Genomic DNA, 56,556 nt, shown 5'->3' with positions numbered 1-56,556 from the left:
GCCGGCTCCAGCAGCGCCGCCGAGCGCTCCAGCGTCGTCATGCGCTGGCCGAACTCGGAGTGGAAGAACTCTCCCAGCACTGACTGCTCGTCGGCGGAGAATTTGCCCTCGAGCGCCTTGGCCAGGCGGCTATGCAGGTCGCCGGCGTCGAACACGGCATTCGCCGTCGCTTCCCAGTGCTTGAGGAAAATCTCGTCGCTGGAGATCTCTTCGGTTCGCGCCGAGGCGGCAATGGCGGCGCCGAACTGGGTGAACACCACGTCGAGTGCCGTCGCGCGCATCAACTCGGCAACGGCGAGTTGCTGGCTTTGCGCCTGGACGGGAGCGGCGACGGCGAACGGCGCAGCGATCGGCGCCAACAACAGGGCCACCATCGCGAGCGATCGGATCAGCATCTCACGGGCCCTCCTTGATGCTGCCAGCCTAGCGCAGCGGTGCCGTTATCGCCAAGGCGGCGCACGATTTCCGCACAGAACTTGCCCCGGCGCGCCCCGCCGCTGCTAAACTCCAGCACAAACAATGGAGTGCTTGCCATGCAGTACACGCGCCTGGGCCACAGCGGCCTCGAAGTCAGCCGGATTTGCCTGGGCTGCATGTCGTTCGGCAACCCCAAGCAGGGCTCGCACGAGTGGACGCTCGACGAGGCGCAGAGCCGTCCGATCCTGCGTGCGGCGTGGGAGGCCGGGATCAATTTCTACGATACGGCCAATGTCTATTCGCTCGGTTCGAGCGAGGAGATCGTGGGCAAGGTGCTGCTCGAACTGGCGCCGCGCGACGAGCTGGTGATCGCCACCAAGGTGCATGGCGAGATGCGCAAGGGGCCGAACGGCCACGGCCTCAGCCGCAAGGCGATCATGGCCGAGATCGACAACTCACTGCGCCGGCTCGGCACCGACTACGTCGATCTCTACCAGATCCACCGGTTCGATCCGGCAACGCCGATTGAGGAGACGCTGGAAGCACTTAACGACGTGGTGCGGGCAGGGAAGGCCCGCTATATCGGGGCTTCGTCGATGGCGGCGTGGCAGTTTTTGAAGATGCTGATGATGTCGGACCAGCATGGCTGGGCCCGGTTCGTTTCAATGCAGGACCAGCTCAACCTGATCGAGCGGGAGGAGGAGCGGGAGATGCTGCCGCTTTGCATCGACCAGGGGATCGGGGTTATCCCGTGGTCTCCCTTGGCGCGCGGGCGGTTGGCGCGGCCGTGGGGGGAGAGCACGGAGCGGATGGAGACCGACATCTACGGTAAGACCTTGTATTTGCGGGACGAAGCGGCGAACCAGGCGATCAACGCGGTGGTTGGCGAGATCGCCAAAGCGCGCGGGGTGAAGATGGCGCAAGTGGCGCTCGCCTGGGTGCTGCAAAAACAACCGGTTAGCGCCCCGATCGTCGGGGTGACCAAGCTTTCGCAGCTCGAAGATGCGGTGGCGGCGCTCGATGTGGGGCTCAGTGCCGACGAGGTGGCGCGGCTCGAGGCGCCGTATCACTCGACGGGGGCGCAGAGCTTCCGCTAGGTTGCGTCGGGGTAGAAGAGCAGGGTTTGGTCGTGACAAAGCACAGCAAAAGTCTGTCCGTAGGCCATGGACTTCTGCCGGTGATCGTCGGTTTGGCCGCGATCCTGCTGCCGGCGAGCGTGTTGGCGAAGGATGGGGCGACCGCATCGATCTGTGGCATGGCGGCGGCATCGCAGTTTGAAGCCGGCTACGCGGGGTTCGGACGCGAGCTCAGCCAGATCGATACCGCCATCGCTATTCCGGCCTGCGAGGAAGCAGTGAAGGCGACGCCGGATGCGATCGCCAACAAGGCATGGCTGGCGCGAGCGCTGTTGGCCAATGGCGAGACAGACGCGGCGCTGCCGCTGCTCGAGGAGGCGGTTGCCGCCGACAGTCCGCTGGCGCGGCAGCTGTTGGGCGATGTGCTGTTCGGCGATCTGGGCGATGGCAGCAGGGACGATTATGCGCGCGCCGTCGAAGTGACACGGCCGGCGGCGGAGGCAGGGTTCGCGCCGGCGCAGCTCAGCCTCGGCTATGCCTATGACCTCGGGCGCGGGATCGACGAGGACGATGTGCTGGCCGCCGACTGGTACAAGCGTGCCGCCGATCAGGGCGAGCCGCGGGCCGCGGGCAATCTCGGCTACCTCTATCACGGCGGCTCGGGCGTTCCGCTCGACTATGAGCAGGCGAAACACTGGTACGAGATCGCCGCCGCGAAGAACGACGTCATCGGCATCTATGGCCTCGGGCAGCTCTATGAGTTCGGGCAGGGGGTGGAGATCGATTACGTCAAGGCGGCCGAGCAGTTCCGGCTCGGCTCCGACCTGGGCGATTCCTACGCGCAGAACGACTTGGGCTACCTCTACGATTCCGGGCTCGGGGTTACCGAGGACGCGGCCGAGGCGGCGCGCTACTACCAGATGGCAGCCGATCAGGGCTATCCGCTGGCCAGCGCCAACCTGGCGCAGCTGTACAGCACCGGTCGCGGCGTCGAGCGGGATTTCGACCGCGCCTTCGGGCTCTATTCGTTCGCTCACGACCAGGGCGAAATCGGCGGCACGGTGGGTCTCGCGCAGGCTTATCTCTACGGCGAGGGCGTTCCGCTCGATTACGGGCAGGCGCTGATCTACGCCGCGCAGGCGGCCGAGGCCGGAGCAAGCTACGGACAGACGACGCTTGGCAGCATCTATGCCGACGGGCTCGGCGTGCCGCGCGACTTCGCGCGCGCCATCGAGCTGTTCGACCAGGCGGCGGCGCAGGGCAACAGCTATGGCGAGAGCCGGGCCGCAGAAGTGCGGGCCGAGCAGGCCTGCGGGCTGATCGCGGCGTCGCCCTACGAAGCCGGGTTCGAGAGTAGCGGCAAGCCGATCGAGCAGATCGATGCCGAGACCGCGGTCACCACCTGCGACAAGGCGATAGGTCTCGATGGCAACTCGCTCGAGAACAAGGCCTGGTACGCACGGGCGCTGATAGCAGCCGGCCGGCAGTCGGAAGCAGCGCCACTGCTCGAGGCGGCGACCCTGGGCGACTGGACGCCAGGCATGGTGCTGCTCGCCGACCTGCTGCTGTGGGGCCACGGGGTGGACGAGGATCCGGCCCGGGCCGTGGCGCTTTATCGGACTGGGGCAGCGCGCGACTTTCCGCCGGCCGAGTTCGGGCTGGGCGTCGCCTACCAGAACGGGCGCGGCGTCCCGGTCGATGCGACGCTGGCGGCGAAGTGGTACCGGGCGGCTGCCAAGCATGACATGCAGGCGGCAACCGACCGGTTGGCCGATCTCCAGCGGGGCCAGACAGAGCCGCAATATGGCACTGGTCGCGCTGGGCCGAAGAGCTAGCGCCCTCCTAGAGGCCAAGGGCCGTCGCCGCGGGGCGGATGAGGGTCTCTCTCCCCTCCCCCGCCACGCGGGGGAGGATCACCGCGCGGGGCGGTGCTACACCGGCTCGCGGATGACCGAGGGGGCTGAGCGCTTTTCCTTGCCGTGGATGACGGCTTCGATGTTGTTGCCGTCGGGGTCGAAGGCGGCGTAATAGCCGGGGTGGTATTTCCGCTCGCCCGGGCCACCATTGTCGGTTCCGCCGGCCTTCAGCGCGGCTTCGTAGAACCGCTTTACCATCGCTTCGTCGCGCGCCTGGAAGGCGAGGTGGACTTTGGAGATGTGCTGCCCGGGGCCGGGCTGGCTGATATAGAGCTCGTCGGCCTGGAAGGCGTAGGACGAGCGGTTGCCGGGCGGCAGTTCGAGGGCTTCGAGCACGGCGGAATAGAAGGTCGCCGCCTTGTCGAGGTCGGCGACGTTGATGTGCACGTGATCGATCAAGCGTCCGGCGTGGAACTGCATTCAGGCCTCCTTACTCACTGAGGCGCGAAAGTGAACATAACGAGAACGACGTGTCAATCACGGGCCAAATGAAAAGCCGGCCGCCTGGTGGGACGGCCGGCTCGAAAATGTCAGCGACAGAAACCTTACTCGGCCTTGTCGGCGCTGTCGGAATTGAGCTGGCCGTACTTCTCGACGCCGATCGAGTTGAGCAGCTGCAACTGGCTCTCGAGGAAGTCGATGTGGCCTTCCTCGTCGGCGAGCAGCTCTTCAAACAGGTTCTTCGACACGTAGTCGCCCAACGACTCGCAGAGCTCGCGCGAGGCCTTGTAGGCCTTGCGGGCGTCATACTCGCCGGCGAGATCGCACTCGAGCACTTCCTTGATGGTCTGGCCGATGCGGAGCGGCGCGACGCGCTGCAGGTTGGGGTGGCCTTCGAGGAAGATGATGCGCTCGATCAGCTTGTCGGCGTGGTGCATCTCTTCGATGGACTCGGCACGTTCCTTGGCAGCGAGCTTGGTGTAGCCCCAGTCGGACAAGATGCGAAAGTGCACCCAATACTGGTTCACGGCCCCGAGTTCGAGGAACAGAGCCTCGTTAAGCCGCTCGATGACCTGTGCTTCGCCTTTCATTCCGACCTCCTTGGCGCTTGCGACGCATGGCCGAAAGCCGCGCGTGCACAGGAGGTGCCTCGGCGGATTTTTCGGCCAATTGGAGGTGGTACTCTTCCGTTACCGTGATGATAATGTCCACCACATTCGGAACGCAGCCGGCGCATTTGCAGCGCTTCTGGAGCTCCCGATAAACCATTGCCGGAACGATGATCTGCCAGGGATCCTCACGCAACAGCCCGATGATGATCTGCTTGATCTCCCTGTCGGTGATCACGTTGCACTGGCAGACAAGCATGGGCAGAAAGGGCGTCGGCTGTGAGGGTCGGGCGGCATAGAGCGCCGCCGAAACCTGATTGTCAATGTCAGATAATGCCGCAGCGTGAATCACGAAACCATCGCCGTCCCCGTGCGTATCTGTTCGGGCACTCGTAGGGTCTCTTGCATGTCGTTCTCTCTCGTCGGCCTCCTCAACTTCGCCAGCCCGAAGGATCGCCGGTCGCGCCGTCTCGCCGCCGGTCTTGCCTATGGTGACAGGCCCAAGCAGCGGCTCGATATCTATGGGCCGGTAGCTGCCGCAGGACCGGTGCCGGTGGTGGTGTTCATATACGGGGGCGCCTGGAACGAGGGTGACCGGCGCGATTTCGCCTTCGCCGCGCGATGGCTTGCAGCGCTCGGCTATCTGGTGGTGGTGCCGGACTATCGGGTGCTGCCGGAGGTGGAGTATCCGGTGTTTCTCGAGGACTGCGCGGCAGCAGTGCGCTGGACGCTCGAACACGCTGCCGAATTCGGCGGGAATGAGAAGCGGCTGGCGCTGCTGGGGCACTCGGCCGGTGCGTATAACGCCGTGATGCTGGCGCTGGAGCCCGCCTATGGGGTGGCCGGCGCGATCCGCTCAGTAGTCGGACTGTCCGGTCCCTATGACTTCCACCCGTTCGACGTGCCGATCGCCATTCGCACCTTCAGCGGGGCTGCCGACCAGCTGAAGACGCAGCCGGTGAACCTCGTCACCGGGGCGGCGGCGCCGATGTTCCTGGGTAGCGCCGACGGCGACACCGTCGTGGGTCCGCACAATACGGTGGCGCTGGCGCGGCGGCTGCGCGAGCACGGCGTGATGGTGGTGGAGCGGCACTATCCGCGTTTCACCCACCCTTCGACCTTGCTGGAACTGGGGAGCCTCCTCACCCGCCGGTCCAGCCTCGCCGGAGAGGTCGCAGGTTTCCTCGAGCGCACATTGCGGCTGGCGCGACGGGACGGCAACGCTATGATCGGTGCGGGTGAGCAGGGAGTGACGCGATGAGTGGGCTGCGGTTGAGTTTGCTGCAACGAGCTCTGGTGGGCGGCGCCGTGCTGGCGCTCGGGCCCGGCATGGCCCCGGCGTTCGCCACCGAGTTGTTCGATGCCTGTGCTGCCAAGGCGGCGAGCCAGTACGAGACGGGCTATGCCGAAACGGGGATGGACAGCAGCGCCATCGATACGGCGGCAGCGATCGGAGCCTGTACCGCCGCGCTGGCCGAAGCTCCGGAATCGGCGCCGCTGAAGGCCTGGCTCGGCCGGGCCTATGACGCATCCGGCGACTCCGTGCAGGCCGTAACCTATCTCGAGCCGGCGGCGACTGCCGGCAATCCGCTGGCCCAGACCTTGTTCGGTGACATCCTGATCGTCGGGCAGGGGATCGAGCAGGACATGACCCGCGGCGCCGAGCTGTTGAAGCTTGCCGCTGATGCCGGTTTCGCCCCGGCCGAGGACAGCTTGGGGCTCTCCTATGATTACGGCGAGGGCGTTGCGCAGGACTATGCCGAGGCGGCGCGCTGGTATCGTCGCGCCGCCGAGCAGGGCTTGCCGCGCGCCATGGCCAATCTCGGTTCGATGTATGCCGACGGGCTGGGGCTCGATCGCGACCTGGTCGCCGCTTCCGCCTGGTATCAGCGGGCTGCCGATCGCGGCGATGCCCGCGCGCAGTTCAATCTGGGCAAGCTCCAGGAGACCGGGGCGCTGGGTGAGGCGGATTACGAGCGGGCGGTAGCGCTCTACCAGGCTTCGGCCGACCAGAACTACTCCCTGGCCATCAATGCGCTGGGCTATCTCAAGCAGAATGGCTATGGCACCAAGCCCGACCTCGAGGGCGCAGTGGCGCTGTACCAGCGGGCGGCCGACCAGGGGATCGCGCAGGCGCAGTTCAACCTGGCGCTGCTCTACGAAGACGGCGTGGGCGTAGCGCAGGATGCCGCCCTGGCGCGGCAGTACTACCGCCAGGCCGCGCAGAACGGCAATGCGGACGCGGCGGCCAACCTGGGGCTGATGTATCTCGATGGCCATGGTGGCGTGCTCGACTACGGCAAGGCGCTGAGCTTCACGCAACAGGCGGCCGACCAGTACAACCCGGTGGGGCTCAACAATCTCGGCCATCTCTACGAGAATGGGCTCGGGGTGACGCTGGATACCACGAGGGCGCTGGAGCTCTACCAGCAGGCGGCCGAACTCGGGTATCAGCCGGGGGCGGACAATCACCGGCGCCTGGAAGCGGCGCTACAGGCGCCGACCGAGACGCCCACAGTGAAGACCTATCCCAAGAGCAAGATCGACAACTAGCCAAGGCTGCCTAGCCGTTCGTCCCCGCTCGTTGAGAGTGGGTCCAACTGGGGTGCCCCGAGCCGTTGCGGCAAAGGGAGCGCTCGTGCAGTGTCCGTGCTGCATCACGCTGGAGTCGGTTGTTGTTCCCCTGGATATCAGACGTCTTGTCGCCGGCGATCGGTGTGTTTCGGTTGCTCCGGTCGGACATGCTGCTGATCGCCTCCGGGGCGTGCCTGGCATTCTTCATTACGGTGCTGGGCATCCCGCGCGTTGCGCACCTCTTGCCAAAGGATCGCGGCCGCGCGTTTGCGGTCGATGCCGACAAGAGCGTCGGCAAGCCCATGGGGGCCGGCCTGTTCTTCGTCGCAGTGTTCGCGCTCGCGGTGTTCCTGTTCGTTCCGTGGCGGCTCGATGTGCTGCTGTTCGTCGGCGTCATGCTGCTCGCCTCGGTCATCGGGCTGGTGGACGACGCCACAGGCGGCCTGTCGGAATACCGGCTGGCCTTTCTCGATATGCTGGTTGCCGGGCTATCGGCGTGGCTGCTGCTGAACGCGGAGGGGTCCCTGGCGCTCTGGCTGCCCCTCATCAGCGGGTCCTTCGTGCTGCCGCCGTTTGCAGTCTTCGTGATTTTCACGGGCACGATCTGGATATCGATCAACGCGACGAACTGCAGCGACGGCGTCGACGGCCTGTCAGGCAGCCTGAGCGTGGTCTCCCTCGTGTTCCTGGCGTTCCTCCTCTACGGCGTGGTCGGGGACAAGGCGACCGCTGAATACCTGCTGATCCCGTTCGATCCGCGCGCCGGCCTGTGGGCGAGCCTCGCCTTCATCATGGTGGGGTGCGTTGCCGGTTACCTCTGGCACAACGCCCCGCCGAGCAGTGTGCTGATGGGGGATGCGGGGTCACGCCCCCTGGGCCTGCTGATCGGCGTTTTGGTCTGTGCGAGCCACAATGTGCTGCTCATCGTGGTCGTCGGGTTCGTCATCCTTGCCAACGGTTCGACCGGTATCGCCAAGGTCGCGCTGAAGCGGTTCTTCAAGGTGCTGGTGTTCGGGCGCGTGCGGTTTCCGCTGCACGATCATTTTCGCAAGGAAGTCGGCTGGACCGGGTCGCAGGTGCTGGTGCGCTTCGTCATCGCCCACCTGATCGTCTCGGCGATCCTCTACGCTGTGTTGCTCAAGGTGCGCTAGCGCGGTCGGCTCGTCAGCTGTGTTCCTTCTCGCGCCGGCTCGCCAGCACGGCGATGGACGCCGCCACGCGGTGGGCGGTGGAGAAGAACTCGCGGTGGATGAGGAAGCCGACCGTCACGACGCTGGCGGCAACGGCAAGCCACTCGTTGGCGAACCAGGCGACCATCGGCACGGCGAAGTAGTAGGCACGAATGCCGTTGTTGAAGTTCTTGGCCGCGAGCGTGTTGAGCTGGGCGATGCCGTCGATCTCGTCGCGGGCGACGTGCTCGGAATGCTCGATGGCGCCGAGCAGGATGCAGAAGTGGTTGAATTGGCGCAGCGCCAGGGTGAAGGCGAAAAAGCTCAGCACGAATATGGCGAGCGTCGCGAACAGGTGGATCTGCACGTCCTGCGTGCTGTAGCTGGCCTTGAGGCCGACGGTCGACAGCGTGTCGGTGAGCGCCGTCAGGTTGCCGAAGGCGGTGAACACCGCCAGCACCAGCAGCACCGAAGTGGAGGCGAGAAAGCTCACCGAACCCATCAGGTTGCCGGCGAGGATGGCATCGAGCGGGGTGTCGCGCTTTACCGCGTTCGCCACCCAGCGGCGGCGCTGCATCGACATGATCACCGATAGCGAGGGGCGGTGGCGCTCCAGCAGCGGGACGCCATAGTTGTAGGCGAACCAGCAAAAGAGCGGAAAAAGTGTCGCAAACAGCGTCATGGCGCGCCGGAGCCCTCGGAGATTCGGGTACTCCTTTATAGCGCCACCGACGCCGTTGGCGACTGGCTCAGATGAACGGCGGAGACAGCATCGAAACGAAGCGCATGCCTTCGTTGCGGTCCGCTGGCGCGTCGCTGGGCAGCGGCCACTTGCCATCCAGGACCGCGGCATCGCGCTCGGTGCGGGTCAGGCGCCATTCAGGACCGAAGAACGGCTTCTGGCGATCGTCGCCCGGCGGCAGGTCGTCGCGCGGGGTCAGGATTCCGACAAAGTGCAGCACGTCATCACTCCTCGTTTTGGTCGACCCCGCCGCCCACAGGGGGAGGCGGCAGGGCCGCATTGCCCGCCAGGAGAAGGGAGGAGGAGACCCCCGGCGTATGCGAAGTAGAATGACAAAGACTATCGGATTGGTCGAGAATTGAGATGCCAAATCGCGGGCGTGAGGGGGAAGCGATTTGCGTGGGGGTTGGGGCAGGTAAAATAGGGCGGCGCGGCCGGTGGTAGTGGACTCCCACCCCTGTCCCCTCCCCGCAAGGGGGAGGGAGACCCTCACACTGATGCCGGCGTTTCGTCTCCCTCCCCATTCTTAGGGGGAGGGGACAGGGGGTGGGGGTCGGCTCGCACCGGCCTGTCGACACGCGCTCTACAAGGTGCGCGCGTAGCGCATGAATATCTGTTGGATTTCGTTCATCACAGCCTCGGACAGCTCGATATCTGCGGCAGCTATGTTGACCTTTAGCTGGTCCATGGTGGTGGCGCCGATGATCACCGAGGTCATGAACGGCTTGGTCAAGCAGAAGGCGATGGCCATCTGGTTGACGTCGAGCCCGTGCTTTTCGGCGAGCGCGATGTAAGCCCGGATCGCCGGCTCGGTGTACTGGTTGTTGCGGTAGGCGGAGCCGGCAATAGCGCCGCGCGTCCCCGCCGGCAGCACGCCGCCGAGGTACTTGCCGGAGATGGCGCCCGCCGCCAGCGGCGAATACGCGAGCAGCCCGACATCCTCGTGGAAGGCCAGTTCCGCCAGGTCCATGTCGTAGTAGCGGCGCAGGAAATTGTATTCGTTCTGAATGGTTTGCACCCGCGGCAGGCCGAGCTCCATCGACAGCTTCAGGTATTGCATGGTGCCCCAGGCGCTCTCGTTGGAGAGGCCGAAATGGAGGATCTTGCCCTCGCGCACCAGCTCGCCCATCACCTGCAGGACCTCGAGCATGTTGGGCAGCACGCTCTGTTTGTCCTGGAGATAGGGGTTGTAGTCCCACGAGCCCTCGAAGTGGTAGTGCCCGCGGCGCGGCCAGTGGATCTGGTAGAGGTCGATGCGGTCGGTCTGCAGGCGCCTGAGGCTGCCTTCTACCGCTTCGCGCACGCTCGGGCCATCGATGCCGCGACCGTTGCGCACCCATGGGCGGCCGCCGCCGGCGACCTTGCTGGCGAGGACGATCTGGTCGCGCTTGCCAGTCTTCTTGAACCAGGTGCCGATGATCTCCTCGGTCTTGCCGTAGGTCGAGGCATCGGGGGGCACGGCGTACATTTCGGCGGTGTCGAAGAAGTTGATGCCGTGCTCGATGGCGTAATCCATCTGCGCGTGGCCCTCGGCCTCGGTGTTCTGCTTGCCCCAGGTCATGGTGCCCAAGCAGATTTCGGACACCGAGATGTCGGTGCGGCCAAGTGTCTTCATCTTCATCGGAAAAGCCCCTCGAATGCGGCGCGCACCCTAAGTGGCGATACCGGCTGAGACAATCCCTCCGATGGTTCGAGCCGAGGTTGCGCCGGGGGCGAGGATCGGAGAGATTGCGCGCGACACTTCAAGGATATTGCCCGTGCCCAAGCTGACGCAGCTGCTCGCCGCCCTTTGCCTCGTACTAGGCGGTTTATCTGCTGGCCCGGCGCAGGCGCAATTCGACCCCGACATCGCGCGGCTGGGCAAGATGAGCCTCAAGGAACTGGCGGAGTTCGTCGGTGCCGTTACCCGCTCGGTCGGGCAGGACACGATCAAGCTGCAGCCGGCGGCGCAGAGCAATGACTGCGCCGAGCTGATCCGGGCAGCGAACTCGTTTGCGCTGGGCTATCGCCTGCTGGACGAGGCGGACGCGGCGCTGATCGGCAAGCCGGCAAAGGACGTGCTGGTGCTGAAGTCGCATATCGTGCAGTCGCGGGTCATCACCTTTGCCGCCCGGGTCCGCGCCGAGGAGTGGCTGAGCCGCCGCTGCGTCGGCTTTCAGATGCCGGCCGACAAGGCGAGCGAGCCGCGCTATGCGGTGCCGGTGAAGATCCGGACCGCCGAATATACCGAGGCGGTGATCGAGGCGCGGGACGCCGCCGAAGCCAACCTCGCGGCGGCAGTGGCGGCCGGAATCAGCCGCAAGTGCCCACAGGTGATCTCGGCCATGCAGTCGATCCAACTGTTCGTGCCCTATCTCGAGAAACTGGGCAAGGACGTGGCCAAGCGCCCGGAAGCGCTGGGTCCGCGCGCCAGCCGGCGTGGTCTCGAAGTGGCACGCAGTCAGCTGGTCGCTGCCGGCAACAAGCTCTATCGCGAACTCGGGGTGGGGTGCCGGGCCACGGCCCCGGCCGAGGCGGAAGCCCCCTCGGACGGTGCGGCTCCGCCCGCCGGAGAAGACGCGCCGCCCGCCGCGCAGTAGGGCATCCGCACCGCTGGTCAAAAAACTGTCACGCTGATCGCTTTTTGCCTTGAGGTAAGCCGGATCACCCCCTATATACCCCCTGCGTCGGCGGCGATGGTCGCACTCGAAAGACGCAAAAAGCCAAGGCTTTGATATCTGACGCGGGGTGGAGCAGCCCGGTAGCTCGTCAGGCTCATAACCTGAAGGTCACAGGTTCAAATCCTGTCCCCGCAACCAAAGCTTGGCATTGGAAAACCCCGCGAAAGCGGGGTTTTTCGTTTTGGGCCGTACAAGTCGGCAGGGGAACAGCGGATCCGCTCAAGCTCCGGCCTGGCGGCTGCTTCCAGCCACATCGCGACCGCTACTGCGCCGGGGTCGGGATGGCCGAGGGCGCGATCGCCGATATAGCTCGAGCGGCCGCGGCGCGGCTGCATCGCGGCGGTGCCGGCTGCTCCGTCGCGCGCTGCTTGTGCGGCTGCATCGAGCTGGTCGGCGATGATGCCGGTGGTCATCGCCGTGGCGGCGGGGATGACGGCGTCCAGCATGGTGCGGTCGCCAGCGTCGGCGCGCCGCCCAGGCGATGGCGGTGAGGAAGGTGCCACGATAGGCGCGCTCGACGATGAGGCCGCGCTGGCGCAGCAGCTGCAGCGAGGTTGGCGCGTACCAGTGTGTTCTGGCTGCCGAGCAAGGCCAGCCCGGGATGGAGGGCCGCGAGGCCCTCGAGCGACTGACGGACGATCGAAGGAATATCGTTGATGAGCTTCCTCATGGCCTCTCCTCCCGGAGCCCCGCGCCGGGGCGGCGCAGATTCATGCAGCACGACACTGGCGATGTCTGCACGATCGGGGTTCAGGAGGAAAGGGCCGAGAAGTTAGGCGGCAGCGGCCTGCTGGCGCTCCAGCGGGTAGCCATCCGCCTCGTAAAGGGCGCGGATGGCGTTGCCATCGAAGCGACGTCCGTCGACCTCGAGGAAGGTGCCGATCAGCCAGGCTGCGGGGCGGTCTTCCACGATGTACTGGATGGCCTCGGCGGCCGTCTTGAAGCGGCGATACTGCTCCCGGGCCGACTTGGCGTAGCGGCGGCTGGGATAGAGCTCGGCGGAGGCGGTGTAGCTGAAGTTTTCCAAGTCGTGTCCTTTCGGGGCGATGAGCCGCGGAGGCGGCCGGTGGGTTTGCGTTGCAGCGGGTAATCGCCGCTCCGGTAGAGGCGCGCCAAGGCGCTGCCGGCATAGACGCGGTCTCCGACCCGTAGGCGGGCGCCGCGCAGGCTGATGGGTGCAACTTCCTCAAAGGCGAAGCGCAAGGCGTGTGCCGCGACCCGGAAAGCCCGAGGGCCCTGGGCCGTGGCAGTTTGCCAGTCGCGACCGAGATAGAGCTCGGCGCGAGCCTGGTAGTTCAGATGTGTCATGTGTTCTCTTGTGGGCCGGTCATCGTCAGATGCGGGCCTCTCGTTGAACGCCTCAACCGAAACCGGGAGACGCGTGCCGAGCCTGCCTTGACGGTAGGCCCGGCGGATCGATCAGGCGAGCTGAAGGTTGGTCGCGGATAGCTTGCCGTCCCGGCCGCTCTCGAGGTCGTAGGTGACCTTCTGGCCTTCGGCCAGGCCCATGATGCCAGCTGCTTCCAGCGCGGTGGCGTGGACGAATGCGTCCTTGCTGCCATCGGCCGGAGCGATGAAGCCGAAGCCCTTGGTGGAGTTATAGAATTTCACGGTGCCATTGATCATGACGGTTTACTTTCGATTGTGAGGGGACGCCCGGCGGGCGAACGCACTCGTTCCTCCGGCGCAACACGCGCAGGGGGTCTAGACGTTCGCAATTCAGGGGAACCAAACAACCGGCAAGCCGGCAGATCAGAAGCCAAAGATGGCCGTAACGTATGGCGCCCATATAGGGATGAATTGCGCCGAGAACAAGGTGACGCCGGAATTAGGGTCGGACACGCTCACCGTGCTTCGGCCCGGCCAGCTGCGCACTATTTACTACTTTGATGCGGCACGGGCAGCGACAGCTTTATCAGGGGCGGCGCTGTCCTTGATCAGTATCGCCCCGCCGCTCTCCGTACGAAATCGTACACAGTCTTGCTTAAATGCAGGTTGGCTACGGGCTTAGATCATTGTAATTAACTGCAATGCTGAGTATTCATATGTGCGGCATGAGCGTGCATCTAAGCTTTGAGATGAAGTATTTGTACGAAACCGTACGCCCGATACTTGCGATCCGGAGGCTTTCGTGGCGACGAAGGACGAGAAGCTCTCACTCAATGCCCTAATCGCCATGGTTGTCGGGTCGATGGTAGGGGCAGGGATTTTCAACCTGCCCGGCCGCTTCGGCGCGGCCACCGGTCCATTTGGGGCGATCATCGCCTGGGCGATCGCCGGAACCGGCATGTACATGCTGGCGCGCGTCTTCCAGACGCTGGCCGAGAAACGCCCCGACATCGACTCCGGCGTGTTCGCCTACGCCAAGGCCGGCTTCGGCGACTACATGGGGTTCCTGTCGGCCTTCGGCTACTGGCTCGGCAGTTGCCTTGGCAACGTCTTCTACTGGGTGCTGATCGGTTCGACGCTCGGCCGGTTCTTTCCCGAGATTTTCGGCGATGGCAGCAGCATCATCGCGATCATCGTTTCGCTGGTCGGCATCTGGGCCTTCCATTTCATGATCCTGCGCGGCGTCCAGCAGGCCGCCTTCATAAACACCGTCGTCACCATCGCCAAGCTGGTGCCGCTGGTGGTGGCGCTGCTGATCATGATCTTCGTGTTCAACTACCAGCAGTTTTCCGAGAACTTCTTCGGCGGCGCGGACATGCCGGAGAAATCCCTGGTCGACCAGGTGCGCGACACCATGCTGATCACCGTGTTCGTGTTCCTCGGCATCGAGGGGGCCAGCGTTTACTCCCGCTTCGCCAAGAAGCGCGCCGACGTCGGCACCGCCACGATCCTCGGGTTTGTCGGCGTCACCGGCCTGATGGTCGCGATCACGCTCTTGCCCTATGCCGCCATGCCGCAATCGACGATTGCCGGCCTGCAGCAGCCCTCGCTCGCCGGCACGCTGGAAGAGATCGTCGGCCATTGGGGGGCCGTGTTCATTTCCATCGGCGTGCTGATCTCGGTGCTCGGCGCCTATCTCGCCTGGTCGCTGATCTGCGCCGAAGTGCTGTTCGCGGCCGCCAAGTCCAAGGACATGCCCAAGCTGTTCGCGGCCGAGAACGCCGACAAGGTGCCGGCCAACGCGCTGTGGCTCACCAATATCGTCGTCTCGCTGTTCGTGATCTCGACCTATTTCTCGCAGGATGCCTTCAACTTCATGCTCGACATGACGAGCGTGACGGCGCTGCTGCCCTACCTGCTGGTGGCGGGCTATGGCGTGCTCATCGCCCGGCGTGGCGAGGGCTACGAGGCCAATTCGAAAGAGCGCGGATGGGACCAGGTCGTTGCCTGGATCGCGGTGATCTACACACTCGTCATGTTCGTAGCGGCCGGGCTCAAATACGTGCTGCTGCTGGCGGTGCTGCTGGTGCCGGGCACCGTGCTCTACTTCTGGGCGCGGCGCGAACAGAAGCTCAGGCTCTTCACCCCCGTCGAGCTCGTCGTCTTCGGCGTCACCCTCATCGCAGGCGCCGTCGGGGCGTGGGGCCTGCTGACCGGCACCATCACACCATGATCCTCGAAAGGTCCACGGCTATGAGCACCGAAACCTCCTTCGGCGTCCACTCCGAAGTCGGCCAGCTGCGCAAGGTGATGGTCTGCGCGCCGGGGCGGGCGCACCAGCGGCTCACCCCCAGCAACTGCGACCAGCTGCTGTTCGACGACGTGCTTTGGGTGGATGTGGCCAAGCGCGACCATTTCGATTTCATCACCAAGCTCAGGGATCGCGGCGTCGACGTGGTCGAGATGCACAATGCGCTGGCCGAGACGGTGGCCATTCCCGAGGCGAAGAAGTGGATCCTCGACAACCAGGTGGTGCCGAACCAGGTGGGGCTCGGCCTTGTGGACGAAGTGCGCTCCTACCTCGACGGGCTGTCCCACCGCGAGCTGGCGGAGACGCTGATCGGCGGGCTCTCGACCGAGGAGTTCCCGGACACGCATGGCGGGGAAACGATGGCACTGGTGCGCGATGCCGCGGGAGTCAACGAGTACCTGCTCCCGCCACTGCCCAACACGCTCTACACCCGCGACACTACCTGCTGGATCTATGGCGGGGTGACGCTCAATCCGCTGTACTGGCCGGCGCGGCACGAGGAGACGATCCTCACCGCCTCGATCTACAAGTTCCACTCCGATTTCGCCGGCAAGGTGAATGTCTGGTGGGGCGATCCGACCGAGGATTGGGGGCTCGCGACGCTCGAAGGCGGCGACGTGATGCCGATCGGCAAGGGCAACGTGCTCATCGGCATGAGCGAGCGCACCTCGCGCCAGGCGATAAGCCAGCTCGCAGCGAAGCTGTTCGAAAGGGGCGCGGCCCAGCGGGTGATCATCGCGGCGATGCCCAAGCTCCGCGCCGCGATGCACCTCGACACGGTGTTCACCTTCGCCGATCGCGACTGCGTGCTGATCTACCCCGATATCGTCAACCCGATCGAATGCTTCTCTTATCGGCCGGACGGCAAGGGCGGGCTCGAGCTCAGTAAGGACAAGGGGCTGATCGAAACTGTGTCCGAGGCATTGGGCATCAAGAAGATGCGCGTCGTTGAGACCGGCGGCAACGCCTACATGCGCGAGCGCACGCAATGGGATAGCGGCGCCAACCTCGTCTGCGCCTCGCCTGGCGTGGTGTTCGCCTATGACCGCAACACTTACACGAACACGCTCCTCAGGCGCGAAGGCATCGAGGTGATCACCATCTCGGGGGCCGAGCTTGGGCGCGGCCGCGGCGGCGGGCATTGCATGACCTGCCCGATCTCGCGCGACGCGGTCGACTTCTAGGCAGAAGAGACCGAGATGCAGAGCATTTCTCTCGAGCAAGCGTCGGAGGCCTATCGGGCAGCGATGCATCAGGCGGTGCGGAAATATGCGCTGGTCTACATCGCCGAGGGCATGCTGCTGATCATCGCCGGGCTATTGGCTGTGCTCTATCCGCTGTTCGCCGGGGCGGCCGTCGCCGTGCCGCTCGGCTGGCTGCTGATCTCGGCGGCCGTGCTGCAGGGGATCGCGCTGTTCGGCACGCGGCAGATGCCGCATTTCAGCATGCAGTTGCTTTCGATCGTCATCGCGCTGCTGGTCGGCTTCCTGCTGCTGCGCAACCCGCAGCAGGCGCGGGAGGTGATCACGCTGCTGGTGATCGTGTTCCTGATGGTGCAGGGCGTCGCCCGGCTGACCTTCGGCCTCACCATCCGGCCGTTCGAGAACTGGCTGTGGGTGGTGCTCAGCGGGGTGCTCGGGGTCGCGCTGTCGCTGCTGCTCATCGCCAGCCTGCCGGAGCCGCCGGTCTGGGTCATCGCCCTGTTCGTCGGGCTCGAACTGATCGGGGAAGGGGGCGCCATCCTGGCACTCGCCTGGAAAGTGGTGGTGCCCGGGGGCGCCGAACCCTCAACGCCCTCCATGTGACCAATAGGAGATGCAGATGACCTCGAACTTCTGGGAATTCCTCTGGCTGATCGCGATCAGTTTCTTCCTTCTGTCCTACCTGATGGTGCTGGTGCGCATCGTCGTCGACCTGTTCCGCGACAACACCATGGGCGGCTTCGCCAAGGCGCTGTGGATCATCGCCCTGCTGGTGGTGCCGCTGCTGACGGCGCTGGTCTACATCATCGCGCGGGGTCGCGGCATGGCGCAGCGGCAGATCGCCGATGAGCAGCGGCTCAAGTCGCAGGCCGATGCCTATATCCGCGAGGTCGCCAATACCTCGCCGGCCGACCAGATCGCGCGGGCCCGGTCGCTGCTGCGCGAAGGCGCGATCACCGAGGCCGAGTTCGCCGAGCTCAAGGCGGCAGCGCTGGCGCACTGACTGTGGTCGACTCGACATCCGGCTCCGAAGCGGCGTCAGGGCCGCCCGGAGCGGAGCAGGACCCGATCCAGGCGACGCTCGCGGAGATGATCGCCAAGCTCCGCAAGGTGGCGGCGGAGCCGGATGCGCAGATCACCTGCGACGGGCTGATCGAGCTGATCGGCATCCACTCGCATGCCCTGGCGCTGCTGGTGTTCTCGCTGCTAAACCTCTTGCCCGCCCCGCCCGGCTACAACTTCGTCGTGTCGCTGGTGATCCTGGCCTTCGCCATCCTGATGCTGCTGCACAAGCCGATCTACCTGTGGCGCTGGTTCGGGGAACGGAAGCTGCCACTGAAGCCGCTGCTCAAGCTGATGGACATCCTGGCGCGCATCGCCGATGGCTTGGGCAAGATCTCATCGCCGCGGCTGTTGGTGCTGTCGAGCCGGCCCGTGCTGCCGGTGCTCGGGCTGTTCAACGTGCTCATGGCAGTGGTGATGCTGCCGCCGATCCCGTTCTGCAACATGCTGCCGTCGCTGGCGGTGGCGATGATCAGCGCAGGCATCCTCAACCGCGACGGCTGGCTGATTCTCGGCGGCATCCTCGTCGGCATATTGGGGGTGATCGCCGTCATCATCGCCATCTGGGCGATTATCGTGGTGTTCTGGGCGATCGATACGGTGGTCTAGCGCGCCGGGATGGCAGCGTTCGGCGCGGCGGGGCGCGGCCAGATCACGCCGCGAAAGTACGGTGTGTCGAGCCCTGGAAATGGGCTTCCATCGCGGCGATGGCGCCGGGGATGTCGTGCTGTTCCAGGGCGGCGATGACGCGCATGTGCTCATCCACCGTATCGACGAGATAGCCGCGGAAACCTGGGCGGCGGTGGACGCGCTGCGCCATGCGGATATTCTCCTGCAGGCGCTCATGCGTGTCGAGGATGGCGCGGTTGCCGAGTGAGGCGACGATCTCGCGGTGCATGCGCATGTCGAGTTCGAGGAACGGTGTGTGCGCCGTCTCGAACGGGCTGCCGTCGGTCAGGCTGGTGCGGCACTTCTCGTGGTTGGCTCGCATCTCGGCCAGCCAGGCGTCCGAGACGGTGTCGCCAAAACTCTTCAGCGCAAAGATCTCGATCATGATGCGGAACTGGTAGTTCTCGCGGATGAACGCCACCTCCGGGTAGACGATCTTGATGCCGGCGCGCGGCTTGATCTCGACGAGCCCGAATTCCTCCAGCAGCACCAGCGTTTCGCGCAGCGGCGAAAGCGACAGGCCGAGCAGGTCGCAGAGCTCGGATTGGGTCACCACCATGCCGGCTTCGAGCGTGCCGTCATGCATCGCCTTGCGGAAGCGGCGGTAACCTTCGTTGTCGTTGCGGACGTCAGACATTTTCACCGGTGAATTGGTCGAGAGGTGTTTTCGCACTTTAGTATATCAACTGGCAATTTGGAAATCTCAGCAAAACGCCAGAGAACACAGCTTTCTGCGGGGCTTGCGAGCGATCAAATGCGCGCCAATGGGCGGCCTATCCCGCTTTTGCGGCGCTCCGGTGCCTTGACTTGAGATATCATTGCCGCTCATTAATATCTCAACGGAGGGATCGTATGAAGCTGGTGATGACGTCGAGCCGCTTGGGCGGGGGCTGCTAGGTGGCCGCGGTCGAGCTGAAGAATGTCCGGAAGTCCTTCGGGACGGTCGACGTCATCAAGGGCGTGGACCTCAACATCGACAAGGGCGAGTTCGTCGTCTTCGTCGGAGCCTCTGGCTCGGGCAAGTCGACCCTGTTGCGGATGATCGCCGGGCTCGAGACGGTGAGCGATGGCGACATCCTCATCGACGGCAAGGACGTCACCTTCGCCGAGCCGTCGGAACGCGGCATCGCGATGGTGTTCCAGTCCTACGCGCTCTACCCGCACATGAACGTCTACGACAACATCGCCTTCAACCTGAAGCTGGCGCGCTTCGGCAAGGACGAGATCGACAAGCGGGTCAAGGAGGCGGCGCGGATTCTGCGGCTGAACGAGCTGCTGAGCCGGTCGCCGGCGCAGTTGTCGGGTGGGCAGCGGCAGCGTGTCGCCATCGGCCGCGCCATCGTGCGGAACCCGAAAGTGTTCCTGTTCGACGAGCCGCTGTCGAACCTCGATGCGGCGCTTCGCGTGCAGATGCGGCTCGAGATCGAGCGGCTGCACCGCGAGCTCGGCACCACGATGATCTACGTCACGCACGACCAGGTCGAGGCGATGACCCTCGCCGACCGGATCGTGGCACTCGACAATGGCCGCATCCAGCAGGTGGGGCCGCCGCTCGATCTCTATGCGCGGCCGAACAACCTGTTCGTCGCCGGCTTCATCGGTTCGCCCAAGATGAACCTGCTGCCGGCCAAGGTGCTGAGCAGCACGGACGGAAGGGCGACGATGGGGCTCGATGCCAGCAGCGGGACGCGGCTCGATCTCGCGGCGCGCGGCGCCAGTGTCGGCGACGCGGTGACGCTCGGGGTGCGGCCGGAGACGCTGGAAGTGGTGCCCGCGGGCGCCGCCGTTCCGGCCGGGCTCACGGCGCTGCCGGCCAAGGTCGAGTCGGTCGAGCGGCTCGGCAACATCACTTACGCCTATCTCGATGGGGGAACGCCGGAGGTGATCACCGTGCAGGTGATGGGCCATTCCGACCTCGAGCCGGGGCAGGAGGTCCAGGTCGGGCTCAGGGCCGACCAGGTGCACGTCTTCGACGCAGCGGGCGCCGTCATGGCGTCGGCGGTCGGCAGATAAACCGGCGTAAAGGCCGGAAAACAGGAGGAGAGACTAATGCTTCGTACAAGGACCGCCGCGCTTGCCGGCGGCATGGCGCTGAGCCTTATGGCCGGCGCTGCGATGGCCCAGGATGCGGTGACGCTGAACGTCTGGTCGGACACGCCGCGCCTGACCATGTTCGATCTCTACGATAAGACGCACGACAACGTGACGCTCAACGTCACCACAGTCGCGCCGGCCGACCTGATCGCCAAGATCCAGCTGGCCTTGCAGGCGAAGAGCGAGATCCCCGACGTGATCTTCATGTCGGATATCGGCTACACCGCGCAGCTCTCGACCCGCCGCTCGAACTACCTGCTCGACCTCACCGACAAGGTGCCGCAGGCGCTGCAGGATGAGTTCTACCCGAACGGCAACTCGCCCTGCCATGTGAACGGCAAGCTGCTGTGCATGCGCAATGACTTGGCGCACATGATCGTCTGGTACGACAAGCCGGCGATGGAAGCGCTCGGCAAGGCCGTGCCCACGACCTGGGAAGAGTTCCAGAAGCTCGGCGAAGAACTGGCGCCGCAGGGCCTCAGCCTCGGCACTGGCGTCGAAGCGTTCCCGCTCTACGCCATGCTGGTCTCCGATGGCTGCGACATGGTGATGCCGGTCGAAGGCAAGGAAGATACGGTCAAGATCGACCTCACCACCGAGAAGTGCCTGAAGCCCGCCAAGATGGTCGACGCGATGCTGGCCAATGGCAGCCTGACCAAGGTCGGGCCGTTCGAGCCGGATTTCGTGGCGCTCGCCAAGGGCGGCAAGATCCCGCTGATGATCGGGCCGACCTGGTTCGGCGAGTACGTGATCAAGCCGACCTACGAGTGGCCGGCCGGCAAGCTCGCCGCGGCGCTGCCGCTGAAGTGGGACGACCAGAGCCAGCCGCTCACCTGGAGCTGGGGTGGCGGCACCTACGGCGCTTGGAAGGACACGGCACATCCGGCCGAGGCAGTTGACCTCGTGACCTGGATGTCGACCGACGTCGCCAACCAGACCGCCGCCGTGACGCTGCCGGGGCACCGGCCGTCGGCCGAGGCTTGGGGCGCGCGCCTCGCCAGCGACGCCTACTATGCCGATCCGAACGTCTTCAAGGTGGAAGCCGACGCAGCGGCGTTCAGCCACCCGGGCTATGTCAGCCTGCGCTTCAGCGTGAGCGACGCGATCGCCAAGGTGGTGGTGCAGCCGCTCGCCAGCGGCGGCACGGTCGAGGGTGCCCTGCCGGCGCTGCAGATCGAGCTCACCAACCTCGCCAAGCTCAACGGCTATCAGGTCGAGTAACCGACAGACCGGCCGGACGCCACGTGCGTCCGGCCGACCAGTCCAGGGGCATAAATGACCGCAACGGCAATGGCATCGGACGGGGGGGCGGCGGCGAGCGATCGCGCCCAAAAGGCAAAGCAGAAGGCACGGCGCGACACGCGCATGTCGTATCTGCTGCTGGCGCCCTATCTCATCCTCTTGCTGATGTTCGGGCTGTTCCCGATCGCCTATGCGTTCGGGCTGAGCTTCTTCGACACCATCGAAATGGTGTTCTGGGGGCTGACCAACTACCAGTTCGTGTTCGACGATTTCCGCGTGCCGGCGAGCGTCGTCAACGTCCTCACCTTCGTCGCCATCTGGGTGACGCTGACGGTGACCGGCGTCGCCGTGCTGTCGTTGATGCTGGACAGCATCAACAGGAAGACCGCCAACACGCTGCGGACGATCTATTTTCTTCCCGGCGCGGTGACCTCTTCGGCCATCGTGGTGCTGTGGCTGTTCGTGCTCGACCCCTCGGTCAGCCCGTTCCAGCCGGTGCTGCATGGGCTGGGCTGGGGGACGCGTGCCGATGTGATTTCAGGTATCGGGCTCGCCGGCGTGTTCGCCATCATGGCGTATTTCTCGGCTTCCGGTGGTTGGATCGTGGTGTTCGGCGGGGCGCTGTCGAGCCTTCCCACCGAGGTGATGGAAGCGGCGCGCATCGATGGGGCCAACCGGTTCCAGCTGGCGACGCGGATCAAGCTGCCGATGATCTGGCGCTCGCTGGTGCTGATGGGAATCCTGTCACTGGCCGGTGGTTTGCAGCTGTTCGTCGAGCCGCAGCTGATGGGGTTGGCCGGGCCGCAGTTTGCGCAGAACGACTGGTCGCTGAACCAGATGGCGTTCCAGTACGCGTTCCGGATGGGCGATTTCGGGGCCTCGGCGGCGCTCAGCACGCTGCTCGTCGGCTCGTCGATCGTCATCGCGCTGGTGATCGTCTTCGCCACCAAATTCTACAAGATCGATTGAGGGCACGATGAGCACCAGAACCGCACCGATGCGCCTCAACCTCGGCCGCTTCGTCGTATTCGCGACGCTGGCCTTTGCGGTGTGCTTCTACGGCATTCCGCTGCTCTGGCTGTTCATCGCGGGGACGCGGTCGGAGGCGTCGCTATTGACCGATCCGCCGTTTGCGCTCGGCACCTGGGAGGCGTTCAGCCGAACCTGGAGCAACCTCACTACCTACAACAACTTCCAGATTCTCACCTGGGCCGGCAACTCGCTGATCTACTCGGTGGGCGGGGTGCTGCTGTCGCTGATCGCCTCGATCCCGGGTGGCTATGCGCTGGCGCAGTCGGAGTTTCCGGGCCGGAAGCTGATCCTGACGCTGACGCTGATCGCGATGATCACGCCGTCGACCGCAGTGGTGCTGCCGATCTTCCTCGAGATGAACCTCCTGGGGCTCAACAACACCTATGCCGGCCTGATCCTCGCCTCGGGGTTCTTCCCGTTCGGCGTCTATCTCACCTATGTCTATTTCTCGACCTCGCTGCCCAAGGGCGTGATGGATTCCGCCCGGGTCGACGGGGCCAACCGGTTCCAGCTGTTCACCCGCATCGCGCTGCCGCTGGCCCGGCCGATCATCGCGCTCGTGGCGTTCTTCAGCTTCCTCGCCATCTGGTCGAACTACTTCCTCGCCTTTGTGCTGCTCAGCGACGACAAGCTCTACAATTTGCCGGTGGGGCTGACGGCGCTGGTCTCTGGCTCCGGGGCGCTCAGCAACCTGCCGTCCAATGATGTGCCGATCAAGAAGCCGGAGGTGGTGCTCGCCGCCATCCTCGTGGTGCTGCCGGTGCTGCTGATTTTCATGGCCGCGCAGCGGTTCGTGCGCTCCGGCATGCTGTCGGGCGCGGAAAAGGGTTAGGCGGCCCGCTCGGCTGCCAATGATCTTACTTGTGGAGGATTGAATGAAGATCACGGGGTTCACGGCTTGGCTGGTCGAGCACGAGCCAGGGCCGAAGTTCATCTGGCGCGACGGGATTCCCGGCTCGCACGGTGACATCCCGCGCGGCACGAAACCCCACAAGGCGGTGATCCGGATGGAGACCGACAGCGGGCTCTACGGGGCCACCGAAATGAACCGCGGCGAGGCAGTGGTCGACCTGGTGCGCCGGCGCTTCCACGAGTTCATCGGCGAGAACCCGCTGCTGACCGAGCGGATGTGGCGGCTGATCTGGGAGATCGACCGGATCGAGGAAATCCACATGCGCTCGCTCGGCATGCTCGACATGCTGTGCTGGGACGTCAAATCGCAGCACGCCAAGATGCCGATCTACCAGATGCTGGGCGGCGACGACCGGGTGGTGCCGGCCTATGCCTCGACGGTTACCTGGCCGACGATGGATGAGTACGAGCGCTACATCAAGATGAGCCGCGACGTCGGCTTCAAGGCGTTCAAGCTGCACGCCTGGGGCGGGCCGGTGAAGCGCGACATTGAGCTGTGCAAGAACCTCCGCAAGTGGGTCGGCCCGGATGCGGACCTGATGTTCGACGGTTCGGCCGGCTGGGACTATGTCAACGCGCTGGAGTTCGGCAAGGCGATCCAGGACCTCGGCTTCCTCTGGTACGAGGAGCCGATGCGCGAGTTCCACCTCGGCAGCTACACCAAGCTCTGCGAGAAGCTCGATATCCCGATCCTCGCCGCCGAAACCTCGGATGGCGTGCACGGCAACATGGCGACCTGGATCGAGAACAAGGCACTCGACATGACGCGCGTCTCGACCTTCTACAAGGGCGGCTTCACCGGCTCGATGAAGGTGGCGCATCTCTCGGAAAGCCACGGCATGCGGGCCCAGGTGCACGGCATGGGGCTCGAGAACGCGCAGATCTGCGCCGCCATCTCGAACAACGACTATTACGAGCAGCTCGTGATGAACGAGGAGCAGATCATGGGTCTCGACAAGCTCGGCCCGCTCGCCATCGTCGATGGCAACCTGACGGTCAGCGACGAGCCGGGCATCGGTTACCAGTTCGACTGGAACGAACTCGATGCCACGGCCCTTACGAAGGTCGAAGTGACCGAACGATTGACGCCAATCGGCAGTCAGGTACCATGGCACTGATATATCAGATTATATAACTGAGCTATCATGAGGGAGGAATAAGATGACGACGAGCTTTGACCGACGTTCAGTACTGAAGATGGGCGGTGGCCTGTTGGCCGCCTCCGCGTTCCTGCCGAGCCACGCCCTCGCGCAATCGACGGCGATCAACTACTGGCACACCTTCACCAGCCAGTCGGAAGCCGCCGGGCTGCAGGCGGTGCTCGACCTGTTCAAGGCCGCGCACCCCGACATCGCGGTAACGCCCGAGAACATCCCCAACCCCGAGTTCATGGCCAAGATCACGGCGGCCGTGGTCGGCGGCAGCCGCCCGAACGTGACGATGGTTTCGTCCGAGCGGTTCGAGGACCTGCTCGCGATGGGCGCGCTGATCGACATGACGGACCGCATCGCCGGTTGGGAGCGGCGCGGCGACTTCGACGACAAGCGCTTCGCCTCGATCACCAAGGACGGCAAGAGCTACGGCGTGCCGGGCTTCACGTTCGTCGACTGGGGCTACTATCGCAAGGACTGGTTCGATGAAGCCGGCCTTGCGGCACCGACCACCTATGACGAGTTCCGCGATGCGGCGATCAAGCTGACCGACGCGTCCAAGGGCCGCTATGGCTTTGGCTTGCGCGGCGGACCCGGCGGCCAGAATTTCGTGGTCAACGTCATCGAAGCGTTCGGCTCGCCGGTGAAGCACGAGGACGGCTCGATCGGCCTCGACCGCGACATTGTCGTCAAGGCGCTCGACTGGTATTCGGGGCTCCTGGTCAAGGACAAGGCCGTGCCGCCGAGCGCGGCGAACGATGGCTTCCAGCAGATCATCTCCGGCTTCCAGACCGGGCAGACTGCGATGATCTGGCACCACACCGGCTCCTACCAGGACATCGCGTCCAAGCTGAAGCCGGGCGTCGAATTCGGCACGTTCGCGATGCCAGCCGGGCCTGCCACCCGCGTGGCACGCCTCGCCTACGCCTACAACTGCATCACCAAGGAGGAGGGTGCGGATGCGGCGTGGGAGTGGATCAAGTTCTGGGGCGAGCCGGATGCCGCCGTCGCCTTCCTCGAAAAGACCGGCTACATGCCGGCCTCGACCGTGGCGGCGCAGGACCAGCGCATCGTCGGCAACCCGATGTACAAGGCCGCGGCGGATACGCTGGGCTTCGGCATTCCGCAGCCGAGCTTCCCGGGTGCGGGCGGCTGGGCGCAGAACACCGTGCTGCCGGCACTGCAGCAGATCCTGATCGGCCAGGCGACGCCCGAGCAGGCTGCAGACCAGATCGTCGAAGGCCTGGCAGCGGCCATCGCCTGATGCTTCGGGCGGCCGGTGCACCCGGCCGCCCGTCTCCCCGACCCGATCAAGCCTGGAAGCGCTCCAAGGAGCCTTGATGAGCCGAGGCCATGCCATGGCTACCCTGCCGCCGCCGCGCTCCATCTGGGACGCGATCAATCCAATGCGCCTGCTCGGCGAGCTCTCCGAGACGCGCTACTGGATGTATCTGCTGCTGCTGCCGAGCGCGCTGCTGATCACCGCGATCGTGCTGTTCCCTACCGTCTACGGCTTCCAGCTCAGCTTCACGGAGATGCGGCTCAACCGGCCGGCCGGCAACGGCACGTTCGTGGGGCTCAAGCACTACCAGCGGATGCTGGCCGACCCGATCTTCTGGCTGTCGCTGCGCAATACCGCCGTGTGGGTGACCTTCTCGATCGTCATCGAATTCGTCGTCGGCCTCGTCGCCGCGCTGGCGCTTAACCGCAACCTGCCGGGCGGCAAGATTTTCGCAGTGCTCATCCTCGTGCCCTACTTCCTGCCCAACGTGGTGGCGGGCAACATGTGGGCGCTGATGCTCGACAGCCGTGTCGGCGTCATCAACGACATCCTCGTCAATATCGGGCTGCTCGACAGCTACAAGGCGTGGTTCGCCGATCCGAACACGGCGATGGCGACCGCGATCTTCGTCGAGGCCTGGCACAGTTTCCCGTTCTTCACGCTGCTGATCATGGCGGGGCTCAAAGGTATCCCGACCGATCTCTACAAGGCGGCCGATATCGACGGGGCAGGGGCGTTCGCACAGTTGCGGCTGATCACGCTGCCGATGCTGCGCACCATCATTGCCGCGGCGGTGATCCTGCGCGTCATCGGCCTCGTCAACTCACCGGACTTGCTGCTGATCCTGACGCAGGGCGGGCCCGGACGGTCGACGCAAGTACTTTCGCTCTATGCGTTCCAGAACGCTTATTCGGATTTCAACTTCGGCTACGCGGGCGCGCTGTCGGTGGTGATGTTCGTCTTACTGATGCTGTTCGCCTGGGCCTATATCCGGCTCAGCAAGGTCAACCAGGATTAGCGCCATGGCCCAGACCCGCACCAGCTCCAACCTTACCTGGAACATCCTCAGCTACGCCGTGCTGGTCGTCCTCGCGCTGCTCAGTATCGGCCCGCTGCTGTGGATGCTGCTGACCTCGTTCAAGGTCGACGACGACATCGTTACCCGCACGATGGTGTATTTCCCCACCCGCTTCACGCTCGAGAACTACATCAAGCTGTGGAACCAGTCGGGCTATCCGGTCCTCGTGATCAACAGCCTCGTCACCACCACGCTGACGGTAGCGATCTGCCTGTTCACCGGGACCATCGCCTCATACGCCTTCTCGCGCTTCAACTTCCCGGGCCGCACGCCGCTGATGCTGGGCTACCTCATCGTCCGCATGTTCCCCGCGGTGCTGATGATCATCCCGCTGTTCATCGTGATGCGGAATCTCGGGTTGTTCGACACCAGCCTCGGCCTCGCCGTCGCCTATACGAGCTTCCTGCTGCCGCTGTTCGTCTGGATGCTGAAGGGCTTCTTCGACGCGGCGCCCAGGGAGCTCGAGAGCGCGGCGCGCATCGACGGCTCGACCCGCATCGGGGCGATGTTCCGCATCGTCATCCCGATCGCCCGCAACGGACTGGTCGCCACCTGCGTGTTCGTCGCCATCGCGGCGTGGAACGAGTACCTGTTCGCGCTGATGCTGACTTCGAGCACCGGCTCGCGCACTTGGCCGGTCGGGTTGCAATTGATGGTCGGCGAGTTCCAGCTGCCCTGGGGCATGCTGGCTGCCGGCGGCATCATTTCCATCCTGCCGGTGATCGTTCTCTTCGCGCTGGTGCAACGCGTCATGGTCGCCGGCATCACCGCCGGCGCAGTCAAGGGTTAGCGGCAATGGCCACGTTATCGATCAAGGGCGTCCGCAAGAGCTTTGGCGCAGTCGAGGTGCTGAACAACATCGACATCGAGGTCGAAGACGGTGGCTTTCTGGTGCTGTTGGGGCCATCCGGCTGCGGGAAGTCGACGCTGCTGTCGATCATCGCCGGACTCGAGCCGAGTTCGGGCGGCGACATTGTCATCGGCGAGCGCAACGTCAACGACGTGCATCCCAAGGACCGCAACATCGCAATGGTGTTCCAGTCCTACGCGCTCTACCCGACCATGCCGGTGCGCCGGAACATCGGTTTTGGCCTCGAGATGCGGAAGGTCGGCCTCAAGGAGCGCGACGCCGCGGTGCAGCGCGCCGCCGAGTTGCTGCAGATCGAGCACCTGCTCGACCGGAAGCCCGGGCAACTGTCGGGCGGGCAGCGGCAGCGCGTCGCCATGGGCCGGGCCATCGTCCGCGATCCTGACCTGTTCCTGTTCGACGAGCCGCTGAGCAATCTCGATGCGAAGCTGCGGGTCGAGATGCGGACCGAGATCAAGCGGCTGCACGACCGGCTGGGGACCACCACGGTTTATGTCACGCATGACCAGGTCGAGGCGCTGACGCTCGGTACCAAGGTGGCGGTGATGAAGGGTGGGGTGATCCAGCAGCTCGCTGACCCCGAGACGATCTACGACCGGCCGGCCAACATGTTCGTCGCCGGCTTCATCGGCTCGCCGACCATGAATTTCCTGACGGGCACGCTGGAGCAGGGCGATGGCGGGTTGGTGCTGCGCCACGCCGCTGGCACGCTGGCGCTGGCCGGGCTGCAGCAGGACGTGGCGGCGTTCGTCGGGCGCGAGGTGACGGCCGGCATCCGGCCGGAGACGCTGAGCGCCGGGCAGGGCGCCGCGACGCTCGAGGGTATCGTCGATGTGGTTGAGCCCACCGGGCCGGACACGATGGTGATCGCCAGCATCGGCGGGCAGCTGATCACGGCGCGGCTCGGACCCAAGGACCGGCCGAAACCGGGTGAGACGCTGACGCTCAGCGTCGATACGGCGGCGATCAACCTCTTCGATCCTGTATCGGGCAACCGAATCTAGAGGCCACTGCGCTGTCGCCGCCCCCTCCACCGGCTTCGCCGGTCCCCCTCCCCCGCCACGCGGGGAGGATCAGCTGGCCCGGCGCTGTGCCAAGTAAATGTGGTCGCACGCCAGCACGGTTTCGCCGCGCTGGTTCAGCACGCGGACCTGCTCGGTGATGCGGCCGTGTTGCGGACGCTTGGGATCGGGGTCGAGCGCGGAGATGGTGAGTTCGGCGTGGATGGTGTCGCCGATAAACACCGGCTTCGGAAACCGCAACCGCTCGAAGCCGTAGGTGAAGGCGAGGGGGTTGATCTCGGTGGCGGTCAGGCCGATGCCGATGGCGAAGGTCATGGTGCCGTGGGCGATGCGCTGGCCGAACTCCGAGCCCTTCATGAACTCGGCGTCCATGTGGTGCGGGAAGAAATCGCCGGTGTGGCCGGCGTGGACGACGAAATCGGTCTCGGTGATGGTGCGGCCGGAGGTTTTGCGGACCTCGCCGATGGCGTAGTCCTCGAAGTGGCGCGGCCGCTCCATTAGAAACTCTCCCGGAACATGCGGTTCAGGTCGGCGACGATCGCCGCCGGCGCCTCGCGGCCGATGAGGCCGGCGTTGAGGCGTTTGCTGGCGGCATCCTGGAAGGCCATGTAGCCGGTGTGGCGCGGGCGGACATAGGCGGCTTCGAGGGTTTTGCGGGTGTTGCGGTAGAAGTTGCCTGTGGCGGCGTTGACGGCGTCATCCTCCCAGGCGGTGGCGTGGCCGGGTTGGCCGCCGGAGCTGGCATAGAGGCTGGCCTGTACTGGGCCTGAGGCGACCCAATAGGCGTAGTCCATGGCGGCGTCACGGCTCTGCGAGAAGGCGGAGACGGCGATACCGGTGCCGCCGAGGGCGGAGCCCGCGGCGTTGGGCAGCGGGATATCGGCGAAGGTCAGCGTGCGTTGGCGGAAGCCGGGGACGGCGTAGCTGACATAGCCGTAGCCGAGCGGCATCAGGGCGACTTTCGCATCCGGGCGGGCCATGGCCTCGGACGCGGCGATAGGGTCCATGGCGAAGTTCGAGGGCTCGAGGTGAAGGGCCACTTCGGCCAGCATCTCGATGGCCTGGATGCCTGCCGTCTGGTCGACCAGCTTGCCCTGCTCGACCGAGCAGGGGTGGCCGAGATTGGCGGTGAGGGTGAAGAAGCTCATCATCGAATGCGGCGGCAGCAGTGGGAAGACCACGTGGCCGGCCTTAGCCAGTGCGACGACGTCGTCCCAGCTCTTGGGCGCGTCGATCAGGTCGGCACGATAGGCCATGACCTGGGTGGCGGCGTCGATCGGGAAGGCCCACTGATGGCCGGCATACTCGTAGCTCGGGTAGGAACGGCCGACCGAGCCCTTGGCCAACGCCTCGCGCTCTGCCTCGCGGCCGGGCACGTCGAGCGGGGCGAGGCAGTTTTCGGCGACGACCTGGCCGACATGCGGGTGGTCGATGACGATCATGTCGTATCGCCGCGCCAGTTCCTCCACCGGAAAGGACTCGAAATCCTGGAGGCTCCGCTTGTCCCATTCGATGGCGACACCCGTCTTTTCGGCCCAGGCCTTCGCCGTCGCGACCATCGGGTCGTAGCCGCGCGGGTGGTTCCAGGTCATGCCCTTGAGGGTCGTCACAGTCCGAACTCCTTGCGGATCGCGGCGCTCTGTTCGCCGATCAAGGGCGCGGCGCGGTGGGTCTGGGTGCGCTTGCCGTCGATGCGGAGCGGCGAGCGGGTGGTGAGGATGGAGACGCCATCGTCGCGGGTGACGGTCTGCAGCATGTCGAGGGCCTTGAAGCCTTCGCTCTCCATGAGCTCGGGCCATTCGAGCACCTTGGCGCACCAGATATCGGCGGGCTCGAGCAGGTAGAGCCAGTGGGCGGTGGTGCGGGTCGCCAGCTCGCGGGAGATGATGGTCTTGATGGCGTCGCGCTCGCTAAACCAGCTCTTAGGATTGCCGGCATAGGGATCGAGCGCCGCGAGTTGCAGCAGGTCGCGGAGCTTGCCGAGCGGGGTCATGGCGAGGGCGAGCCAGCCGTCGGCGGTGGGGTAAACGCCGTAGGGGGCCGAGAGATAAGCGTGAGCGGAGCGGAACTCCGAGCGCTTGGGCTTGCGGCGGCCGTCGTTGAGATGGGTGGTCAGCACCTCGAACTGAAAATCGACCAGCGCTTCGAGCAGGCTCGTCTCGACATGTGCGCCTTGGCCGGTGCGGCCCTTTTGCACCAGCGCGGCGAGGATGCCCTGTGCTGCGGCGGCGCCGGCCAGCATGTCGCCGATGGCGAGACCGAAGGGTACTGGCCCCTGGTCGTGGTCGCCATTGAGCCACATGACGCCGGAGCGGGCCTGCGCTAGGAGGTCCTGGCCGGGGCGCTGCACCCACGGACCTTCTTCGCCATAACCTGTTATGGAGGCGTAGACGATGCCGGGGTTGATGAGCTTCACCGCCTCGTAGTCGAGGCCGAGGCGTTCGATGACTCCGGGGCGGAAGTTCTGCAGCATGACGTCGGCACGGGCGATGAGCTTGCGGAGAGCGGCGAGGTCGTCCGGGTTCTTCAGGTCGAGCGCCAGGCTTTCCTTGGACCGGTTGATGGCGTGGAAAATGGTGCTATCGCCGCCGATCTCGGTGTCCGAGAGATAGAGCCGCCGGCTGAGATCGCCACCGTCCGGCCGCTCGATCTTGATGACGCGCGCGCCGAGGTCCTGCAGGCGCAGCGAGGCGTAGGGGCCGGAGAGGAACTGGCAGAGATCGACGACGAGCACGCCGTCGAGGAGGAGGGTCATGGGGCGGCTTTCACTGGGGTGGCTGGTTTGGCGGCGGACTCGAAGGCGGCTTCGGCGAGCGCCATGGTGTGCCAGGCGTCCTCGACCGAGGTGACCAGCACTGCGTCCTCGCCGGCGGCGTAGCGCTGCAGGTTGCTCATGGTGCCGATGAACGCATGAGGGAACCAGTGGCCTTGCAGCGGCACCTGGGTCCAGTCTTCTCCACGGCGGGTGATCCAGAGTTCGTCGGGCTCGCCCTCGGGATATTTCAGCAGCACGCCCAGCTTCACCACGGCGGCGCCTTCGGTGCCTTCGAAGCGGAAACTGGCGTCCTGGAAGCGGCGTCCGAAATCGTGGTTGTGGTTGATCGAGAACACCACGCGCTGGTCCGGTGCGAAGTCGAACAACGCCGAAGTGCGCGTCTGGGCCAGGTCGGTCGAGGGGTGCCCGACGCTGCGGGCGTGGACGCCCACCGGGTTGCCCATGAGGGCACGGAGCGTGTCGAGATAGTGGATCGAGTGCACCGCGATCTCGACGCGTGGCATGCCCTTCAGGAACGGGAACAAATGCCAGGGGGTGAGGAGGTTGAGGTGAACCTCGACATCGATGAGCCGGCCGAGCCAGCCGCGCTCGAGCGCGTGGGCGACAGCCAGCATCTGCGGCGAGAACCGCCCCTGGAAGTTGACGGCGGCGACGAGGGATTTTTGCCTGCAGAGCTCGAGGATGGCGGTGGCTTCGGCGAGATCGCGGCCCATTGGCTTCTGCAGCAGTACCGTGGCGCCATCGGGGAGTTTCGGCAGCACGTCGAGATGTGCGCCGGGCGGCAGGGCGAGATCGTAGACCGCATTGGGCGTGGCGATGGCTTCGTCGAGCGTCGCGAAGGCTTGGGTCTCCCACTTCGCTGCCACCTGCTTGGCGCGATCGGCATCAAGGTCGAACACGCCGGCCACCGGAAAGTTGGCGAGCTTGTAGGCCGGCAGGTGGGCATCGGTGACGATGCCGCCGGCGCCAATGATGACGATAGGCCTGGGCGTGCTCGGCCGAGGCCAGCTCTGCCGGAGCTCTTCGACTGCGATGCTCAACGCAACTCCCTCAGCCGCTATTCGCGGCCTATTCTTCTGTGAATGAGCATTTCACATATGAGCCAGCGGGGCAACGCTGATATATCAGAGCCGGTAGAGGCGCTCGGCGTTGCGGTGGAAGAGTTTTGATTGTTCGTCGGGGCTGGCGGTGGCGACGATCTCCTTGGTCGCGGCGACCCAGCGGCCGAGGTCGGCGGTGAGGGTCAGCACCGGATAGTCGGAGCCCCAGACCACCCGGTCCCAGCCGAAACACTCGATGATGTGTTCGGCGAAGGGACGGAGATCGGCGGTGGTCCAGTCTGGGGCAGCGTACGCGACGATGCCCGAGATCTTGGCCGCGACATTGGGGAGCGCGGCGAGCGCCTTGATCTCGCGCCGCCACGGATCGAGCGCTCTGGCCGCGACGTCGGGCATGCCACAATGATCGAGCACGAATTGCACGCCGGGGCAGCTCTCGACAAGTTCACGACCCACTGGCAGTTGCTTGGACAGCACGCAGAGATCGAACGGCAGGTGCTTGTCGGCGAGGCGGCGGAGGTTGGCGCGGAACAGCTCGCCCTGACTCAGTTCACTGGGGGAGGTGTGAAGGATGCGGCGGAAGCCTTTCACGCCGCCCAGTGCGGACAGCCGATCGAGATAGGCAGGGAAATCGGGGCTCTCCGGTCGGCAGGCGGCGATGGCGCCGACGACGACCGGATGCACGTCGAGGGCGTGGCGCGTCTCGGCTTCCATATCGGCCTCGGCGACGTCCACCTCCATGTGCAGCGCGGCTTCAATGCCCAGCTTTTCCGCCTCGGCAGCGTAGGTTTCGGCCGGCCAGGCGCGGTTGAGCGAGCCCGCTCCGGCGAGCCACGGGTAGGTGAAGCGGTCCATGTGCACCAGATGCAGGTGGGTATCGACGATGCGCATGTTTGCCTCCCATTTACGTTTTCCGGACCATAGTCGCGCGCCGCAGGAGCGGCTATTACGCGTTCGTCGACAGCCGGTTACGGCCATGTCGTGATCGTGGATGCCGCAAAATCGCCTCATAGAAGCCGCCGTTTGACGGTTGCTTGGCATTGCGAATTAGGCGGGAGGTGTCCCGCCGTGGTGGGAGGGCTCCCATCGGGCACGGCGGATCGGCCGGAGTTCACCACAGCAACCGCTCGGGGCCACGAGCGGAGGTGCACTCACAGCGTCCGCCGAGGGCAGGGGTAGTCGGGACTGTTACAGCGGCGGGTAAGAATCGGTTTGGCCATGCTGGCCCTAGCGCCGCTCATGGTGCCGGGAGCCTCGGCGTTCGAGTTCTTTGGCATCAAGCTGTTCGAGGACCAGAGCGAGATCGACGCCGACGCGGTGATCGGCGATCCGCAGACTTTTACGGCGACGCTGGAAACGACGGCGACAGGCGATGTGGCGAGCGCCATACGCAACGCGTCGGCGCTGATCGCCGACCAGGGAGCGCCGGCTTCGGGCGCGGCGGGGCTTTTGGCCAAGGCGCGCAGCGACTACCGGCGGATGCTCGCGGCGCTCTACAATCAGGGTTATTACGGCGGCACCATCAGCATCCTGGTCGGCGGCGAGGAGGCGGCGAAACTGCCACCTGACACCGATCTGCCCGATCCGGTGGCGGTGGTGCTGAAGGTCGATGCCGGGCCGCTGTTCCGCTTCGGCAACGTCAATATCGTGCATCGCGCGCCAGTCGCCTCCGACGATGGCGACAGGGTCGAGGCGCCGGAGATCGCCGGTTTTGGCGCTGGACTGGTGGCTAGGGCGACTGTCGTGGCGCGGGCGGAGCAGTTGGCCGTGGAGGCATGGCGGCAGCAGGGTTATGCGGAGGCTGAAGTGGTCGACCGCAAGGTCGTGGCCGATCACGCGACCGACACGGTGGACGTGACGATCACCGTTGCGCCGGGTCGTCAGGCGACGGTCGGGGACATCGGAGTGAGCGGTACCAACCGCATGGACCCGGCGTTCGTGGCGCAGCAGACGGGGCTCAAGCCGGGCGACGACTACGACCCCGACGATATCGCCCGGGCCGAAAAGCGGCTGGCGCGGCTCGATGTGTTCCGTGCCATGCGGATCGAGGCGGCGGGCGCCATCGGCAATGATGGCGTGCTGCCGTTCAACGTGATTGTCGAGGAGCAGGCAGAGCGGCGGTTTGGCGTTGGCGCCACCTACTCGACCATCGACGGGCTCGGGCTCGAGGGCTTCCACCTGTGGCGCAACCTGTTCGGGCGGGCCGAGCGGCTGCGGCTCGACGCGAAGGTTGCAGGCATCAACTGGCCGATCGCCACCGAAGAGTTCGATTACGCTTTCGGCGGCACCTTCACCAGGCCCGGCTTCCTAAACCCGGACAACGACCTCGTCGCGGCGATTTCGGCCGAGCGCAGCGTGCTGCCGGCCTATACCGAGACCTCGGCGTCGGCGCGGGTGGGGATGACGCAATATCTCACCGACCAGCTGACGCTGGATGGTGCGGCCTATTACGAGCGCTCGCTGTTCGAGGATGATTTCGGCACGCGCAATTTCTCACTCGTGGGGCTGACCGGCGGGCTGATCTGGGATGCGCGGGACAACTCGTCTGACGCGACCGAGGGCTTTTACGTCAACGTGACGGCCGAGCCGTTCTACGAATTCTACTACGGCAACCCGGCGTTCCGGACGACGGCCGAGGTGCGCGGCTATCTCAATGTGATGGGCGACGGGCAACTGGTGCTGGCGGGGCGAGCCAAGGTCGGCGCGCTGGTCGGGCCGGCGCTCGACGAGATCCCACCGGACCGGCTGTTCTTCGCCGGCGGTGGCGGCTCGGTGCGCGGCTATGGCTTCAAGAGCATCGGCGTCGATGGGCCGGGCGATACGGTCACCGGCGGCAAGTACCTGGTCGAGGGCTCGCTCGAGGCGCGCTACAAGGTCACCAACGATATCGGCGTCGTCGCCTTCGTCGATGGCGGCTATGTCGCAGCGGACAGTCTGCCGGGGCTGGATCAGCTGCGGCTCGGTGTCGGTGCGGGCGTTCGTTACTACACCGGGCTCGGGCCGCTGCGGCTCGATGTGGCTGTGCCCCTCAACAAGCGCCCGGGCGATCCGGATTATGCGCTTTATGTCGGCATAGGACAGGCGTTTTGAGACGGGTCCTCGCCATCGGCATGATGCTCGGGTTCGGCGTGTTGGCCGCGATGCCGCTCGTGGCGCAGGACCAGGCGCAGATGACGGCCGAGCAGCAGAAGGACTGGTTCGTCGGCTTCGTCGAGGGGCAACTCTCGACGCCCGAGCGGCAGATCCACATCTCCAATATCGATGGAGTGCTGTCGTCGACCGCCTCGATCCGCGAAGTCACCATCTCCGACAAGGAGGGGGTGTGGCTGCGGGTCAACAATGCGGCCATCGACTGGGACCAGGGCGCGCTGTTCACCGGCCGGCTGCTGGTGCGCGCGCTGACGGCCGAGAGCATCGAGTACCTGCGCAACGCCGTGCCGAGCGGAACGGCCGATCCCAACCTGCCGGCGCCGGAAGCCGCGCCGCTGGCGATTCCGGAATTCCCGGTGGCCATCCAGCTCGACAAGCTGAGCGTGCCCAAGGTGACGTTCGGCGAGAACGTGTTCGGGCTTGGGTCCGAGATTTCGGTCGATGGCCGGTTCCGGCTCGAAGGCGGCTCGCTCGATACCGCGCTGAACATCGTCCGGCTCGATGGGCCGGGTGGGAAACTCGATGTGGCCGTGGCCTACAAGAAGGCCGAGAACAGCATCGATGTCGGCGTGACGCTGACCGAGCCGCCCAACGGCATTCTCGCCAACCTGCTCAACATCGAGGGCAGGCCGGAGATGGCGCTGGCGGTGAACGGCTCCGGTCCGGTCGCAGACCTGCGCACGACGATGACCCTCGATGCCGGCGGCAAGCGCGCGCTCGAGGGGCTGGCGACGATCGTGCAGAAGCCCGACGGTTTTGCGGTCGAAGCTGATCTAGGCGGGCCGATCGGTGTGCTGGTGGCGCCGGCCTATCAGGCGTTCTTCGGGGGGCAGACCTCGCTAAAGGCCTCGGCGCTGGTGCGCTCGGCGGGTGGGGTGGAGATTTCGGGGCTGAAGCTGAGCGGCGGGCAGCTGGGGCTTGAAGCCTCGGCGGCGACGACTGCGGATGGCTTTCTCAGCCGGCTGGACCTGTCGGCGGTGATCGCCGATCCCGGCGGTGCGCGTGTGATCCTGCCGGCGCCGGGAGCCGCGACGACGATCGAGAGCGCGACGGTGAAGGTGGATTTCGGCGGGGCCGGGAGCGACGACTGGTCGGCGGACCTTGTCGCCAAGGGCTTTGCCAATGGCGGATTGCAGGCGCGCGAGGTGGCGCTGCGCGGCAACGGTGTCGCCAGCAATCTCGAAGATCCGGCGGGCCGCCGGCTGACCTTCAATGCCGACGGCATGGTGTCGGGGATCGTCTCAAGCGATGCCGACGTGCAGGCGGCGCTGGGCGATAGCGCCGGGCTCGGCCTTGCCGGGCTGTGGAATGCCGGCGAGCCGCTGCAGCTGGCGCAGTTCAAACTGGTCGGCAAGGCGCTGACGCTGGCTGCTGCGGGCAAGATCGACGACAGCGTGTTTGACGGCACGATGGAGATCAAGACCAGTTCGATTTCGCCATTCTCGGGCGTTGCCGGGCGCGATCTCGATGGCGCGATGGCGCTGACGGCGACCGGCACGGTGAGCCCGCTGATCGGCGGCTTCAACCTGCGGCTCGATGGCACGGCGGAGAACCTGGCGCTCTCCGAGCCGGCGCTCGATGCAGTGCTCGCAGGCACGGTGAAGCTCAGCGGCCGTGTGGCGCGCACCGAGCAGGGCCTGGAGGCGGAGGCGTTCCGCATCGCCAACGACAATGTGCAGATCGATGCCCACGGTACCTTCGCGACGGGTGCGGCGGATTTCAGTTTCAGCGCGGCGCTTGCCGACCTGGCGCTGGTTTCGGACCAGGCCAAGGGGGCGCTGACGCTCACCGGGACGGCCAAGGGCAAGGGCGCGATTGCGCTCGACGTTGCGGCCAAAGTGCCGAGCGGGGTGCTGGCCGGCAAGTCGCTGTCAGACGCCGCGTTCGGGTTCACTGGGACGCTGGCCGAGGACGGCACGCTGACCGGGCAGCTCAAGGGCGACGCGTTCCTCGATCGCTTCCGCGTGGCGCTCGGCGGCGGTGTTGCGGTGGACGCCAAGACCAGGCGGCTCAGCGGCTTGCGTCTCGAGGCGGGGCCGACGCTGGTCACCGGCGACGTCGTGCAGGATGCCGATGGGCTGCTGACCGGTGCACTGAAGCTCGCCTCTCCGAATGTGACGACTGCCGCGGCTCTGTTCTTGCTCGATGCGACCGGTAGCGCCGATGCGTCGATCACGCTCACGCCGGCTGCCGGGAAGCAGAATGCCGAGATCACTGCGTCCGTTCGCAATCTCGCGGCGGCGGATGTCAGGGTCGGATCGGCCGATATCCGGGCGGTGGCCGCCGACGTGTTCGGTGCCCCATCGATCACCGGCAGCGTCGACGGGCGGTCGCTCGCGGCGGGTGACATCACTGTCGCCACCTTTAGCGGCACGGCGACACAGCAGGGCGGCCGGTCGGTGTTCCAGCTCAACGCCGCGGCGAGCGGGTTCGGGGTGTCCTCGATGCAGGTCGAGGCGCGTGGCAATCTTGCGGGCCAGCTCGTGACGCTCGAAAGCCTGTCCGCCACCGGCACCAATGGCCTGAAGCTCGCCGCAGATGGCCGCGTGCCACTCAGCGGCGGCGGCCTAGCACTGGATGTTCAGGGCTCGGCGCCCTTGGCGCTGGCCAACCGCTTTGTCGCCGATCGCGGCGGGCAGCTCAGCGGCACCGCCAACCTCAATGCGCGGGTCACCGGCAGCCTCGCGTCGCCGCAGTTCGCGGGCACCGTGTCGACCAGCGGCTCGGGCTATATCGACCCAGTACTCAACGTCCGGCTGGTCGATATCAATGGACGCGCCAGCCTCGCCGGCAACCGCATCAATATCGACAGCCTGACCGCGGGGCTTGCGACCGGCGGCTCGATTTCGGTCGGCGGTTCGGTTGGGCTTGGGGCGGGTAATCCGGCCGATATCGTGGTGCGGCTCAACTCGGCGCGCTATGCAGACGGCAACATGTTCGTCGCGACGGTGTCGGGCGACCTGGCGCTGAAGGGGCGGCTCGATGCCAGCCCGATGCTGTCGGGCAATGTGATGATCGAGAAGGCCGATATCACGATCCCCGACTCGCTGGGCGCGGCGGGCACGCTGATCGACGCCAAGCACATCAACGCGCCGAAGCCGGTGCTGGTGACGCTGAAGCGGGCTGCCGTGACTGCGTCCGGCGCGCCGATGCCGCAGCGGCGGCCCTCGGTAGTGCAGCTCGATGTCACTGTTCGCGCGCCCAACCAGATCTTCATCCGTGGGCGCGGGCTCGATGCGGAAGTCGGCGGTTCGGTGCGGCTCACCGGCTCAGTCAACGACATCCGGCCGGTGGGTGGCTTCAACCTCAATCGCGGGCGCCTCGCCATTCTCGGGCAGCGGGTGACCTTCGAGGAGGGTTCGGTGACGCTGGTCGGCGATCTCGACCCGTTCCTCGATTTCACGGCGCGCACCGAGGGCGACGGCATCACGGTGTTCGTCAATGTCACCGGCCGCGTTTCCGACCTCGATATCGGCTTCAGCTCGAACCCGGTACTGCCGGAGGACGAGGTGCTGTCGCGGCTGCTGTTCAAGCGCTCGATGGGCGAGCTGACGCCGATCCAGCTGGCGAAGCTCGCCGGCGCAGCGGCGGAACTCGCGGGTGGCGGTGGCGGCTCACTGGTCGACTCTTTGCGCGGCAAGGCCGGGCTCGACGATCTCGACGTGGTCACCAACGAGGATGGTAGCCTAGCGGTGCAGGCGGGCGCTTACCTGCAGGACAACATCTATCTCGGGGTGCAGGCGGGCGCCGATGGCAACTCACGGGTCACCGTCAACCTCGACGTGACGGACGACATCAAGGCCAAGGTCTCGACCGGTACAAACGGGGATTCGAGCTTCGGCGTGTTCTACGAGAGCGATTACTGAACGGTCTGACAGGACGCGTTCATCGGCGTGGCAATCCGGCGGCCAAATCGGGGTTGCCGCCGCATTCGAGCCGACCTAGCGTCTCGACATGGCCGACCAGAAATTACGCAGCTACCGCGGGAAACGCGACTTCTCCAAAACCACGGAGCCCGCCGGTGGCGCCGCCGCGTCCGGCAGCGCCCGCTTTGTCGTCCACAAGCACTCGGCCACCGCCGACCACTACGACTTGCGGCTGGAGCACGGTGGCGTGCTGCTGAGCTGGGCCGTGCCGCGCGGGCCGTCGCTCAATCCGGCCGACAAGCGGCTGGCGGTGCACACCGAGGACCATCCGATCGAGTACATCGACTTCGAGGGTGTGATCCCCGAGGGCGAGTATGGCGGCGGGCCGATGATCGTCTGGGACACCGGCGACTGGGCGCCGATGGAGGACGTCGACGCGGGGCTGAGGAAGGGTGGCTTCAAGTTCCGGCTATGGGGTGAGAAACTCAAGGGCGGCTGGATGCTGACCAAGCTCAAGGGCCGGCCGGGCGACAACGACAAGGAAAACTGGCTGCTGTTCAAGGAGCACGATCCGGCGGTCGACACCGAGACCGATATCCTCGCAGAACGGCCGGAGAGCGTGAAGTCGGGGATGACCACCGAGCAACTGCTCGAAGCGGTAAAACCAAAGCCGGCAAAGGTACTTAAGCCCTCCGGTGTGGCGGGCGCGGTGAAGGCTCCGCCCCCTTCGCAGGTCGAGCCACAGCTGGCCTCCGCTGCGACCGATCCACCCAAGGAAGACGCCGCGCACTGGGTGCACGAGATCAAGTTCGACGGCTACCGAACCATCGCGCATGTCATCGACGGCAAGGTGCAACTGATCACCCGTAGCGGCATCGACTGGACCAAGCGCTACGGTGACCTGCCCAAGGAGTTCGCCAAGCTCCCGGTCAAGCAGGCGATCATCGACGGCGAGATCGTGGTGTTGGACGAGAAGGGGATTTCGCGGTTTTCGGCGTTGCAGGACGCGCTGTCGGAAGGTGCCGGCAGCAAGCTGCATTTCTACGCGTTCGACCTGCTGTACCTAGACGGCTACGACCTGCGCGGAGCGGCGCTGGTCGATCGCAAACAGCTGCTCGGCCAGCTGCTCGGCGGACACATCAGTGGGCGTTCCGCGATCCAGGTCAGCGACCATGTCGAGAGCAACGGCGATGCGCTGTACGAGCGGGCGTCTGAGCTTGGTCTTGAGGGGATCGTGTCGAAGCGGGCCGATGCGAAGTACCAGTCGGGTCGCACCTCGACCTGGGTAAAGGTGAAGTCGAAGCCGATCGGCGATTTCGTCATAGCAGGTTATACCTTGTCGGCCGCGACCGGCGGGCTGGCCTCGCTGGCGCTCGCCGAGTTCGTCGATGGGGAACTCGAATATCGCGGCAAATGCGGTACCGGATTCGATGCGCCGATGCTGGCGCAGCTGTTGCGCCGGTTGGAGCCGCTGCAGGATCCGGCGCTGAAGCTGGAGGGCGCACCCAAGGACATCATCTGGGTGCAGCCGGTTTTCCGGTGCCGGGTGCACTATGCCAACCGCACTACCGAAAACCTGCTGCGGCACTCGGTGTTCAAGGGCCTGATCGAGGCCGAGCTGACGGCATCCGAGGCGCCGCGACAGCGGCTGATCACCGATGCAGATCTCGCCTCGATCTCGATCACCAACCCGACGCGGCGGCTGTTCGGCAAGAGCGGGCCGACCAAGCTGGATATCGCGGTCTACTATGCGGCGGTGGGCGACTTCATGCTGCCGCACCTGTTCAACCGGCCGGTGTCGCTGTTCCGCTGCCCGACCGGGCTGCCGAAGGACTGCTTCTTCCAGCGCCATGCCTTCAAGGGGATGCCTCCGAGCATCAAAGTGTTCGAGACGCAGAACTCGGACGAGGAGGACCGGACGTACCTCACCATCGAGGACGCCAAGGGGTATCTGGCGCTGGCGCAGTTCGGGGTGGTCGAGTTCCATGCCTGGGGCAGCCACCTGACGCATCTCGACAAGCCGGACCGGGTGACTTTCGACCTCGACCCCGGCGAGGGGATCGAGTTCCGCGAGGTGGTGGAGGCGGCGGTGCATATCCGGGGCGAACTGGAGGCACTGGGGCTCGTGCCGTTCGTCAAGACCTCGGGCGGCAAGGGGCTGCACGTGGTGCTACCGATCAACCCCAAGCAGACCTGGAAGCAGGTGCATGCAGTGACCGGCGAGATGGCGGCTGCGCTCGCGAAGACGGCGCCGGACACCTTCGTCACGGTGATCGGCGAGAAGAACCGCAAGCGGCGGATCCTTATCGACATCCATCGAAATGCGCGCAGTGCGACGGCAGTATCCGCTTATTCGCTGCGGGCTCGAACCAATATGCCGGCCTCTACTCCGCTCGACTGGCGAGACCTCGAATCCATCGACGCTCCGGTCGATTTGAACTACTCTACGCTTCCGGGATTATTAACCACGTCCGGTGATCCGTGGGCGGAGATTAACGAGTTCGCCCGGGATTTACCTGCATTATCAAAGGCTGGACGTAGTACGCGCGTTTAGGAGGCGAAGGTGGCACCCAGGGCAAGCTGGAAGGGCTATATCAAGCTGAGTTTGGTCAGCTGTCCGGTGAAGATGTTTCCGGCGACGAGCGCGTCGGAGCGGATCACCTTCAACCAATTGCACAAGGACACCCACAACCGGATCAACATGAAGCCGGTGGACCCTGAACTGGGTCTGGTGGAGCGTTCGGACCTCGTCAAAGGCTACGAGTACGAGGACAAGCAGTACATCATCATCGACGAGAGCGATCTCGACGCGGTGCGGATCGAATCCAACCACACCCTGAACATCGAGGCCTTCGTCGACGAGGACGAGGTTGACGTCATCTACCAGGATGCGCCGTATTACCTGGCGCCGGACGGAGCGATGGCGGAGGAGACGTTCGCGGTGCTCCGCGAGGCGATGCGGCAATCAGGCAAGCTCGCCATCGCGCGGCTGGTGCTGACCAATCGCGAGCGGGTGGTGACGATCGGGGCGCGCGAGAACGGCATGTTCGTCACGGTGCTGCGCAACCCCAACGAGGTGCGCGGCACGGCCGAGTATTTCGGCAACATCCCGGCGGTGAAGCCCGAGGCCGAGATGCTGGAACTGGCTGAAAAGCTGATCGAGCAGAAGGTCAAGAAGTTCGACCCCAAGGATTATGAGGATCGCTACGAGGTTGCGCTGATGGCGATGATCCGCGAGAAGCTCAAGGGTCACAAGCCGATCATCGCGGCGGCGCCGGAACGCGGCAATGTCATCAACCTGATGGATGCGCTGAAGGCGAGCCTGGGACAGGCAAAGCCGGCGGCCCCGAGCAAGGCGAAGGCCGAACCGGCCGAGAAGCCCGCGGCGAAGAAGCCGACGCTGAAGGAAGCGGTGGCGGCATCGAAGGCGGCGGCAGCAAAACCTGCGGCGACAAAGAAGAAGGCCTGATCCGGTGCCCTTGGCTGCCCCTCACCCTGACCCTCTCCCCAAAGGGGCGAGGGGACGCTTAGGGCAGGGCTGGCGGATCAGCCCTGGAAGCCTGTAGAATCGGCCAATGCGGAAACCTGACAGCACCATCGGCATCGTGGGCGGGCTCAGCGCCTTCCCGCGCAGGCTGGCGGCCAAGGCGGTCTCCGGCAAGGGCGGACGACTGCGCCGCGGCGTCACGCGCCACACATCGCGCATGGTGCTGGGCCGCACGCTGCTCGACAAGTTCACCGACGCCGAGATCGAGCAGCGTGTCGCGGCGCTGCGCGAGAGCGGCGCGACACTGATCAGCGAGAACGGGTTCTTGCGCTGGCTCGGGCTGATGAGCGCGCCGGACCAATCCAACCTCACGCGGCAATCGCTGCTCGAGCAATCGAAGCTCGACGGGCGGATGTTCGACCTGCTGGCGCTGTTCGACGCATTCGAGCATGACGCCGAGCCGTTCTCGTTCCGCGACCTGATCCTGTCGCGCAAGTATGCGGGACTCCTGGCTGGCGGAGCCACCTGGGGGGCGATTGCGCGCTCGGTGCATCGGTCGGGGCCGGTGGCGTCGCTGACGGCGATGTCGCTACATCCGGGCGGGCCGAAGCGGATCCATGCGCTGTTTGGCGATGATCGGGCGGAACTCGATGGGCAGCGGCTGCTGCCGCTGGCGCCGATCGAGGACGAGTCCGAGGAGTATTTCTCGCTGGCCGAAGCGGCCGAGGCGGCTGGGCTGTTTGCCGAGGCCGCGGTGCTTTACGGGCACTGCCTGTCGATCGATCCCAATGACTCGGTGGCGGCCTATAACCGGGCCAATTGCCTCAAGGCGGCGAACGACAACTCCGAGGCGGCGAATGCCTATATGCAGGCGATCAAGCGCGATCCGGATTTCGTCGAGGCGTGGTTCAACTATGCCGGGTTGCTGCGCGAGGAGGGCAAGATCGCTATCGCGCGCCAGCATCTCGTGACGGCGATCGAGATCGACCCCGACTATGCCGACGCGATCTACAACCTTGCGACGCTTGAGTATGACGCCGGGAATCTGAGCGAAGCGCGGCGCTGGTGGGCGCGGTACCTCGAACTCGACCAGGACTCGGAATGGGCGAGGACCGCCTCGCGCGGCATCGCTTATGCGGACCTCCACACACGGAAATCAGCGGGCTGATGGCGACCGACTTCCTCTTCGATGGGCCCGAAGACGCGCGGGTCACGATCATGCTGGCGCACGGCGCTGGCGCGCCGATGGACTCGGCGTCGATGAACGCCACGACCAAGGCGCTGGCGGCGGTCGGGTTCCGCGTGGCGCGGTTCGAGTTCGGCTACATGGCGGGCCGTCGGACGGAAGCGGGCAAGAAGCCGCCACCGAAGGCCGAGACGGTGATGCCGGAGTATGTGGCGGCGGTCGACGACCTGGGTCCGACTAACGGACCACTGATCATCGGCGGCAAATCGATGGGCGGGCGGGTCGCGAGCATGATTGCGGATGCCGAGTTCGAGGCAGGGCGGATCGCGGGGTTGCTGTGTATCGGCTATCCGTTCCATCCGCCTGGGCGGCCGGCGCAACTGAGGACCAAGCACCTGATTGGGCTCAAGACGCCCGCTCTGATCTGCCAGGGTACGCGCGACGAGTTCGGCGTGCCGGACGAAGTCTCGACCTATGGGCTGTCGCCGCAGATCGAGGTGAAGTGGCTCGAGGACGGCGACCATGACCTGAAGCCGCGGAAGGCGATTTCGGGGTTTTCGACGGCCGATCACCTGAAGACGGTGGCAGACAGCTTCACGGCCTGGGTCGGGCGCATCGCGCCGTAGAGCACCAGCTTTGAAGATCGCGACGTTCAACATCAACAACGTCAACCGGCGGCTGGACAACCTGCTGGCCTGGCTGGATGAGGCCGAACCGGATGTCGTCTGCCTGCAGGAGCTGAAGGCGCGCGATATCCAGTTCCCCGCGACGGCGCTGGCCAATGCCGGCTACGGGGCGGTGTGGCGCGGCGAGGCGAGTTGGAACGGCGTTGCCATCCTCGCCAAGGGGGTCGAGCCGGTGCTGACGCAGGAGTCGCTGCCGGGTGATCCGGACGATGAGCAGGCGCGCTATATCGAGGCAGCGGTGAACGGGGTGGTGATCGCCTCGCTCTACGCGCCGAACGGCAACCCGCAGCCGGGACCGAAATTCGACTACAAGCTGGCGTGGGGCGAGCGGCTGATCGCGCACGCGGCAGAGTTGTTCGAGAGTGGCGTGCCAGTGGTGCTGGCGGGTGACTACAACATCGTGCCGGAGCCGCGCGACATCTATGTCACGACGTCGTATCGGGACAATGCGCTGGTGCAGGCGGAGCCGCGCGAGCAGTTCCGGCGGCTACTGGAGCAGGGCTGGACCGATGCGTTGCGGAAGAAATTTCCGAACGAGACGCTCTACACCTTCTGGGACTACATGCGGAACCGCTGGCCGCGCGATGCCGGATTGCGGCTCGACCACATGCTGCTGAGCAAGCAGCTGGTACGGAAGCTTGGGGCCGCCGGGATCGATCGCGAGGTGCGCGGTCAGGATGGGGCGAGCGACCATGCGCCCGTCTGGATCGAGCTGAAGCTCTAACGGCTACGGTCGAATCAAAGTTGACTGGCATTATCAAAATTAGTAGCCCATTGATTAGAGCGTGATGGGTTGAGCATATGAAGCCGCTGAAGCTGCTGACGGGCACGGTGCTGGGCCGCCGCATGGTCACTCCGGGTATGGTGCGGGTGACGCTGGGCGGCGAGGGACTCAAGGACCTCAGGACCACCGGCGTCGGCGACGAGTATGTGCGGCTGTTCTTTCCTGATCCCGAAACCGGCGAGCTGGTGCTGCCGCAAGAGGACGGGCAGGGGTTCTGGAAATACCCCGAGGGCAAGAAGCCGGCGCATTGCGAATGCTACACCATCCGCCATGCGCGGCCGGATGAGGTGGACCTCGATTTCGTGGTGCATGAGCACGGCCGGGCCAGCGAGTGGGCACAGGCCTGCGCGCCGGGCGACACCATCGCCATGCGCGAACCCTGCGGAATTTACGAAGCGCCAGCGGATGCCAAGTGGCAGCTGTTCGTCTGCGATGCGACCGGGTTGCCGGCGCTGGGGCGGTTGCTCGAGGGGCTCGATGCGGATGTCGAGGCACGGGTCATCGTCGAGGTGCCGGACGCCAGCCATGAGCAGGTGTTCGAGACGAGGGCGAGGCTGAAGCTGGTGTGGCTGCATGGTTCGGGCAACGGCGTGGCGCCGAGCAAGCTCGAGGACGCGGTGCGGTCGATGAACCTGCCGACGGATCGCGAGGTCTATGTGTGGGTGGCGTCCGAGGCCAGGGCAGTGCGGCCGATCCGCAGGTATCTGCGCCATGAGCTGAAGTGGCCCGCGACCAGGTACTCGATTACCGGCTACTGGACCGACAAGTTGGCGGAGTGGGAACGCAACTGGGCGGCGCTCGACGGCACGGTGAAGAAGCAGATCGACGACCTGTGGCGGTCGGGGCGCGATGCGCAGGACGTGCGCGATGACGTCGAGGCTGTGATGGAGAAGTTCGGCCTTTAGCCCGCGAAGCTGCGGATGGCGGCGGTAACGGCTTCGGTGATGCCGGGGTCGCTGAGGGAATGGCCGGCGTTGTCGACGACCTGCACCTCGGCATCGGTCCAGATTGCGGCGAGCGCGTGTGCGGTGCGGGGCGGGCAGAGCAGGTCGTAGCGGCCCTGCACGATGACGCCGCGGATGCCCGCAAGATGGTGGGCGTTGGCCATCAGCTGGTCGGGCGCCATGAAGCTGTTGTTGCTGAAGTAGTGCGCTTCCATCAGGGCGGTCGCCGGGATGCGGTTTGACGGGGAGAAGTCCAGCCGGGTGGTGACGGGGCGGACCTCGGAGAGGACGCGCTCGGTATCGCCATAGGCGCGGGCGGCCGGGGCGTGGATCGCCGGATCGGGATCGAGGATGCGCTTGAAGTAGCTGTCGACAGGGGACAGGCGCTCCATGGGCGTGAGCAGGCTGAGGAAGTCCTCGTGAAGCGCCGGATAGAAGGTCGAGAGGCCGGTGCCGAAGGCCCATTCGAGCTCGGCGCGGGTGCCGAGGAAGGTGGCGCGCAGCACGATACCGAGGACGCGCTCGGGGTGGGTTTCGGCGTAGGCGAGGGCGGGGGTGGCGCCCCAGGAGCCGCCGACGACCAGCCAGCGCTCGATGCCGAGATGCGCGCGGATGCGTTCCATGTCGGCGACGAGATGGGCGGTGGTGTTGGCGTCGCGCGAGCGGGTCGGGGTGGAACGGCCGGCGCCGCGCTGATCGAACAGTATGGCGCGGAAGCGGGTGGGGTCGAACAGCTGGCGATGGGCCGGCTGGCAGCCGCTGCCGGGGCCGCCATGGAGGTAGACCGCGGGGATGCCATCGGCCGCGCCAACGGTCTCGACATAGAGTTCGTGGCCGTCGCCGACGGGCAGTCTCAGGGTCGAGATCGGTGCGTAAGGGGCAGTTCCGCCGTCAGGCGCCATCGTTGATCCGGTTCGAGCATGTGGCGGTTCGTTCCGGTAGCAGACTCCCGCTCCATGTTGCCATTGCTGATTTCAGGAACGGCCCGGCTACAGGGTTCCCTTGGCCTTGAGCTCGCGCACGGCGTCCTTCATCGCGACGAGGGTGTCGTTGACGACGCCGGCATCGTGCTCGCTGGAGAGAAACCAGGCGCCGCGTTCGAGGGCGCGCACGCCGCGATACATCAGGGCAGTGGTCAGCGCGATGTAGGCGGGGCGGTTCATTTTGGCGAGATCGCGGTAGTCGCGGGCGGGCTGGTCGAGACCGAGCGCCACGTGGAAGACCTGCGGGAAGCCGACGACAGATGCGGTGACGCCGGCCGAGGCGAAGATCTCCTTGAAGCCTTCCTGCAGGGCGGTGCCGGCGGCGCCGATCTTCTTGTAGAGCGCCGGGGTCAGCGACTTAAGCGTCGCGGCAGTTGCCGCCATGGCGATGGGCTGGGCGTTATAGGTGCCGCCATGGACGACGCCACCCGAGGTGAACATGTCCATCAGGTCGGCGCGGCCGGCGACTGCCGCCACCGGGAAGCCGTTGGCGATGGCCTTGCCGAAGGTCGAGAGGTCGGGTGTGACGCCGAACAGTTCCTGCGCGCCGCCGGCGGCGAGGCGGAAGCCGGTGATGACTTCGTCGAAGATCAGGACGGTGCCGGTCCTGGTGCAGGCCTCCCGCGCGCCTTCAAGATAGCCGGCGGCGGGGTGGATGGAGCCCTGGTTGCACATCGCGGCTTCCATGATGACGGCGGCGATATCGCCCTGCGCAAGCCGGGCCGTCAGCAGCTCGAGGTTGTTCCAGGGGAGGACGACCAGGGTGTCGGCGGTATCCTTGAGCTGGCCCTTACTGCCAGCGACCGGGACCGGCGCATCAGCGGGGCCAGCGGCGTCGATGGCCGGGGCGGTCGACCACAGCACGTTGTCGAACCAGCCGTGATAGTGGCCTTCGAACTTCAGGATCTTGGTCCGGCCGGTCGCGGCACGGGCGAGGCGTATCGCGGCCTGGTCGACCTCGGAGCCGGAGGAGCCGAAGCGCATGCGCTCGGCCGACGGCACCATCTCGCAGACAAGGCGGGCGGCCTCAGCCTCGATGGCGGTTTGCCCGGCGAACAGGATCCCGTTGTCGATCTGCGACTTCACCGCATCGACCAGCGCCTGCGGCTTATGGCCAAGGATCATCGGGCCCATGCCGAGGTAGTAGTCGATCAGCTTGTTGCCATCGATGTCGTAGAGGTAGGCGCCTTCGCCGCGTTCGAACACCAGCGGAGTGGGCGAGATGTTGAGACGAAAGTTGCTGTTCACGCCACCGGAGATCCACTGCGAATTGGTGCGGATCGCCTCGATGGATTTGTCGAAGTTGAGCGGACGCGACGCAGCGGTGGGTGATGTAACGGTCAACGCAGGTCTCCTCAGTTCTTGCGGTCCAACTGGCCCGACGCCCCGAATGTTGTAAATGGCCGCCCGTTTCGCGAGGCGGAAAAAAGGGGGGACTGGATTGCCACTACATTCTAGGCGGGAGGTTCGATGTCGTTCCATTATGTAGGACGACGAGCGGCAGGCGGCGGCCCGTTCTTCCGACCAGCCGGGATCAATTCGAAGTGGTGAAGCGATGAGCAAGTCTGGCGACGACTATGTCGTTCTCCCTGTCATGAAGGCCCTGCAGGTGCTGGATTACGTGGCGCGGCAGGGGCACCACGTGACGCTGACCGAGACGGTGCACGAGCTGAAGCTGCCCAAGACCACAGTGTTCCGATACCTGCAGACGCTGTCGGCGGCGCAGTTCCTTGAGCACGACCTGAAGCGCGACCGCTATGGCGTGGGCAGCAAGTTCCGCTCGCTGGCGCGGGTCGACCAAGAGTTGCAGGGGCTGCGCGATATCGCCCAGCCCGAGATGCGGACGCTGATGGAGACGTTCCACGAGACGGTGAACCTCGCCGTGCTGTCGGAGAATGAGGTGGTCTATATCGACATGCTGGAGCCGACAGTTCGGCCGCTGAAGGCGGAGGCTCGGATCGGGCGCCGGCACCCGGCGCATTCGACTTCGCTGGGCAAGGCCATGATGGCATTCCTGCCGGATGCAGCCGCGTCGGCGCTACGCGAGCGTGGCCTGCCGCAGCGGACCATCAACACGCTGACCGATGCCGACAAGCTGCGCCGGCAGGTGGATGACGTGCGGCGGCGCGGCTACGCGATCGAGGTGGGCGAGAACGAGGATGGAGTGATGTGCATTGGCGTGCCGATCCTCGACCGGACTGGCTATCCGGTGGCAGCGATGAGCCTGTCGGCGCCCGAGCGGCGGATGAAGCCCGAACTTACCATCGTCGCGGCAGATGCGCTAAAGGGCGCGGCCAGACGGATCTCCACACATCTAGCCGCGCAAGGAACCGCATTTTGACCGAGACCAAAACACACCTCGTGCCGTGGGAACGGCTGCAGGCGAGCACCATAAGTGTCTTCCGCGCCGCGGGGTCGGAGCTGCGGGAAGCGCAACTGATCGCCGAGCATCTGGTGGAGGCGAACCTGCGCGGCCACGACTCTCACGGGGTCGGCGTGGTGCCGATGTACATCAAGGGCGTGCGTTCGGGCGGCATGGTGTTGAACCAGAGCCTCAAGGTCGACGTCGACACCGGCGCGATGCTGATCTGCGATGCGGGCCAGGGCGCCGGCCAGGTGATGGCGCATGATGCAATGGCGCTGGGGATTGCCCGCGCCAGGGATGAGGGCAGCGCCATCGTCAGCCTGCGCAACAGCCATCACATCGGCCGTATCGGCCACTGGGCCGAGCAGTGCGCGGCGGCGGGGATGGTGTCCATCCACTTCGTCAACGTGGTTGCAGGGGCCATCGTCGCACCGTTCGGCGGGACGCAGTCGCGGCTCGGGACCAATCCGTTTGCTGCGGGGTTCCCGAGGGCCGATGCCCCGCCCGTGGTGGTGGATTTCGCCACATCGAAGCTGGCGGCCGGCAAGGTGCGCGTGGCGCACAACAAGGGCGTGGAGTTGCCGCCCGGGGCGCTGCTCGACAACCAGGGCAAGCCGACGATCAACCCCGGTGCGCTGTTCGAAACGCCGCAGGGCTCGCTGACGACGTTCGGCGAGCACAAGGGATGGGGGCTGATGCTGGCCTGTGAACTGCTGGGCGCGGCAATGGTGGGTGCGCCAACGCAGCACGAGAAGGACGGCAGTGGCGCGGTGATCAACTCGATGTTCTCGGTGATCGTCTCGCCGGAGCGGCTGGGGACGGCAGGGCCGTTCGCGGCGGAGATGGAGTCGGTGCTCGGCTGGGTGCTCTCGGAGAACGAGGCTGGTGGCTCGGTGAAGCTGCCGGGGATGCCGGAGCTGGAAACGAAGACGAAGCGGAGCGCTGAAGGCATTCCAGTCGACACGGCTACGCTCGATCAGCTGGAAGCGGCAGCGCGCGATGTTGGGCTCAAGGGGTTCGAGGTCGGCTGACGCACAGGTGACGAGCGGCGGTTCGCCGCGGCAGTTCTGACGTCCGGACCGGACGAATTCCACGTTGGGAGGGCTTTGCGGGTTGCCACCGCGCCGATAATGTTGCCGGAAATTCTGGAGGATAATCCCATGCATAAAGTCATCGCAGCCCTCGGGCTCGCGGCAACCCTTTCACTCGGCGTGTCCCCTGCGGCGCTGGCTGCCGGCGAGAAGGTGTCGGTGATCACCCCGTTCCTCGCGGCGATAGCGACGGGCGAGATGATCGAGGCGTTCAAGGCCAAGGCGGCCGAGTATCAGTGGACCGTCGACGTGGTCGATACGGCCGGCGACATGGCGGCGTTCGCCAGCCGCGTCGAGGATGCGACGACCAGCGGCGCCAACGCGATCGTCCTGGTGTCTGTCGATCCTGCGCAGATCCAGGACCAGGTCGACAAGGCCAAGGCCGCGGGCGTGCCGGTGATCACCATCGATGGCGCCAAGAACGCCTCGAGCGTGCTCAACGTCACCTCCGACAACTATGTGCTCGGCGAGACGATGACCAAGTTCCTGTTCGACCAGATCGGCAACAAGGGCAACATCGTGCGCTTCTTCTATTCGGCGCACCCGGGCGTGCACCAGCGTGAGCTGGCGCTCGATGCGGCGCTGAAGGCGAACCCGGATGTGAAGCAGGTGGCTGACCACTACGTGGCGGTGCCGGGCCAGGTGGATGACAGCCGTGCCGCGATGGATGCGATGCTGTTGGCGAACCCGGGCGACGGCGCGATCAACGCGGTGTGGGCCGGCTGGGACGAGCCGGGCATCGGCGCGCAGCTCGCGGTGGAAGCTTCGGGCCGCAAGGGGATCGTGATTGCCGGCATCGACGGCAACCCGCAGGCGATCGAGCTGATCAAGGGCTGCACGGCCTATGTCGGCACAGTGCGGCAGGGCTTCGGCGAGATGGCGAACATCGCGGCCACGGAGCTCAACACCATCCTCGCCGGTGGTCCCGCCAGTGCGGACGAGCTCTACGCGCCGGTGGAACTGATCACCCGCGAGAGCCTCGGCGTTACCTGTCCCTGACGTTGCTGGACCTCCGAGGGATCAGCCGGCGCTTCGGCGCGACCCATGCGCTCGAGGATGTGAGCCTCGCCCTTTCCGAGGGCGAGGTGCTCGGGCTTGTGGGGCCAAACGGCGCCGGCAAATCGACGCTGATCAAGATCATAGCCGGTGCTGACCGCCCGGATGCGGGCGAGATCCGCATCGACGGCGTGCCGGTGGATTTCCACTCGGCGCATGACGCCTATGCGGCTGGGATCCGGGTGATCCATCAAGACGCGCCGCTGGTGCCGGGGTTCGATACGGTCGAGAACTGTTATCTCGGGCGGGCGTATCCGCGGCGCTTCGGGCGGATCGACCGCAAGGCGATGCGGGCGGCGATTGCCGAGGTTGCGCGGGCCATTGCCCCGGAACTCGACCTCGATGTGCCGGTGATGTTCCTGCCGCCGGCGGAACGGCAGTTCGTGCGGCTGTTGCGCGCCATTGCCGACAAGGGGCGGTTGCTGATCCTCGATGAGCCGACCGCGGCGCTGCCGGCGGAGGATGCCGAGCGGTTCTACGAGGTGTTGCGGCGGACGCGGGAGCGGGGGACCTCGATCATTCTCGTCAGCCACCGGCTCGATGAGATTGCGGACTTCTGCGGCAGCGCAGTGGTGATCCGCGATGGGCGGATCGTCGCGCGGTTCGGTGCAGGCGAAGTGAAGCCCGAGGCGATGATCGCGGCGATGGGCGGCAGCGCCTCGGAGCGTTCGACAAGGACGACTGATACGACGGCGCCCAAGATCATCGAGATCGACGGTGTGACGGCAGGCGACCTGACGCGGCCGGCCCAGCTCGATGTGCACGCGGGCGAGGTTTTGGCGCTGTACGGACTGGCTGGGTCGGGGCGCTCGAGCCTGCTCAATGCGATCTGGGGGGCGATCCCGTGGAGCGGCGCAATGCGGCTCGAAGGCGAGGCCTTTGCGCCGCGTTCTCCGCGACAGGCTATCGGACGTGGCGTCTCCTGTGTGCCGGCAGACCGGCATCGCAGCGGGCTGTTCCTTGCAGAGGACCTCATCTTCAACAAGACGCTGCCGCTACTCTCCGGCTATCGCCGCATGCGGGGGTTGCCGGTGCCCGACACCAAGGCGGAGCGGGCGGAGTTTCTCGTTGCGGCCGAGCGGGTGTCGCTCAGCTATCGCGACCCGAAGCAGCTGGCGCGGACGCTTTCGGGCGGCAACCAGCAGAAGCTCATCTTCTCGCGCTGGGCCAACCGGCACTCGCGGGTGATGCTGCTCGACGAGCCCACCGAGGGCGTCGATGTGATGGCGAAGGCCACCATCAAGGACATCATCCGGGCGATCGCCGCCGATGGCAACGCAGTGCTCGTCTCGACCTCGGACCGCGACGAGGCGCTGGAGCTGGGCGATCGCATCGCGGTGTTCCGGCAGGGCGGCATCGTCAGGATTTTCACCCGCGCGGAGGCGAGCGCGGAGGCGCTGTCGGCGGCCGCGCAGTCCCGGGAGGCGGCGTGACCCGCACCAATCTCAATCGTTTCGGCACACTGATCGCGTTCGTGTTGCTGTGTATCGGCTTCTCGATCGCGGCGCCGGCGGCGTTCGCCTCGCCGGCCAATGTGTTCAACCTGGTGCAGCAGATGGCGACGCTGGCGATCGTCGCGACGGCAGCGACGCTGGTGATGACGATCTCGGAATTCGACCTGTCGGTAGGGTTCTCGGCCTCGCTCGCGGCGGTGATCTGTTTTGTGCTGTTCGGGCAGGGCTATGACGTGTGGCTGGCGGTGCCGGCGGCGCTGCTGGTGGGGATCGTCGGCGGGGCGGCCAATGGCGTACTGGTGGCGCGCTTCGGCATTCCGTCGTTCGTCGCGACGCTGGCGCTCGGGACGATCCTCTCGGGTTTTGCGTTTGGGCTGAGCGGCGGGCAGAGCCTGTTCCAGTCGGTGCCGGAGGGGTTCAAGGCGTTGGGCAGGGGCGACATCTTCGGCATTCCGGTGCTGGGGTTCTGGATCGTCGGCGTGCTGGGCATCGCGGCGTTCGTCCTGACGCAGACCGAGTTCGGGCGGCGGCTCAAGGCGATCGGCGGCAATGCGCAGGCGGCGCGGTTGGCCGGGTTGCCGATCGTGCGCGACGTGATCGTGACGTTTGCGATTGCCGGCGGGCTGTCGGCGCTGGCCGGGTTGTTGCTGGCGTCGCGGCTAGGCAGCGTGCAGCACACGATGGGCGAGCCGCTGCTACTGCCGGCCTATGCGGCGGTGTTCATCGGCACCACGGCCTCGCCGACCGGTGCGCCGACGGTGGCGGGGACGCTGCTGGGCGTGGCGATCACCGGGGTGATGGTCAATGGCATGACGATCGTGGGCGTGGAGCCGTTCGTGCAGCGCATTCTCACCGGAGTGATCATCATCGTTGCGGTGCTGCTGCGGCGCGTGGGGCGCGGGCGATGAGCGTGCTGGTTCTCGATTGCGGCAGTTCGGCGCTGAAGGCGACGGTGTTTGCCGATGATGGGGCGGTGATCGCGACGACCGATGCGGGTTATCCCGCGGCGATCGCGCCACATCGGCGGGCGCCGGAGGATTGGTGGCGGGCGGCGGTCGAGGCGGTGTGGAAGCTGCCCCTCGATGGGGTGACGGCGATCTCGCTCACCGGGATGATGGAGAACCTGATCGCGGTCGATGCCACCGGGGTGCCGGTGCGGGAGGCGGCGCTCTACTCGGACCCGATCGGCACCGGGGCGTTCGAGGCGGTGGCGGGGCGGCTCGAGGCGGCGGACGCGACGGCAATTCTCGGTAATGCACCGCGGCCGCTGATGACGGCGTTCAAGCTGCTGGCGCTCGGGCCCAAGGGGGCCGAGTGGGTGCTGCCGGGTTCGAAGGATTTTCTGGCGCTGCGGCTCACCGGCGTGGCAGCGACTGATCCGAGCTGTGCCAGCACGAGCGGGCTGATGGACATCGCGACGCGGGACTGGTCCGGGGAACTGGTCGAACTGCTCGATGTCGATCGGGGCCTGCTGCCGCCGATCCTCGCGGCGGAGACTGTGCTGGGTGGGCTCACCGCCAGGGCGGCGGAGGCGCTGGGGTTGCCTGCGGGTACCCCGGTGATCAATGGCTGCGGGGATGCCGCTGCGACGACCATCGGGAGCGGGGCGGAGCAGGCGGACGAGGTGAGCGTCTATCTTGGCACCAGCGGCTGGGTGGCGGGTGTCACTGCGGTGACCGAACGGACGCCACGACCGTACTATCGGCTGGCGCATCCGCTGCATGGCGGGTTGATCGAGGTCGCCCCGATCCTCTCGGCGGGTGCGGCGGCGGCTTGGGCGCGCGAGACGCTAGGGCTGACGCTGCCGGAGGCCGAGCGCATGGCCGGGGAAGCAGATGCGTCGCCCGGTGGGGCGCTGTTCCTGCCGTATCTCAATGGCGAGCGCACTCCCTTCGTTGATCTGGACCTGAGGGCCGGGTTTGCCAATGTATCAGCCACCGACGGCGCGGGGGCACTTTATTACGCGGCGCTGGAGGGTGTGGCGTTCGCCATTGCCGCCAATGTGCGGGCAATGGGGGCGGCGGGGCCGGTCTACCTGGTGGGCGGCGGCGCGCAGAGTGCGGTCTGGCCGCAGGTCATGGCCGATGTGCTGGGGCGCGAGGTGACGGTGCCGGCGCATCCGGTGCTGGCGGCGAGCCTCGGGGCGTACCGGATCGCGGCCAAGGCGCTGGGGCTGACTTCGCGGGCAGCGGCGCAAGGCCGGGTGTACCGGCCGCGGGCCGACCGGGCCGAGCGGATCGCACGGCAGGCGCGGGCGTTCGACCGGGCGACGGCGATGCTGCGCGAGCTGGCGCGGGGCTAGGCTTCGGCGAGCATATCGCCGAGGTTGCGCGAGAAGTGCCGGCGGAAAAGCGTCAATTGCGCGGCGCCGAGCGGTGCGGCGAAGGCGCCGAGCTTGCCGGCAACCAGCCGCGGGCGCTTGAAGCCGGCCGCGTCGAGATCGGACAGTGCTCGCTGGGTAGCATCGACGAGCCGCTCGACGATCTCCTGCGGGACCGCGCTATCAATGATCGCCTGGTCGATCTCGAGCACAGCGGCAGTGTTGAAGATGATCTCGGCCATGGCGATGCCGGCTTCCTCGATCCAGGGCTCCACCTGTTCCTTCCAATCCTGCCACGGCCACGCGGCGGGAGCGTCGACGGGGATACGGATGCCGCTCTCGGCGAGGCGGCGGCTGAGGGCAGTGGTGGAGGCAAGGTCGTGCCCGAACCGGGGATGGCCATCATGGCCGTTGACCAGCATGGAACCGAGATTGGCGGAGTTGCCGGTCGGGCCTTCCCACAGCGTGTGTTCGGCCGTGATGCCGGCGCCCA

The 56,556-nt window shown here is 65.8% G+C and carries 53 protein-coding genes and 1 tRNA gene (2 of these 54 only partly in view); 35 read left to right on the top strand and 19 right to left on the bottom strand.

Going from position 1 to position 56,556, the window contains the following annotated elements:
• Positions 1–395 carry the start of a hypothetical protein gene (locus AC1DWU_RS11205; RefSeq protein ID WP_477150053.1) on the bottom strand. It extends 451 nt beyond the left edge of the window, so the window shows 395 of its 846 coding nt (coding positions 1–395); the start codon lies at positions 393–395; its stop codon lies off the left edge, out of view.
• A gap of 138 nt (positions 396–533) precedes the next feature.
• Between AC1DWU_RS11205 and AC1DWU_RS11200 the strand changes: the two genes are divergently transcribed.
• Both AC1DWU_RS11200 and AC1DWU_RS11195 read left to right on the top strand, forming a co-directional pair.
• Positions 534–1,514 (top strand): aldo/keto reductase, encoded by a 981-nt coding sequence (locus AC1DWU_RS11200; RefSeq protein ID WP_477150052.1) that lies wholly within the window; start codon positions 534–536, stop codon positions 1,512–1,514.
• Positions 1,515–1,594: 80 nt separating this feature from the next.
• On the top strand, positions 1,595–3,328 hold the full coding sequence (locus AC1DWU_RS11195; protein WP_477150051.1) for a tetratricopeptide repeat protein: 1,734 nt from the start codon (positions 1,595–1,597) through the stop codon (positions 3,326–3,328).
• A 96-nt stretch (positions 3,329–3,424) separates the two neighbouring features.
• Here AC1DWU_RS11195 and AC1DWU_RS11190 read toward each other — a convergent pair whose 3' ends face one another.
• The 3 genes from AC1DWU_RS11190 to AC1DWU_RS11180 form a co-directional block, all read right to left on the bottom strand.
• The gene (locus tag AC1DWU_RS11190; protein WP_477150050.1) at positions 3,425–3,829 is read right to left on the bottom strand and encodes a VOC family protein; all 405 of its coding nucleotides are present in this window, start codon (positions 3,827–3,829) and stop codon (positions 3,425–3,427) included.
• Between the two features lie 125 nt (positions 3,830–3,954).
• Positions 3,955–4,440 carry a bacterioferritin gene (gene bfr, locus AC1DWU_RS11185; RefSeq protein WP_055046419.1) on the bottom strand — a complete coding sequence of 162 codons (486 nt, stop codon included), beginning with the start codon at positions 4,438–4,440 and terminating at the stop codon, positions 3,955–3,957.
• Positions 4,406–4,810: a (2Fe-2S)-binding protein gene (locus AC1DWU_RS11180; RefSeq protein ID WP_477150049.1), complete on the bottom strand. Its 405-nt coding sequence runs from the start codon at positions 4,808–4,810 to the stop codon at positions 4,406–4,408. The genes bfr and AC1DWU_RS11180 overlap by 35 nt, the downstream gene beginning before the upstream one ends.
• Before the next feature lie 54 nt (positions 4,811–4,864).
• Between AC1DWU_RS11180 and AC1DWU_RS11175 the strand changes: the two genes are divergently transcribed.
• The 3 genes from AC1DWU_RS11175 to AC1DWU_RS11165 all read left to right on the top strand — a co-directional run bounded on the left by AC1DWU_RS11175 (position 4,865) and on the right by AC1DWU_RS11165 (position 8,183).
• On the top strand, positions 4,865–5,719 hold the full coding sequence (locus AC1DWU_RS11175; protein WP_477150048.1) for an alpha/beta hydrolase: 855 nt from the start codon (positions 4,865–4,867) through the stop codon (positions 5,717–5,719).
• The gene (locus AC1DWU_RS11170; RefSeq protein WP_477150047.1) at positions 5,716–7,011 is read left to right on the top strand and encodes an SEL1-like repeat protein; all 1,296 of its coding nucleotides are present in this window, start codon (positions 5,716–5,718) and stop codon (positions 7,009–7,011) included. Before AC1DWU_RS11175 ends, AC1DWU_RS11170 begins: the two co-directional genes overlap by 4 nt.
• A gap of 164 nt (positions 7,012–7,175) precedes the next feature.
• Positions 7,176–8,183: an MraY family glycosyltransferase gene (locus AC1DWU_RS11165; protein WP_477150046.1), complete on the top strand. Its 1,008-nt coding sequence runs from the start codon at positions 7,176–7,178 to the stop codon at positions 8,181–8,183.
• 13 nt (positions 8,184–8,196) lie between these two features.
• On the opposite strand, the gene AC1DWU_RS11160 is transcribed toward AC1DWU_RS11165, so the two are convergent.
• The 3 genes from AC1DWU_RS11160 to AC1DWU_RS11150 all read right to left on the bottom strand — a co-directional run bounded on the left by AC1DWU_RS11160 (position 8,197) and on the right by AC1DWU_RS11150 (position 10,564).
• The gene (locus AC1DWU_RS11160) at positions 8,197–8,883 is read right to left on the bottom strand and encodes a DUF599 domain-containing protein (RefSeq protein ID WP_477150045.1); all 687 of its coding nucleotides are present in this window, start codon (positions 8,881–8,883) and stop codon (positions 8,197–8,199) included.
• A 67-nt stretch (positions 8,884–8,950) separates the two neighbouring features.
• Complete coding sequence (locus AC1DWU_RS11155) at positions 8,951–9,163, bottom strand: hypothetical protein (protein WP_477150044.1); 213 nt, start codon at positions 9,161–9,163, stop codon at positions 8,951–8,953.
• 363 nt (positions 9,164–9,526) lie between these two features.
• Positions 9,527–10,564 carry an aldo/keto reductase gene (locus AC1DWU_RS11150; protein ID WP_477150043.1) on the bottom strand — a complete coding sequence of 346 codons (1,038 nt, stop codon included), beginning with the start codon at positions 10,562–10,564 and terminating at the stop codon, positions 9,527–9,529.
• Positions 10,565–10,700: 136 nt separating this feature from the next.
• Between AC1DWU_RS11150 and AC1DWU_RS11145 the strand changes: the two genes are divergently transcribed.
• On the top strand, positions 10,701–11,522 hold the full coding sequence (locus AC1DWU_RS11145) for a hypothetical protein (RefSeq protein ID WP_477150042.1): 822 nt from the start codon (positions 10,701–10,703) through the stop codon (positions 11,520–11,522).
• Between the two features lie 142 nt (positions 11,523–11,664).
• Positions 11,665–11,741 (top strand) — tRNA-Met (locus AC1DWU_RS11140).
• On the opposite strand, the gene AC1DWU_RS11135 is transcribed toward AC1DWU_RS11140, so the two are convergent.
• The 3 genes from AC1DWU_RS11135 to AC1DWU_RS11125 form a co-directional block, all read right to left on the bottom strand.
• Positions 11,720–12,106 carry a DAK2 domain-containing protein gene (locus AC1DWU_RS11135; protein WP_477150041.1) on the bottom strand — a complete coding sequence of 129 codons (387 nt, stop codon included), beginning with the start codon at positions 12,104–12,106 and terminating at the stop codon, positions 11,720–11,722. The genes AC1DWU_RS11140 and AC1DWU_RS11135 overlap by 22 nt on opposite strands.
• A gap of 269 nt (positions 12,107–12,375) precedes the next feature.
• Positions 12,376–12,630 (bottom strand): hypothetical protein, encoded by a 255-nt coding sequence (locus AC1DWU_RS11130; protein WP_477150040.1) that lies wholly within the window; start codon positions 12,628–12,630, stop codon positions 12,376–12,378.
• 392 nt (positions 12,631–13,022) lie between these two features.
• Positions 13,023–13,229, bottom strand: a complete 207-nt coding sequence (locus tag AC1DWU_RS11125) for a cold-shock protein (protein WP_477150039.1) — start codon at positions 13,227–13,229, stop codon at positions 13,023–13,025.
• Between the two features lie 505 nt (positions 13,230–13,734).
• Between AC1DWU_RS11125 and AC1DWU_RS11120 the strand changes: the two genes are divergently transcribed.
• The 5 genes from AC1DWU_RS11120 to AC1DWU_RS11100 are packed head-to-tail and all read left to right on the top strand — an operon-like array spanning position 13,735 to position 18,116.
• Positions 13,735–15,165 (top strand): basic amino acid/polyamine antiporter, encoded by a 1,431-nt coding sequence (locus tag AC1DWU_RS11120; protein ID WP_477150038.1) that lies wholly within the window; start codon positions 13,735–13,737, stop codon positions 15,163–15,165.
• Between the two features lie 20 nt (positions 15,166–15,185).
• Positions 15,186–16,427, top strand: coding sequence for an arginine deiminase (locus AC1DWU_RS11115; RefSeq protein ID WP_477150037.1), 1,242 nt, complete (start codon positions 15,186–15,188; stop codon positions 16,425–16,427).
• Positions 16,428–16,442: 15 nt separating this feature from the next.
• Positions 16,443–17,048, top strand: a complete 606-nt coding sequence (locus AC1DWU_RS11110) for an HdeD family acid-resistance protein (RefSeq protein WP_477150036.1) — start codon at positions 16,443–16,445, stop codon at positions 17,046–17,048.
• A gap of 16 nt (positions 17,049–17,064) precedes the next feature.
• Positions 17,065–17,448, top strand: a complete 384-nt coding sequence (locus AC1DWU_RS11105; RefSeq protein WP_477150035.1) for an SHOCT domain-containing protein — start codon at positions 17,065–17,067, stop codon at positions 17,446–17,448.
• A 2-nt stretch (positions 17,449–17,450) separates the two neighbouring features.
• Positions 17,451–18,116 carry an exopolysaccharide biosynthesis protein gene (locus tag AC1DWU_RS11100; protein WP_477150034.1) on the top strand — a complete coding sequence of 222 codons (666 nt, stop codon included), beginning with the start codon at positions 17,451–17,453 and terminating at the stop codon, positions 18,114–18,116.
• Between the two features lie 43 nt (positions 18,117–18,159).
• Here AC1DWU_RS11100 and AC1DWU_RS11095 read toward each other — a convergent pair whose 3' ends face one another.
• Positions 18,160–18,813, bottom strand: coding sequence for a GntR family transcriptional regulator (locus tag AC1DWU_RS11095; protein WP_477150033.1), 654 nt, complete (start codon positions 18,811–18,813; stop codon positions 18,160–18,162).
• Between the two features lie 260 nt (positions 18,814–19,073).
• On the opposite strand from AC1DWU_RS11095, the gene AC1DWU_RS11090 reads away from it, so the two are divergent.
• From AC1DWU_RS11090 to AC1DWU_RS11050, 9 genes are all read left to right on the top strand, one after another.
• The gene (locus tag AC1DWU_RS11090; RefSeq protein WP_477150032.1) at positions 19,074–20,189 is read left to right on the top strand and encodes an ABC transporter ATP-binding protein; all 1,116 of its coding nucleotides are present in this window, start codon (positions 19,074–19,076) and stop codon (positions 20,187–20,189) included.
• A 36-nt stretch (positions 20,190–20,225) separates the two neighbouring features.
• The gene (locus tag AC1DWU_RS11085; protein ID WP_477150031.1) at positions 20,226–21,491 is read left to right on the top strand and encodes an ABC transporter substrate-binding protein; all 1,266 of its coding nucleotides are present in this window, start codon (positions 20,226–20,228) and stop codon (positions 21,489–21,491) included.
• A gap of 54 nt (positions 21,492–21,545) precedes the next feature.
• A complete protein-coding gene (locus tag AC1DWU_RS11080; protein ID WP_477150030.1) occupies positions 21,546–22,481 on the top strand; it encodes a carbohydrate ABC transporter permease in 936 nt (311 codons plus the stop codon).
• A gap of 7 nt (positions 22,482–22,488) precedes the next feature.
• Entirely contained in the window at positions 22,489–23,376 is an 888-nt protein-coding gene (locus AC1DWU_RS11075) for a carbohydrate ABC transporter permease (RefSeq protein ID WP_477150029.1), read from the top strand.
• Positions 23,377–23,419: 43 nt separating this feature from the next.
• The gene (locus tag AC1DWU_RS11070; RefSeq protein WP_477150028.1) at positions 23,420–24,574 is read left to right on the top strand and encodes an enolase C-terminal domain-like protein; all 1,155 of its coding nucleotides are present in this window, start codon (positions 23,420–23,422) and stop codon (positions 24,572–24,574) included.
• A 43-nt stretch (positions 24,575–24,617) separates the two neighbouring features.
• Positions 24,618–25,871 carry an extracellular solute-binding protein gene (locus AC1DWU_RS11065; RefSeq protein WP_477150027.1) on the top strand — a complete coding sequence of 418 codons (1,254 nt, stop codon included), beginning with the start codon at positions 24,618–24,620 and terminating at the stop codon, positions 25,869–25,871.
• Between the two features lie 94 nt (positions 25,872–25,965).
• Positions 25,966–26,907 carry a carbohydrate ABC transporter permease gene (locus tag AC1DWU_RS11060; protein WP_477150026.1) on the top strand — a complete coding sequence of 314 codons (942 nt, stop codon included), beginning with the start codon at positions 25,966–25,968 and terminating at the stop codon, positions 26,905–26,907.
• 4 nt (positions 26,908–26,911) lie between these two features.
• A complete protein-coding gene (locus tag AC1DWU_RS11055) occupies positions 26,912–27,757 on the top strand; it encodes a carbohydrate ABC transporter permease (protein WP_477150025.1) in 846 nt (281 codons plus the stop codon).
• Between the two features lie 5 nt (positions 27,758–27,762).
• On the top strand, positions 27,763–28,839 hold the full coding sequence (locus tag AC1DWU_RS11050; RefSeq protein ID WP_477150024.1) for an ABC transporter ATP-binding protein: 1,077 nt from the start codon (positions 27,763–27,765) through the stop codon (positions 28,837–28,839).
• 69 nt (positions 28,840–28,908) lie between these two features.
• Here the strand turns inward: AC1DWU_RS11050 and AC1DWU_RS11045 are convergent, their stop codons facing one another.
• The 5 genes from AC1DWU_RS11045 to AC1DWU_RS11025 form a co-directional block, all read right to left on the bottom strand.
• Positions 28,909–29,355, bottom strand: coding sequence for a MaoC/PaaZ C-terminal domain-containing protein (locus AC1DWU_RS11045; protein WP_477150023.1), 447 nt, complete (start codon positions 29,353–29,355; stop codon positions 28,909–28,911).
• Positions 29,355–30,449: an extracellular solute-binding protein gene (locus AC1DWU_RS11040; protein WP_477150069.1), complete on the bottom strand. Its 1,095-nt coding sequence runs from the start codon at positions 30,447–30,449 to the stop codon at positions 29,355–29,357. The genes AC1DWU_RS11045 and AC1DWU_RS11040 overlap by 1 nt, the downstream gene beginning before the upstream one ends.
• Positions 30,450–30,463: 14 nt before the next feature.
• Entirely contained in the window at positions 30,464–31,612 is a 1,149-nt protein-coding gene (locus tag AC1DWU_RS11035) for a CaiB/BaiF CoA transferase family protein (protein WP_477150022.1), read from the bottom strand.
• On the bottom strand, positions 31,609–32,673 hold the full coding sequence (locus AC1DWU_RS11030) for a Gfo/Idh/MocA family protein (RefSeq protein WP_477150021.1): 1,065 nt from the start codon (positions 32,671–32,673) through the stop codon (positions 31,609–31,611). Before AC1DWU_RS11030 ends, AC1DWU_RS11035 begins: the two co-directional genes overlap by 4 nt.
• Positions 32,674–32,757: 84 nt before the next feature.
• Positions 32,758–33,582, bottom strand: coding sequence for an amidohydrolase family protein (locus AC1DWU_RS11025; protein ID WP_477150020.1), 825 nt, complete (start codon positions 33,580–33,582; stop codon positions 32,758–32,760).
• A gap of 327 nt (positions 33,583–33,909) precedes the next feature.
• Here AC1DWU_RS11025 and AC1DWU_RS11020 point away from each other — a divergent pair, with 327 nt between their 5' ends.
• The 8 genes from AC1DWU_RS11020 to AC1DWU_RS10985 all read left to right on the top strand — a co-directional run bounded on the left by AC1DWU_RS11020 (position 33,910) and on the right by AC1DWU_RS10985 (position 46,755).
• Positions 33,910–35,781, top strand: coding sequence for an autotransporter assembly complex protein TamA (locus tag AC1DWU_RS11020; protein WP_477150019.1), 1,872 nt, complete (start codon positions 33,910–33,912; stop codon positions 35,779–35,781).
• A complete protein-coding gene (locus AC1DWU_RS11015; RefSeq protein ID WP_477150018.1) occupies positions 35,778–39,707 on the top strand; it encodes a translocation/assembly module TamB domain-containing protein in 3,930 nt (1,309 codons plus the stop codon). The genes AC1DWU_RS11020 and AC1DWU_RS11015 overlap by 4 nt, the downstream gene beginning before the upstream one ends.
• Before the next feature lie 88 nt (positions 39,708–39,795).
• Positions 39,796–42,261, top strand: a complete 2,466-nt coding sequence (gene ligD / locus AC1DWU_RS11010; protein ID WP_477150017.1) for a DNA ligase D — start codon at positions 39,796–39,798, stop codon at positions 42,259–42,261.
• 9 nt (positions 42,262–42,270) lie between these two features.
• On the top strand, positions 42,271–43,176 hold the full coding sequence (gene ku / locus AC1DWU_RS11005; RefSeq protein ID WP_477150016.1) for a non-homologous end joining protein Ku: 906 nt from the start codon (positions 42,271–42,273) through the stop codon (positions 43,174–43,176).
• Between the two features lie 106 nt (positions 43,177–43,282).
• On the top strand, positions 43,283–44,362 hold the full coding sequence (locus AC1DWU_RS11000) for a tetratricopeptide repeat protein (protein ID WP_477150015.1): 1,080 nt from the start codon (positions 43,283–43,285) through the stop codon (positions 44,360–44,362).
• Positions 44,362–45,006, top strand: coding sequence for an alpha/beta hydrolase family protein (locus tag AC1DWU_RS10995; RefSeq protein WP_477150014.1), 645 nt, complete (start codon positions 44,362–44,364; stop codon positions 45,004–45,006). The genes AC1DWU_RS11000 and AC1DWU_RS10995 overlap by 1 nt, the downstream gene beginning before the upstream one ends.
• A gap of 10 nt (positions 45,007–45,016) precedes the next feature.
• Positions 45,017–45,790 carry an exodeoxyribonuclease III gene (locus tag AC1DWU_RS10990; RefSeq protein WP_477150013.1) on the top strand — a complete coding sequence of 258 codons (774 nt, stop codon included), beginning with the start codon at positions 45,017–45,019 and terminating at the stop codon, positions 45,788–45,790.
• Between the two features lie 77 nt (positions 45,791–45,867).
• Entirely contained in the window at positions 45,868–46,755 is an 888-nt protein-coding gene (locus AC1DWU_RS10985; protein ID WP_477150012.1) for a siderophore-interacting protein, read from the top strand.
• Here the strand turns inward: AC1DWU_RS10985 and pip are convergent.
• Positions 46,752–47,696, bottom strand: coding sequence for a prolyl aminopeptidase (gene pip, locus AC1DWU_RS10980; RefSeq protein ID WP_477150011.1), 945 nt, complete (start codon positions 47,694–47,696; stop codon positions 46,752–46,754). The two genes, AC1DWU_RS10985 and pip, sit on opposite strands and share 4 nt — an antisense overlap.
• A gap of 87 nt (positions 47,697–47,783) precedes the next feature.
• Complete coding sequence (locus tag AC1DWU_RS10975) at positions 47,784–49,121, bottom strand: aspartate aminotransferase family protein (protein ID WP_477150010.1); 1,338 nt, start codon at positions 49,119–49,121, stop codon at positions 47,784–47,786.
• A 211-nt stretch (positions 49,122–49,332) separates the two neighbouring features.
• Here AC1DWU_RS10975 and AC1DWU_RS10970 point away from each other — a divergent pair, with 211 nt between their 5' ends.
• From AC1DWU_RS10970 to AC1DWU_RS10945, 6 genes are all read left to right on the top strand, one after another.
• Positions 49,333–50,118: an IclR family transcriptional regulator gene (locus AC1DWU_RS10970; RefSeq protein ID WP_477150009.1), complete on the top strand. Its 786-nt coding sequence runs from the start codon at positions 49,333–49,335 to the stop codon at positions 50,116–50,118.
• Positions 50,115–51,173, top strand: coding sequence for a malate/lactate/ureidoglycolate dehydrogenase (locus AC1DWU_RS10965; RefSeq protein WP_477150008.1), 1,059 nt, complete (start codon positions 50,115–50,117; stop codon positions 51,171–51,173). The genes AC1DWU_RS10970 and AC1DWU_RS10965 overlap by 4 nt, the downstream gene beginning before the upstream one ends.
• Before the next feature lie 129 nt (positions 51,174–51,302).
• A complete protein-coding gene (locus tag AC1DWU_RS10960; RefSeq protein WP_477150007.1) occupies positions 51,303–52,232 on the top strand; it encodes a sugar ABC transporter substrate-binding protein in 930 nt (309 codons plus the stop codon).
• Positions 52,233–52,234: 2 nt separating this feature from the next.
• On the top strand, positions 52,235–53,722 hold the full coding sequence (locus AC1DWU_RS10955; RefSeq protein WP_477150006.1) for a sugar ABC transporter ATP-binding protein: 1,488 nt from the start codon (positions 52,235–52,237) through the stop codon (positions 53,720–53,722).
• The gene (locus tag AC1DWU_RS10950) at positions 53,719–54,651 is read left to right on the top strand and encodes an ABC transporter permease (protein WP_477150005.1); all 933 of its coding nucleotides are present in this window, start codon (positions 53,719–53,721) and stop codon (positions 54,649–54,651) included. Before AC1DWU_RS10955 ends, AC1DWU_RS10950 begins: the two co-directional genes overlap by 4 nt.
• Entirely contained in the window at positions 54,648–56,045 is a 1,398-nt protein-coding gene (locus AC1DWU_RS10945; protein WP_477150004.1) for a xylulokinase, read from the top strand. Before AC1DWU_RS10950 ends, AC1DWU_RS10945 begins: the two co-directional genes overlap by 4 nt.
• Here AC1DWU_RS10945 and AC1DWU_RS10940 read toward each other — a convergent pair.
• Positions 56,042–56,556: the 3' end of an ROK family transcriptional regulator gene (locus AC1DWU_RS10940; protein ID WP_477150003.1), read on the bottom strand. It continues 652 nt past the right edge of the window; only the last 515 of its 1,167 coding nucleotides appear in the window; its start codon lies beyond the right edge, outside the window; its stop codon occupies positions 56,042–56,044. The two genes, AC1DWU_RS10945 and AC1DWU_RS10940, sit on opposite strands and share 4 nt — an antisense overlap.

It is taken from the genome of Devosia sp. P2_G7, from assembly GCF_056403495.1.
The sequence above is the reverse complement of the archived record's forward strand: the minus strand, read 5'-3'. Positions and strand labels throughout refer to the sequence as shown.

What these genes read in the sequence shown, in the direction of transcription:
- AC1DWU_RS11200 (WP_477150052.1), top strand. Translation starts at nt 534, where the DNA reads ATGCAGTACACGCGCCTGGGCCACAGCGGCCTCGAAGTCAGCCGGATT.
- AC1DWU_RS11190 (WP_477150050.1), bottom strand. Translation starts at nt 3,829, where the DNA reads ATGCAGTTCCACGCCGGACGCTTGATCGATCACGTGCACATCAACGTC.
- bfr (WP_055046419.1), bottom strand. Translation starts at nt 4,440, where the DNA reads ATGAAAGGCGAAGCACAGGTCATCGAGCGGCTTAACGAGGCTCTGTTC.
- AC1DWU_RS11175 (WP_477150048.1), top strand. Translation starts at nt 4,865, where the DNA reads ATGTCGTTCTCTCTCGTCGGCCTCCTCAACTTCGCCAGCCCGAAGGAT.
- AC1DWU_RS11170 (WP_477150047.1), top strand. Translation starts at nt 5,716, where the DNA reads ATGAGTGGGCTGCGGTTGAGTTTGCTGCAACGAGCTCTGGTGGGCGGC.
- AC1DWU_RS11160 (WP_477150045.1), bottom strand. Translation starts at nt 8,883, where the DNA reads ATGACGCTGTTTGCGACACTTTTTCCGCTCTTTTGCTGGTTCGCCTAC.
- AC1DWU_RS11150 (WP_477150043.1), bottom strand. Translation starts at nt 10,564, where the DNA reads ATGAAGATGAAGACACTTGGCCGCACCGACATCTCGGTGTCCGAAATC.
- AC1DWU_RS11125 (WP_477150039.1), bottom strand. Translation starts at nt 13,229, where the DNA reads ATGATCAATGGCACCGTGAAATTCTATAACTCCACCAAGGGCTTCGGC.
- AC1DWU_RS11115 (WP_477150037.1), top strand. Translation starts at nt 15,186, where the DNA reads ATGAGCACCGAAACCTCCTTCGGCGTCCACTCCGAAGTCGGCCAGCTG.
- AC1DWU_RS11110 (WP_477150036.1), top strand. Translation starts at nt 16,443, where the DNA reads ATGCAGAGCATTTCTCTCGAGCAAGCGTCGGAGGCCTATCGGGCAGCG.
- AC1DWU_RS11105 (WP_477150035.1), top strand. Translation starts at nt 17,065, where the DNA reads ATGACCTCGAACTTCTGGGAATTCCTCTGGCTGATCGCGATCAGTTTC.
- AC1DWU_RS11095 (WP_477150033.1), bottom strand. Translation starts at nt 18,813, where the DNA reads ATGTCTGACGTCCGCAACGACAACGAAGGTTACCGCCGCTTCCGCAAG.
- AC1DWU_RS11085 (WP_477150031.1), top strand. Translation starts at nt 20,226, where the DNA reads ATGCTTCGTACAAGGACCGCCGCGCTTGCCGGCGGCATGGCGCTGAGC.
- AC1DWU_RS11080 (WP_477150030.1), top strand. Translation starts at nt 21,546, where the DNA reads ATGACCGCAACGGCAATGGCATCGGACGGGGGGGCGGCGGCGAGCGAT.
- AC1DWU_RS11075 (WP_477150029.1), top strand. Translation starts at nt 22,489, where the DNA reads ATGAGCACCAGAACCGCACCGATGCGCCTCAACCTCGGCCGCTTCGTC.
- AC1DWU_RS11070 (WP_477150028.1), top strand. Translation starts at nt 23,420, where the DNA reads ATGAAGATCACGGGGTTCACGGCTTGGCTGGTCGAGCACGAGCCAGGG.
- AC1DWU_RS11065 (WP_477150027.1), top strand. Translation starts at nt 24,618, where the DNA reads ATGACGACGAGCTTTGACCGACGTTCAGTACTGAAGATGGGCGGTGGC.
- AC1DWU_RS11060 (WP_477150026.1), top strand. Translation starts at nt 25,966, where the DNA reads ATGGCTACCCTGCCGCCGCCGCGCTCCATCTGGGACGCGATCAATCCA.
- AC1DWU_RS11055 (WP_477150025.1), top strand. Translation starts at nt 26,912, where the DNA reads ATGGCCCAGACCCGCACCAGCTCCAACCTTACCTGGAACATCCTCAGC.
- AC1DWU_RS11050 (WP_477150024.1), top strand. Translation starts at nt 27,763, where the DNA reads ATGGCCACGTTATCGATCAAGGGCGTCCGCAAGAGCTTTGGCGCAGTC.
- AC1DWU_RS11045 (WP_477150023.1), bottom strand. Translation starts at nt 29,355, where the DNA reads ATGGAGCGGCCGCGCCACTTCGAGGACTACGCCATCGGCGAGGTCCGC.
- AC1DWU_RS11040 (WP_477150069.1), bottom strand. Translation starts at nt 30,449, where the DNA reads ATGACCTGGAACCACCCGCGCGGCTACGACCCGATGGTCGCGACGGCG.
- AC1DWU_RS11035 (WP_477150022.1), bottom strand. Translation starts at nt 31,612, where the DNA reads ATGACCCTCCTCCTCGACGGCGTGCTCGTCGTCGATCTCTGCCAGTTC.
- AC1DWU_RS11025 (WP_477150020.1), bottom strand. Translation starts at nt 33,582, where the DNA reads ATGCGCATCGTCGATACCCACCTGCATCTGGTGCACATGGACCGCTTC.
- AC1DWU_RS11020 (WP_477150019.1), top strand. Translation starts at nt 33,910, where the DNA reads ATGCTGGCCCTAGCGCCGCTCATGGTGCCGGGAGCCTCGGCGTTCGAG.
- ligD (WP_477150017.1), top strand. Translation starts at nt 39,796, where the DNA reads ATGGCCGACCAGAAATTACGCAGCTACCGCGGGAAACGCGACTTCTCC.
- AC1DWU_RS11000 (WP_477150015.1), top strand. Translation starts at nt 43,283, where the DNA reads ATGCGGAAACCTGACAGCACCATCGGCATCGTGGGCGGGCTCAGCGCC.
- AC1DWU_RS10995 (WP_477150014.1), top strand. Translation starts at nt 44,362, where the DNA reads ATGGCGACCGACTTCCTCTTCGATGGGCCCGAAGACGCGCGGGTCACG.
- AC1DWU_RS10985 (WP_477150012.1), top strand. Translation starts at nt 45,868, where the DNA reads ATGAAGCCGCTGAAGCTGCTGACGGGCACGGTGCTGGGCCGCCGCATG.
- pip (WP_477150011.1), bottom strand. Translation starts at nt 47,696, where the DNA reads ATGGCGCCTGACGGCGGAACTGCCCCTTACGCACCGATCTCGACCCTG.
- AC1DWU_RS10970 (WP_477150009.1), top strand. Translation starts at nt 49,333, where the DNA reads ATGAGCAAGTCTGGCGACGACTATGTCGTTCTCCCTGTCATGAAGGCC.
- AC1DWU_RS10960 (WP_477150007.1), top strand. Translation starts at nt 51,303, where the DNA reads ATGCATAAAGTCATCGCAGCCCTCGGGCTCGCGGCAACCCTTTCACTC.
- AC1DWU_RS10945 (WP_477150004.1), top strand. Translation starts at nt 54,648, where the DNA reads ATGAGCGTGCTGGTTCTCGATTGCGGCAGTTCGGCGCTGAAGGCGACG.